Here is a 57,671-nt window from a genome sequence, read left to right as displayed (position 1 = left end):
CTTTACCTAAAAATTGGGGGAAATTATCTTTGATTTTAGGAGCCGTCTTGATTGTTTGTGAATTATTAACAATTGTAGAAGCCTTGCTGCATTTTTACAATGCTTACAAGGTATCCGTACCTGAGAAGCCTGAACTAACAGATGATCTATTTCCAGAGGTAGACGTCTTTATCCCAACTCATAGTGAATCGCCTGAATTACTGTTTAAAACAATCAACGCTTGTCAAAAAATGTCTTATCCCAATCAAGCAAAAGTGTCTATTTATTTATGCGATGATGGGAATCGTATAGAGATGGAAGAATTAGCAGAACGGATGGGAATTCGCTATTTTGCTTCAAAAGAAGCCAAGCATGCGAAAGCTGGAAATCTTAATTATGGAATTGAACGTACGAAGGCACCTTATTTAGTTTTTTTTGATTCGGATATGATTCCTACTAGGAATTTTTTAGTAGAGACGATTCCTTATTTTTTCATTCCCAGAATGATTAAAGAAAAAGAACATTGGCGGATCAGAACAACAGATGACGAAGCTTATGAAGGAAAAGAAATTGGTTATCTTCAAACGAGACAAGCCTTTTACAATCCGGATCTATTTCAAAATAATCTATCCTTAAAAGAAGAGATTACAAATGATCAGGATTATTTCCATCGTGAAGTAAATGTTGCTCGAATGAATTTAAATGGGGTGATGTTTGCTGGAACTAATGGCATTTTTTCCCGTAAAGCCTTGTCTGAGGTGGGAGGCTTTTCAACGCATTCCATTACAGAAGATTTAGCCACTAGTATTGAAGTACTGGCGACTCAAAATTACCAAGGCTTGGCGATTGATAAAGAACTTGCCCATGGATTAGCTCCAACAACTGCCAAAGGATTGATTAATCAACGTAAACGCTGGGGCCAAGGGGCTGCGCAAAGCATTGTTCGTTTCGATTTTTTAAAGAAAAAGCTTTCGCTTAAAACAAAATTTGCTTTTTCGATGACCTATATTTATTGGTGGACGTTTCTTCGCCGGCTGGTCTTTATTATGAGTCCAATGGTTGCTGCATTGTTCAAGCTTCATATCGCAGATATTGAATTTTGGGAATTAATAATCATTGTCTTGCCGTGGTTAGCTTTTTATGATTATAGTTTGAAAAAAATGTCTCGACGAAGACAAAATGCGTTTCACTCGGCCTTAACTGATACAGTTTTATTTCCTTATTTGATCATTCCAATGATCACTGCGACACTTAAATTATCCAACAAAACCTTTAAAGTGACGCCAAAAATCATGAATGATAAAAGAAACTCTTCCTTTATCTACGCTTTACCACACATTTTTTTACTATTTTTATCGTTTCTTTCGGCAAGCATCTATGCCCATGATGTTTTTATTGAACATAATTTTAGAGCGATAATTCTACTATGGTGGGTCATTTACAATGGAATTTTACTATTAAATGCAGTTATTTTCTATTATGGAAAGCGAGAATCGGTTGAGGATCAACTGATGAAGATTTCAGTTAACTTGCCACTGTGGATGGACTGTGAGGAACGTCATATTCAGACAGAAAGGATGGGAGAAAGCTATTTAACAATCAAAAATGAAGGCCGTTTACCGGATAACCTAAGGCTAGAGATCGATAATGGCGAGCGGAAATTCCTGATCGAAATTGAAAAAAGCGACATGCAAATCAATAATGAGGTTGTCTTATTTGAAATTGCTAACTTAAATGAAGAAGATCGGCGTGATTATTTTGATTTTCTATACAACCGGCCAACCACTTTGCCACAAAAAAACTCAATCAGTTTAATTAAAGACCTAAGAATTATTGCTCTAATAATAGTAACTTTTACTGTGAGTAAAATAAATAAGGTAGTCACTCAATTTGCGGTACTGTTTAACCAGAAAAAAGGAATGTCTGGCGAGCAGTAATTATCGGAAATTGAGATTTAGATATGAAAAAATGAAATACAGTAGTTTAAATATTTCTGACTACAACGAGCTAATCGCTGTGTAGGCGGTTTAGACTCTTCAATCGAGTTAGATTAATTTTTCAAGGTAATAAAAAAAAGCTCCTAGTTGGAATCAAATCCAACTGGGAGCTTTTTATAATTGGCTTCGACTTAGTACCAGCCGTTTGCTTGCCAGAATGCTTGAGCGCCTTCCCATGAACCATAACGAGAAGAAACATATTGATCAGCTACACGTTCTTGGTTAGCTGCTGAGTAATCACCATTTAAGTATGAAGAAGATAATTGGTAACGTCCGATGTATTGGCCGTTTGTTGCTGTGTAAGAACCGCTAGATTCGCGTTGTGCGATCCATTCTTTTGCAGAGTTCGTGCTTGCTGGAGTTGAAGCTTCAGCGGCAGGAGCAGCGGCTTGTTGTGTTTGTTGTACTGGAGCTGTTTCTTGAATAGGTGCTGCTTCTTGGACAGGAGCTTGAGCTGCTGCAGGAGCTGCTTGTTCTTGAACAGGAGCAACTGTAGTGTTGCCTTTTGCATCTGTATCAATCGTTAAGTTTTGACCTTCAAAGATCATGTCAACGTTTGAAATGTTGTTTTCTTTCGCAATTGAATTAACTAAGCTGTTGTCGCCAGCAAATTTCATTGAGATTTTTGATAACGTATCACCTGATTGAACAGTGTAGTTTTCTGCGGCGTGTGCATCGTTCGTTCCTAGTGCGAATACTGCACCGGCTGTAAGTAAAGTCGTAAGTACAAGAGTTTTTCCAAATTTCATTATGTAAATTCCTCCAAAAAAGTTTTTGATGTAAATCAGTCATTTCGACTACGAGACATACTTTACCATCGTTTTTCCTTGCGTAGGTTATAAACCAGTAACAATACGTTACAGTGTAATGTATGAATGTAACAAAACTTCGTTAAAACCGTGCTTTTGAAATACTTAATCTCTTTTAAGAAGGAATTAAAAGAGTGGATTGATAGGGATTAGAGCCGCTTTTTGTGCCCGCTTTTTTTGAAAGCGGTTCGCAAAATTGCAATCTTGTAATGGTGTTGTAAAGATCCAGAAAATTGGATCGAAGAAAAACCGCAAAAAACAGCTGTAATTGATTAAGAAAAAGTAAACAGGTCGCTGTTGATCATCCTTTTTTAAAGGAAAAATTGCTCTATATGAGGAAGGAAAAATTTGGACTGCCTGAAAACAGGTAAGATTTTAGTTAATTGGAGGCGTTGGACTGGTTTGGCTATCTAGTTGCAGCAGCCAAAATATGGAAAGGATTCAATAAAAGGTAAAAAATCAGAACTGGTATTAGATTTTTGTTAGTGAAAACTGATTTTTTTGCTATGTAGGATTGAATCGTGACATCGCATAGTTAACTTGCTTTAATTAAGCGTTGATATATCAAGGTTTGCTATCAATTCATGATTTTAATTTTTATTCTTGTTGACAAATTAGAAAAGACCACCTTAGTATTGGTCTATGGTTATAACCAGTTGCGAAAGTAGGAGAATCCCATGGAAAATTCTTTTAAAAGCAAAGCTTTGTATTATCAGTTGGTTGATTTGTTGCAGGAACGGATCGAAAAGCAAATGATTCCACACGACAAGCTGCCCTCTGAACGTGAGCTGACTGCCCAATATGGAGTGAGCCGGACGACGGTCCGCTTGGCTCTGCAGGAATTAGAAAGCGGCGGCTACATTTATCGGCGGCATGGTAAAGGAACCTTTGTCTCTGATATCCAGAAAAAAGCGGCGGATATTGCGGGTGCTTATAGTTTCACCGAACAGATGAAAAGTTTGGGAAGACATCCTGATACACGTATTTTATCCTTTGAACAAATCGAGGCCGATAAGTTTATCGCAAAACATTTGAACCTTTCATTAGGCGAAGCTATTTATAAGTTAAGTCGGTTGCGTTCAGCGGATCGTGAACCGTTGATGATCGAAGATACCTATTTACCGGTCAAGCTTTTTATGACTTTAGATGACAAATTATTGCGGAGTAAACCATTGTATGATCTTTTTTCTGAGGATTTCAATCAAACCGTACGTTTAGCTGATGAAGAATTATACGCAAGTATCGCTTCAAAAGAAGATGCTAAACAGCTGATGATCAATGAAGGGGCACCCGTTCTGCACCTTGCACGGCAAACTTACAATATGAAAAATGAAATTATTGAATTTACATTAAGCGTTGCTCGAGCGGATCAGTTTCATTACCAGATTCGCCATATTCGAAATAGTTAGGAGAGTTGTCACATGTTTACCCTTGAAAAAGAAACACTAGAACAAATGGGTGCTGAAATTACGACCCGTGAGATTCGTCAACAACCTGAGCTTTGGGAAGAAACGATTACGCTCTTTCAAAATTCTTCAAAAGAACTGCAAGCTTTCTTAGCGGAAGTCAAAAAACAAGCAAATGGTCAACGAACTCGTGTGGTCTTTACTGGTGCAGGCACCTCGCAATATGTTGGGGACACGGTCGTTCCATATTTACGCAAGCATGGAGCACTGAAAGATTTTAGTTTTGAAAGTATTGGTACGACGGATATCGTGGCTGCACCAGAAGAATATCTGATTAAAGAGGAACCAACCTTGCTCGTTTCCTTTGCCCGCAGCGGAAATAGTCCGGAAAGCTTAGCAGCAGTTGCGATTGCTGATCAAGTTGTGGACACGATTCACCACTTGGCAATCACCTGCGCGGAAGAAGGAAAATTGGCGCAAATCACTCAAAAAGCAGAAAATGGCTTCCTATTATTAATGCCGAAACGTTCTAATGATGATGGCTTTGCTATGACCGGCAGCTTTTCTTGCATGACCTTAGGAACATTATTAACTTTTGACCAAGCGGCGATCGAAGAAAAACAAGACTATGTACAGGCTTTAAGCAGCTTAGGTAAAGAAGTGATTGCTAGAGAAACGGAGCTTCAAAAAATCGTAGAACTTGATTTTGAACGAATTGTTTATGTTGGATCAGGTAGTTTAGCCGGATTAACCAGAGAAGCACAGTTGAAAATCTTAGAGCTGACCGCTGGAAAGATTGCGACGGTGTTTGACTCATCAATGGGCTTCCGACATGGGCCAAAATCATTTATTAATGAAAAAACAGTGATGTTCGGTTTTGTGAACAATGCTGTCTATACCCGTGATTATGATTTGGATGTCTTAGAGGAAGTTCGCGGAGATGAAATCGCTTCCGGTGTGTTTGCGATTACTCAACCTGGAGAAAGAAACTTTTCTGGCGACAAATTCGAGTTTGAAACTGAAACCACTTTATTACCGGATGGTTATTTAGCGCTAGCGTATATCATGGTGGCACAAACGGTCGCATTGTTAACTTCAGTCAAAGTCGCAAATAAACCAGATACACCGTCACCAACAGGAACAGTCAATCGCGTCGTAAAAGGCGTAATCATTCATGAATATAAGTAGTCAATTGGGAGGAAGAACCATGCATACAATTACACCAGGTAAAAAGGCAGCGATGGACCGCCTATCTACTAAGGACGGGGTTATCAGTGCGTTAGCCATTGATCAACGAGGGGCTTTGAAAAAAATGATTCATGCGCTGGGAACAGAACCAACGACTGAACACATCGAAGGTTTCAAAAAATTAGTTTCTAGCGAATTAACGCCTTATGCCTCATCTATTTTATTAGATCCTGAATATGGATTGCCAGCCGCAAAATCACGCCATGAAGATGCGGGCTTACTTTTAGCCTATGAAAAAACGGGTTACGATGCGACAACGCCGGGACGTTTGCCAGATTTGTTGGCGGATTGGTCTGTTCTACGTTTGAAGGAACAAGGCGCGGATGCGATTAAATTCCTGCTTTACTACGATGTAGATGAAGATCCAGAAATCAATCATCAAAAACATGTTTTCACTGAACGGTTAGGTAGCGAATGTGCAGAGGAAGATTTGCCGTTTTATTTAGAACTAGTTTCTTATGATGCTCAAATCGCGGATGCTAACTCCTTGGAATATGCCAAAGTCAAACCGCATAAAGTCAATGAAATGATGAAGGAATTTTCAAAACCACAATACAAAGTGGACGTTTTGAAAGTGGAAGTTCCGGTTAATATGAATTTTGTCGAAGGCTTTGGGACAGCAGAAGTTGCCTACACGAAAGAGGAAGCTGCGAAGTATTTCTTAGAACAAAGTCAAGCCACTGATTTGCCTTTCATCTTCTTGAGTGCAGGCGTCTCTACCCAGCTATTCCAAGAAACATTAGTGTTTGCCAATGAAGCCGGTTCAACTTTTAACGGTGTCTTATGCGGACGCGCAACGTGGAAAAATGGCGTGAAACCTTTCGTAGAAGCTGGGGAAACAGCAGCAAGAGAATGGCTGAAAACTGAAGGACGCGAAAATATCGAAAGCTTAAATAAAGTAGTCAACCAAACCGCCAGCTCTTGGTATAAGAAGGTTCAAGTGGCAGAAACAGCAATGACCAAGTAGGAGTGAGGGAATGATAGTAACAGTGACGATGAATCCGTCGATTGATATCTCTTATCCTTTGGATACATTAAGGCTGGACACCGTTAATCGAACGGATCAAGTGACGAAAACCGCTGGCGGAAAAGGCTTGAATGTGACCCGAGTGATCCATGATCTTGGTGGCGATGTATTAGCTACCGGCGTGCTTGGCGGCTTTCATGGTGCCTTTATCGCGGATCAATTAAGACAGGCAGGTATCAAACAAGAATTTACAGCGATCAAAGAAGAGACCAGGGATTCAATCGCGATTTTACATGAAGGGAATCAGACGGAGATTCTAGAAGCGGGTCCGACGGTTTCAGAAGAAGAGACAGCGCTCTTTTTAAAAAAATTCCAAGAGTTAGTTCAAAGAGCTACGGTCGTGACTCTTTCAGGTAGTCTCGCTAAGGGCTTTCCAAGTAATTTTTATCAACAGCTGATCGAGATAGCAAAAACGCAAAACGCCAAAGTGCTCCTTGACACTTCCGGGGAAAGTTTGAAGCAAGTCTTAAAAGGAAAAACTAAACCCTATTTGATCAAGCCTAATTTGGAAGAATTAGAAGGGTTATTAGGAAAGGAATTTTCTTTAAAAGACCTCTCAGCTATTAAGGAGGCACTCCTTGCGCCGATCTTCACAGAAATCGAATGGATTGTGGTGTCGTTAGGAAAAGCAGGTGCGTTAGCGAAGCATCGAGAGAGTTTTTATCGAATTGAGATTCCTACAATCGAGGTAGTTAATCCTGTCGGTTCCGGTGATTCGACGATTGCCGGCTTTGCATATGCCTTAGCTGAAGGCCTGGAAACAGAAGATCAATTGAAGCTGTGTATGGCAACAGGAATGGCAAATGCACAAGAACGTAGAACTGGACATGTGGATCCAGCAAAGGTACAGACACATTTCAAAAAAATTGCCGTAAAAAAGATCGAGTAAGCACTCGATCTTCAACTAGTTAAGTATTTTTTGAAACTAATTCGATTTTGTAAAAATTCCATTTTTTGTAGGTCTCAACATATTCCAATACTTGCTGTGTATCTTTTCGTTTAGTCACACGAATTTGAAAAACCGTTGGTTCAGCGGTAGAAATTTGTAATTTTTCCGCCTCGACTGCCGGCGTAGGGAACTTGATTTCATTTGTTTCTGTGAAGTCTTCTTCATTCATATGGATATTATAATCCTGTTTGAAGCGTTGATAGATGGAATTATAATAGCTCAAGTCAGGATAATTTGAATTTACGTATTGTTCGGGCAAATAGGTACGATGGTAAATGTATGGAATCTTTTCCGTTGTTCGTAGTCGTTCAATACAGTAATAAAAGGCGGTATCTGAAAGCTCTAGTTTGCTTAAAATAGTTGGGTCATTGCCTCTTATAATCGATAAGACTTCCACTTGATCATGGCTGATGGGAAATAATTCGATATCCGAAAATTCAACGAGCTTTCCTTTGCGTGCCCGCGAGACAAAAGAACCACGGCCTTGATGGCGCACTAAAAAGCCAGCTTTGACTAAATCGTTTAGCGCGCGGATAACTGTGATCGAACTGACGTTAAACATCTCGGTCAATTCTGCTTCGGTATAAAATTTATCGCCATTTTCAAATTTACCAGAAATGATTTGCTGTTTTAATTCGTCCTTAATGATTTGATATTTTGGGATTGCCATAGTATTCCTCCAATTAATGGATAGGGACTAAAATTTTCATTAGAATCTTTTGAGTACCCGCTACTCCTTGATTTTAACACATTGTGTGGGAATAGAAACAGTTGACATTCGATTCAAGTTAATTTAATATATTAATATATTAAAAACGCTTTCAATGAAAGGGGCGAGCTTTTGAATACATTTGAAATAAAAGAGGATTTTCTATTGAATGGAGAGCCCTTTAAGATTATGTCAGGCGCGATTCACTATTTTCGAGTGGATCCAAACGATTGGTACCATTCACTTTATAATTTAAAGGCTTTGGGTTTTAACACTGTTGAAACCTATGTGCCGTGGAATTTACACGAGCCGCAAAAAAATGAGTTTCATTTTGAAGGAATATTAGATTTAGAACGATTTCTTTCGATTGCTCAAGAGCTAGGGTTATATGCAATTGTTCGACCTTCGCCTTACATCTGTGCCGAATGGGAATTTGGCGGGTTTCCAGCTTGGTTGTTAACTGAGTCGCAGCGTCTTCGTTCGAATGAAAACGCTTATTTGAACCATGTGGCAGATTACTATGATGTGTTGATGAAGAAAATTGTTCCTCACCAGCTGTCTAATGGCGGAAATATTTTAATGATTCAAATTGAAAATGAGTATGGCTCTTATGGGGAAGACAAGGATTATCTACGTTCGATCCGGGATCTGATGCTAGAAAGAGGGATCACTACTCCGTTCTTTACCTCAGATGGTCCGTGGCGGGCGACTTTGAGAGCCGGCAGTATGATCGACGAAGATATTTTAGTGACTGGTAATTTTGGTTCTAAGGCGAAGGAAAACTTTGAATCTATGCAAAATTTCTTTGATGAACATGACAAAAAGTGGCCCTTGATGTGTATGGAATTTTGGGACGGCTGGTTCAATCGTTGGAAAGAACCCATCATTCAGCGGGATCCACAAGAATTAGCTGAAGCAGTGAGTGAAGTTTTAACTCGTGGCAGTATTAATTTATACATGTTTCATGGGGGAACCAATTTTGGTTTCATGAATGGCAGCTCGGCTCGTGGTGTGATTGATTTACCACAGATTACGTCTTATGACTACGGAGCTCCACTAAATGAGCAAGGAAATCCGACTGAGAAATATTTTGCGATTCAAAAGATGATCCACGTAAAATTTCCTGAGATTCAACAAATGGAACCGTTAATCAAGCAAAACATCGAAAAGAAAAATATTCCATTAAACAACCAAGTCAGTTTATTTGCGACATTGGAAACGATTAGTCAGCCGATTCGATCAAAAAATACGCAGTCGATGGAAGCATTAGGCCAAAATACAGGTTATCTGCTTTATCGCACGACGATCGAAAGGGATGCAGAAGAAGAACGTTTGCGGGTGATTGACGGGCGAGATCGCAGTCAACTATTTGTCAATCAGGAATTAAAAGCGACGCAATATCAAACCGAAATTGGCAAAGATATTAAGGTTCCAATGCCTCAAACTGAAAATCAAATAGACATCTTGATTGAAAACATGGGTCGAGTAAATTACGGTCATAAATTATTCGCAGATACCCAAAGAAAAGGTATTCGGACTGGGGTCATGGCAGACTTACATTTTATTAATAATTGGGAGCAGTATTGCTTGCTTCTCGATACAGTTGAGGATGTTGACTTCTCAAAAGAATGGCAAGCAAATCAACCAAGCTTTTATCGTTATGAAGTTACGCTGGATGAGCTTGGGGATTGTTTTATTGATTTATCAAAATTTGGCAAGGGTGTCGTTTTTGTCAACCAGACCAATATTGGCCGTTTTTGGGAAGTCGGTCCAACGCTGTCACTTTATATACCAAAAGGTTTATTGACTGTTGGCGTAAATGAGATTGTGATCTTCGAGACGGAAGGAACGTACCAGCCTGAAATTAGTTTATTAAAAGAACCACTATATAAAGAAATGAAAGAGGGATAAACATGAGCATTATCGGAGTAAGAATTGACGGACGTTTGATCCACGGACAAGTAGCCAATCTGTGGACGACAAAACTAAATATTTCTCGCATCATGGTTGTTGATGACGAGGTGGCTCAAAGCGATATCGAAAAAAGCGGCTTAAAGTTAGCTACACCAGCTGGCGTAAAGCTAAGCGTTTTGCCAATTGAAAAAGCAGCGAATAATATTTTGGCTGGAAAATACGATTCACAACGGTTATTGATCGTCGTTCGCAGACCAGATCGTTTATTAAAGTTAGTAGAATTAGGAGTACCAATCGAAGAAATCAACGTTGGGAATATGTCTCAGACAGACGAAACACGATCAATTACAAAATCAATCAATGTCGTTGATCAAGACGTCGAAGTCTTCAAGGAGTTGAATAATAAAGGGGTACATCTAATTGCACAAATGGTTCCAAGTGATAAAGCGGAAGACTTCATGAGTCTTTTAGCAAAATAGGGGGATAAACAAATGGATATCTTATGGTGGCAGATCTTATTATTAACATTATATGCAGGGTATCAAATTTTAGATGAGTTACAGATTTATTCTTCATTAAGTGCACCCGTTTTTGCCGGATTATTTGCCGGAATCGTCATGGGTGACTTGAAAGCCGGACTTATTATTGGTGGTAGTATGCAATTAACCGTCTTAGGTGTTGGGACATTTGGTGGTGCGTCGAAAATTGATGCTAACTCAGGAACAATTTTAGCGACAGCCTTTTCCGTTGCGCTAGGGATGAACCCTGAACAAGCAATCGCAGCGATCGCGGTGCCAGTTGCCAGCTTGATGATTCAATTAGATATTTTAGCTCGTTTTGCTAATACGTATTTTGCACATCGAATCGATAAATTAGTCGAAGATATGAATTACAAAGGGATTGAACGTAATTTCTTGATGGGTGCTCTTCCTTGGTCGTTATCTCGGATGACACCAGTCTTTCTAGCATTAGCCTTTGGTGGCGGCTTAGTTGAAAAAGTCGTAGCTGTCCTGAATGGGGATTTAAAATGGTTAGGTGATGGATTATCTGTCGCAGGTGCTGTTTTACCAGCAGTCGGGTTTGCAATTTTATTACGTTACTTGCCAGTCAAAAAACATTTCCCATATTTGATTTTAGGATTCACACTAACCGCCTTATTAGGAACAGTCTTTACGAATATGCAAGTATTAGGTACAGGAGTAGCTGGAGTCGTGAAACATTTTGACGGTGTCTTCAATTCATTGCCAATGTTGGCAGTTGCCTTGATTGGATTTGCTTTGGCAGCAATCAGTTATAAGAATGGTCAAATGATTCCAAATGCGCCATCACCAAAACAGGCGGATGATTCCAATGATTCAGAAGGAGAGATCGAAGATGACGAAATCTAATTATAAGTTGACGAAAGAAGACTTTAAACAAATTAATCGTAGAAGCTTGTTTACTTTCCAATTAGGCTGGAACTATGAACGGATGCAAGGTTCTGGTTATCTGTATACTATTTTGCCGCAATTAAGAAAAATTTATGGCGATGATACACCTGAATTAAAAGAAGTAATGAAAACCCATACACAATTCTTCAATACCTCAAACTTTTTCAATACAATCATTACCGGGATTGATTTGGCTATTGAAGAAAAAGAAGGAATCGGCGGGAAACAAACGGTTTCTGGGTTGAAAGCCGGTTTGATGGGTCCCTTCGCAGCGATTGGTGATTCAATTTTTGCGGCATTGATTCCAACGATTTTTGGAGCTTTAGCTGCCAATATGGCGATCAACGGAAATCCAACCGGGATCTTTATTTGGATCATTGCCCAAATCGCTGTCATGATTTTCCGTTGGAAACAGTTGGAATTTGCTTATCGCGAAGGAATTTCTTTAGTAACGACGATGCAGCACCGTTTAACTGCTTTGACTGACGCCGCTACTTTGCTTGGGGTCTTCATGGTTGGTGCTTTAGTCGCAACGATGATCAACGTAAAATTCTCATGGGCACCAAGTATTGGGGACGTTACCTTAAATATGCAAAACAACTTAGACATGATCTTGCCGCGCTTATTACCAGCCGGTATTGTTGGGGCAGTTTATTGGATGTTAGGTAAAAAGAACATGACATCAACAAAAGCGATCTTTATCGTATTGGTTGTCTGTGTCGCCTTATCTGCTTTAGGCGTAATCTCTAAATAACTCAGATGGAGGAAGATAGATGAGTAAGGCATTAGTTTTAGTTAGTCATGGTCTCTTTTGTGAAGAATTAAAAAAGAGTACCGAAATGATCATGGGACCGCAGGAAAATATCCATACGGTTGGGTTACTTCCATCTGAATCGGCTGAGGATTTTCGGGCAAAATTTGAAGCAACAATTGAACAGCTAGAAGATTTTGTGGTACTGGCAGACTTAATGGGAGGGACTCCTTGTAATGTCGTTTCTCGACTGATTTTAGAAGGACGAGAGATTGAACTTTACGCAGGGATGAATATGCCAATGGTGATTGATTTTATTAATAGTCAATTGATCGGTACGGAATTATCCTTAGTAGAATCCGCTCAAAGTAATATTTGTCACGTCAATGAACGAATCAATAATGTAGACGATGAAGATGAATAACGAATAATCAAAAAAGGGGCCAGAAATTTTTCTGGCTCCTTTTTCATGCTTGTAGTAAGATTTTTTGGATAATTATCAAAAAATCAACGTTTTCTAAAATAATCAGGATAATGGCTCACAACAGCCTCTTGTTCATTTAGCATCATATGTAAGTGAAGTGAGGTTAAGAAACTAGCTTCTTCAGTATTTTTTGAAATTAAGGCTTCAAATAACTGATAATGTTGTTCCATAATGGTTTCCCATCTTAGCCCTTTAATGGTAACTCGTAACCAGCGGAAACGTTCTAAATGAGTATTGTTATGGTCTAGCCAATTCCAAATTTCTTTACGGTCAGCAATCTCAAAGCATGCTTCGTGAAATAAATTATCCACATGGAAAAATGTCCGTTCATCCTTTTGGTGAACGGCTTTTTCTTGTTCCTCCAAAATAGTTTGAAGTATTTTTTTAGTTTGATCAGTCATTTTGGCACAACACTCAACCATGATTTGGCGTTCAAGTTGTTCTCTCACAAAACGAGCATTTTGGGCAGAAGTTAAATCTATTTGAGAAACATAGGTCCCACTTTGGGGGATCGTATAGACTAATTCTTGCTGTCTTAATTGGATAAGGGATTCGCGGATCGGCGTTCGGCCAATATTGAACATCCCTTCAAGCCCCTTTTCAGATATCTTTTTTCCAGGTTCTAAATCAGAATAGATGATTTTTTTCCGAATCGATTGATAGGCCTGAGATTGTAAACTGTTCTCAATCATAGTTGTCTCCTTCATGAGTTGTTGAAGCAAGTATAACAAAAAAAAGCGTCTTAATCTAATATATTAGTATCGAGCTGTTTTTTTCTATTTATTCGTGAAAACGGATAAATTTTTACTTGACAATAGGTGGTATGGGATATAGAATGCAATTGTCAAGGAAAACTAATATATTAGTTTAGGAGGATTTCTAATGATCAGTATTAAAAACTGGCAAGCTTCAATAGAAGAGCTAAAGGAAACAAAGGTTGAAATACCACACTTCAACGTTGAAGAATTAAAAGATCAAGGCAAAAAAGCCCCAGTTTGGATTCATTTTGGTGGTGGGAACTTATATCGCGGGTTTCACGCGGAACTTGCACAACGCTTGGCGAATCAAAATGAGCTGGCTTCTGGCGTGATTGTTTGTGAAACATTCGACAATCAAGTGGTGGAAAAAGCTTACCACGAGTTCAATAATAATATTTTAGAGGTTGTAATGTCTGAGGATGGAACATTGGATCAACGTATTTTGGCGGCAACTGCGGATAGTTTTTATTGCAATCCAAGTGACGCCCAAAGTTATGAACAAGTGATTCGTTATTTTGAAAATCCTACATTACAATTCACAACCTTTACGATTACAGAAAAAGGATATGGCTTAACGGATACAACTGGTGGCTTCACAGGAATTATTCAATCGGACATCAACAATGGTCCAGAAAAACCAACCCATACAATGAGTATTGTAGCTGGACTTTTATATAAGCGGTATCTTGCAGGTGAACTGCCAATCGCAATGGTATCAACAGATAATTTTTCGCAAAATGGCCAACGTTTCCAAGATAGTATTTTGACGATTGCCAATGCTTGGTTGGAAAAAGGCCATGTAGAAAGCGGATTTATTGATTATCTGAGTGATTCAAAAAAGGTTTCTTTCCCTTGGAGTATGATTGATCGGATTACTCCTAACCCTTCGGAACGAGTAAAAGAAATATTAGAGAAACTTGGATTTTCAGATATGGAGATTATTCATACGGATAAAGGAACCAATATCGCGCCTTTTGCCAATACCGAGGTTGTTCACTATTTAGTAATGGAAGACCAATTTCCGAATGGACGGCCAGCACTAGAAAAAGCCGGTGTCATTTTGACGGACCGAGAAACAGTCGATAAAGCAGATGTGATGAAAGTAACGACCTGCCTAAATCCATTGCATACAGCATTGGCAGTTACAGGCTGCTTGTTAGGCTATACATCGATCGCTGCTGAAATGCAAGATGAAGATTTGGTTGGCTTAATTAAACAGATTGGTTACGTTGAAGGATTACCAGTAGTAGAAAATCCGGGAATTATCGATCCAAAACAATTTATCGATGAAGTTATCAACAAACGATTGCCGAATCCTAATATACCAGATGCGCCGCAACGGATTGCTAGTGATACTTCTCAAAAGGTAGCGATCCGTTTTGGAGAAACGATCAAGAAATATGTCTCAGCTAACGATAGAGAAGTGGCAGAATTAACTTTTATTCCATTAGCAATTGCGGCTTGGTTACGGTATTTAATGGCGATTGATGATGAAGGAAATGAATTTAATCCTAGTCCCGATCCATTGTTAGAAGAGCTCCAAGCACAGCTCGCTGGCATACACTTAGGTGAACAAAATGAGGCTGTGATTCATCAAGCGGTGGAAGCTATTTTAAAAAATCAGCTAATCTTTGGTTCAGATCTTTATCAAGTTGGACTTGGTGAGAAAATTGAAAAGTTAATGAAAGAAATGCTAGTAGGGACTGGAGCAGTTCGTGATACGCTCCACAGCTACGTTAGTAAAGTTGGAGGAAAATAGAAAATGGAAATGACCTTTAGATGGTATGGTGCAAACGAGGAAAAAATCAAATTAGAAGAAATTCGTCAAATTCCTGCAATGAAGGGAATCGTCGGTACGCTGATGGATATTCCAGTTGGTGAAGTTTGGCCGAAAGAACGTATCAAAGCTTTGAAAGAAGAAATCGAAGCGGCGGGCTTAACTCTTAAAGTAATTGAGAGTGTGAATGTCCATGACGATATTAAAATTGGTCTGCCAAGTCGCGATCAATATATTGAAAACTACAAGCAAACGATTCGTAATTTAGCGGAATTTGGAATTGAAGTAATTTGTTACAACTTTATGCCGGTCTTTGATTGGGTAAAATCTGATTTAGACTATCGCTTAGAAGACGGGTCATCTACTTTGGCCTATGTAGCTGCTGATATTCCTGAAGATCCAGAAGAAATTATCAAAAAAGTAGAAAATTCTAGTAATGAGTTTGAGCTACCTGGTTGGGAACCAGAGCGTTTGTCACAGGTAAAGGCATTATTCGAAGCTTATAAAGATGTTGATGAAGCGAAATTGCGAGAAAACTTTGCTTACTTCTTAAAAGCGATCATTCCAACTTGTGAAGAAGTCGGTGTAAAAATGGCTGTCCATCCGGATGATCCGCCATACTCAATCTTCGGATTACCAAGAATTGTAAAAAATCGTGAAGACTTAGATTGGTTATGTAACGTCGTAGACAGCCCATACAATGGAATTACTTTATGTACTGGAAGTATTGCTGAAGATCCAGCGAATGATGTTTATGCGATCATGGCGGAATTTTGTAAAAGAGATCGTATTCCATTTGCGCATGTTCGAAATATCAAGTTTATCCAAGATAAAGATTTTTATGAAGCACCACATAAATCAGAATATGGTTCATTAGACATGTTCAAAATTTTAAAGGCGATGCATGACAATGGTTTTGATGGCTATATCCGTCCCGATCATGGCCGCATGATCTGGGGAGAAACAGGAAGACCAGGCTATGGCTTATATGATCGCGCACTAGGTGCTGTTTATTTAAATGGAATTTGGGAAGCTTTAGAAAAAGCTAACTAGTCATTCTTCTCAAGGCAGTTCAACTGCCTTGAGAAAATATAAAGAAAAGGAAGCGCTTTGACATGTTTTTAGATAATAATTTTCTATTAGAAAATGAATGGGGACAAAAACTGTTTAACGATTATGCAAAAGATCAACCGATTATTGACTACCACTGTCATTTAGAACCACAGGCGATTTTAGAAAATCAACAATACAGTAATCTGACTCAGCTTTGGTTAAATGATAAAGGTGCAGGCGATCATTATAAATGGCGTTTGATGCGGGCAAATGGAGTTGAGGAGTCTTTAATTAGTGGGAACGGCGATGACTACGAAAAATTCTTAGCCTTTGTAAAAACAATCGAAAAGGCACCGGGCAACCCTATTTATGAATGGTCACATTTAGAGTTGCGTCGATACTTCGGTATTGAACTGACTATTACAGAAAAGAACGCACCTGAAATTTGGAGTTTAGCCAATCAGAAAATTCAAACGGATGCTTATCGGCCAAAACAATTACTAGAAATGATGAAGGTTAAAGCTGTTTGTACGACGGACGATCCAGCGGATTCATTGAAATACCATGAAGCCTTAGCAAAAGAGAATAATTCATTTAAAGTATTGCCAACGTTCAGACCTGACAATACTTGGACTATCACAGATAAGAACTACAAGGATTATATTGAAAAACTAGCCGCAGCCGCTGGTCAAACAATTAAGACTTTTACTGATTTGAAGGCAGCTTTATCTGCCAGAGTTGCTTATTTCCATGAAAAGGGTGGGCGGTTAGCTGACCAAGGCTTAAATACTTATTTTTATCATGGCGCTTCAACAGAAGAATTGGACCACATTTTGGCAAGAGCTTTACAAGGAGAAACGGCATTTACTTCAACCGAGATAGCTGCGTTCACGACGGCCATCCAATTACATTTGATGGAGGAATACACTAAGCATAACTGGACTATGCAAATGCATATGAATGCGTTGAGAAATGATTCGTCTAAAATGAAACGTGAAATTGGTATCAATGTCGGTGGGGACTCGATGGGTGATCAAATATCATTAACGTCTAACCTAGTTTCGCTGTTCAGTGAAGCAGAAGAACAAAGTGTATTGCCAAAGACAATTCTATATTCTTTAAACCCTAATGATTGGTTACCATTAGCAACAGCTATGCAAAGTTTCCAAGGTGGCATGGTTCAAAAACTTCAATTGGGATGTGCTTGGTGGTTTAACGATACATGTGAGGGAATGCGCAATCAAATCACTACGATGGCTCAACAAAGTCTACTTGCGAACTTTACTGGTATGCTAACAGATTCTCGCAGCTTTTTAAGCTATCCTCGACACGAATATTTCCGTCGCGTCCTTTGTCAATTACTTGGCGAGTGGGTAGACCAAGGAAGAATTCCAGCAGATGAAGAATATCTAGGAAATATTGTTAAAGCGATTTGTTACGACAATGCGCGCCAATATTTTGGCTTTTTCGAAAGTTAGAAAGACAGGGGAGAACGTAGATGAGTAAAAAAAGCAATTGGGTCTATCAACCAAAAAAAATCACTGTTGGTCGAGGAATTGGCTACGGTTTGACAGATTTAATGGGAGGCGGCTGGAACAATATCGTTTCAGGAGTAATATTCGCTTTTGTCTTGAGTCAGGGGATTAATCCAGCATTTGCTGGAGCAATCACTGGGATTGGTCGAATCGTGGATGCGCTATTTTCATTATTCTTTGGGGCTATCACAGATGGTTTCTATAAAACAAAGCTAGGTCAGCGATTTGGTCGTAGACACTTCTTCATTTTATTAGGCGGCATTTTCTTTACCATTTTATTCCCGCTGTTTTGGGTAAGAGCAGATAATTGGGTCTATTACTTAGTTATTTACGTGGCGATTGAATTAGCAATCGCGATGATCCTAATTCCTTGGGAAACATTGCCAACAGAAATGACTGATGATTATAAGTTACGAACGATCCTATCTGGTTCACGGATGTTTATCTCTGCGAGTGGAACAGCGATTGTATTTCTTGTTTTAGCCGCATTACAACATATGCAAAATCCAAATGCTTATTTGATCACAGGGATTATTTGGACGATTATTTTCGTGGTTGCCATTTTCATTTCTTACCGTACTACTTGGGAACGTCCATTGACGCCAGAATTTATTGCTGAATTAGAAAGCCGCCCTAGATTAACTTTGGGCCAATTTGTTAAGAAGACGGTTGAAGATTATTTTTCAACGTTCAAAAACAAAGCATTTCGCAAGCATTTAGCGATTTATCTGCTTTCGTTTACTGGGAAAGATTTTTATTCAACCATGTTACCAACATTTATTATTTGTTGTATTCATGGTGTGAAGGCAGATACACCGTGGACACTTCAAGCATTATCAATTTTTGGAATTGTTTCAACGCTAGTAGCAGCAAAACTGATGCTTACTCATGGACCGAAGTTCTTGTTTACAATTAGTTATACTACGATTATTATAACGATGGTTGGCTACTTCTTGACTTGGGCTTTGCATGTTCAGAATGCTTTCTGGGTCTTGATTATCATTTCAATTTTTTACCAATGTGCACGGGCTATTTTGGAATTTACTCCTTGGAATGTATTCCCATTTATCCCAGACGTAGATCGGGTAATGACACGTGGAGACAGAGCAGGGATCTACGCCGCAGTAATGACTTTCTTCAGAAAATCAACAGGAGCTTTTGCTTCATGGATTGCTGGGATTTTGTTAGCAGAGATTGGGTTTAATTCAAAAACAATGACGAGTCTTGTTAACACCCCGCAACATATCCAAACAGGAATTGCTTTGATTTTCTTTGTTGCTCCAGTGGTTCTAATCTTGTTAGCTTTATTGATGTCCTTTACCTTCAAATTGAATCGTCAAACACATGAAGTTTTGAAACATGAGATTGACCGTTTAGAAGCGGGGGGTTCAAAGGCAGATGTTACACCACAAGCGAAAGAAGTGGTGGAAGAATTAACTGGTCATCCGTATGAACAAGCATGGCCGGATGAACCTATGATTTAAAAAAGTGTTTACTGGAGGTGTGACCGAGTTTGGGTACATCTCCTTATTCACGAATAAACGAGGTATCTAAAGCGGTTTTGCCAGAATAAATCTAAAATGGGTGAAGCCAGCTGCTTTTCCATAAACATGTTTTTATAGAAAGAGAGATAATAAAATGAAAAAAATGATGAATTTAGCTAAATTAGAAAAAACTGGAGTAATCGCGGTTGTTCGCGGTGCGACAAAAGAAGAAGCGATCAAAGCCAGTGAGGCCTTAATCGCTGGTGGCGTAACAGGGATTGAGTTAACTTTCACGGTTCCACAAGCAGATGAAACCATCAAGGAGTTAGTTGAAAGTTACCAAGATCAGCCCGATGTAATTATTGGTGCAGGAACTGTCTTGGATGCTACTACGGCTCGCTTGGCGATCATGGCCGGGGCCGAATTTGTAGTTAGCCCATATTTCGATGTGGAAACGGCAAAAATTTGTAATTTGTATCAAATCCCATACTTACCTGGTTGTATGACGATCACAGAAATGAAAGAGGCACTGAAATATGGTGCTGATATTATTAAACTTTTCCCTGGCAGCGCCTTTGGTCCAAGTATTGTCAAAGCTTTCAAAGCCCCACTACCACAATTAAATATTATGCCAACTGGCGGGGTGAGTCTAGCTAATATGGAAGAATGGTTTGAAGCTGGCGTAGTCGCAGTTGGAGTGGGCGGGAATTTATTAGCTCCAGCCGCAATGGGTGATTTTGCAGCAGTCACTGAAATGGCAAAGCAATATATGGATAAATTCCATTCAATTAAGGGGTAATTTTGTATGGCAAAAGTGGTAACACTAGGTGAAATCATGCTTCGCCTTTCAACAAGAGCGGGGACCAGGTTGCAACGTTCAGAAAGTTTATTTGCTCATTATGGAGGCGGCGAAGCGAATGTTGCCGTTTCCTTAGCAAATTATGGTCACGAAGTTTATTTTGCAAGTAAGATCCCAGACAATTCTCTAGGAAGTGGGGTAGTCGAACATCTTCGTCGTTCAAATGTTTCTACCAAATTTTTACTAAAAGGCGGGGAACGCTTGGGCACTTATTACGTGGAAAGTGGTATTGGGGAACGCTCATCAAAAGTTTTATATGATCGTGCTTATTCAAGTTTTGCTCAAATTACTGAAAATGAGTGGGCTGAGCTAGGTCTTTTTGAAGGAGTTGATATTTTCCACGTTTCGGGAATTACTCCTGCTTTATCAAGTAGTTGGCGAGCATTAACTTTAGAATTAATTACCACTGCTAAAAAGGCTGGCTGTAAGATAAGCTTTGATATCAATTTTCGTAGCAAGCTTTGGACGCAGAAAGAAGCCGCTGAAACTTTGCAGGTAATCTTACCAAAGGTTGATTATTGTTCTGCTGGGAAATTAGACGCGCTCTATTTGATGGGGATCGAGGAAAAAGAACAAGCGGATCTTATGTATTATTATGAAAAAATCCAAGCGTTGTATCCTAATTTGACAGCAATCTATTCAACAAAACGGGTAGTTCATTCGTCAGACGTAAATGATTTAACCGGAACTTTATGGTTGGATAAACAATACTTCGAATCAAAGATGCATGAATTAGATTTTATTATTGATCGTGTGGGTGGCGGAGACGCCTTTGCTGGAGGAATCTTACATGCTTTATTGACAATGAGCAATGGTCAAGACATGGTTGATTTTGCAACGGCTGCGGCCGCCTTGAAGCACACCGTTTATGGAGATGATAATCAATTTAGCGCTATAGAAGTTGAGGAATTTATGAATTCTAATTCCAGTAAAATTATTCGTTGATTAAAACGATATCCTTTAAAGGTATAAAAAAGAACAATCGGTAACACTCTAGATGCAGTGTTACCGATTGTTCTTTTTTTTAAGCCACCTGTCGGGCTTGAACCGACGACCTCTTCCTTACCATGGAAACGCTCTACCAGCTGAGCTAAGGCGGCATAGTTATTTAATACAAGATATAGAATAACGAAGTGACGGCTATTTGTCAACTATTGAGAAGGAAAAAATCCGAATGAATAAGGATTAAACCAAGTCGCTTAGGAAGCAGCCGCGACTTGGTAATAAAGTTGTTGCGCGAACCCATTGAAACTGTTCTTTTGAGTCCAAACATTGGATAATAAGATGATTCCGGTTTGTCCATCCTTGGAAAAATTCGCGATGGTTTCAAATCGTGCTTTGATACCACGACCATGCATATTATCTTTCATTGTGTAAATCCCACCAGCGTATTCTTCACCAGGATAAGTTCTCCAAAGTTCTGCTCGGTCTTGGGTAGTTAAAAAACGATCATTGTAAAATGCTTGATAATAGTGATACAAATCTTCGGCAGACATAAAAACATTTCCGGTTCCTAATTCATCAGCGTAAGAGCTGGCAGTCGTATTACTGTAAAGAGGTCCTAAAGGCGAGACTGAATAGGAAAGAGCTTGTTTTTTATTTTTTGTGGAGTAAAAGCTGGTTTCTGTCAGCTTCATTGGCTTGATGATCTCTTTTTCAAAGAGTGCTTGATAATTGGTTTGGTAAACTTGCTCTAAGATACCAGCTAACAAGACGTAGTTAACAGGTTGATAGGAGTAGCTGGCGTTTTTAGCGACCGTTGTCTGTTTGACTGTCTCGGCTAAAATTTCTTTTGGATCTAAGGTGTTTAATGCCGCGATTTTCTTTTCATCGATTCGTAAACCGGAACTCATATTTAGCATATCCTTAATCGAGATGATTTCGCTATTGGGAATTTGTGGATAGAAATCACTGAGCTTTTCGTCTAAAAATAATTTGCCAGATTTGACTGCTTGCATGATCAAGTAGGCGGTTTGACCTTTTTGGACGGAACCGATGCAATATTGTGTCGAGACGGTATTGTAGATTTTTTTAGTTTGATCTTGCCAACCGTAGGCTTTATTTAGAATAATTTTGCCATGCCGGAAAACTAGAACCGTTCCGCTAAAATTTTTCTTCAATAGCTTTTGTTCAATCGAAGCCGAGATTGCGTTTTTTGGTTCAATTGTCTGCTTGTCCGTAGTTTCTGCCACTTTTGGTTGAGAAACGATCGTTGTTTCAACTGCTTTTTGTTGGTTGTATTTCAGGTAAAGTCCGCCGATACCTATTAATAAAAGCAGTAAGCAAAACAGCAGTGGAAGTTTCCGGCTTGCTGCCGTTTTTTTTCGATGCAGTCCTTTTGGCATAAAAATTCTCCTGACAAATTGCTAGATTATGATTGCGCGTTTAATTAAAAATTGCTATTATTATTAAGTATTCTTCCGGCATAGCTCAGTTGGTAGTAGCGCATGACTGTTAATCATGATGTCGTAGGTTCGAGTCCTACTGCCGGAGTAACTAGAGGTGATCATTCGATCATCTCTCTTTTTTTACACCTAATTCATGAAGAAATTGTGAAAAAAAGAGTGAGATACGAAGGAAAGATTGAGGAAAGCATGACCTTTTTTTTAAACTTGGGCAATCCCTTTGAAGTATGAAAAAATCCTCGATATACTAGTTGATGAGGAGGGATACGATGGAAAAACGCGATGCCTATTTTGACAACGCCAAACTTTTCTTGATGATCTTAGTAGTTTTTGGTCATTTCTTACAACCCTTTATCAATGACCATGCTTTTTATAATGATCTTTACTACTTTATTTTTACTTTTCATATGCCAGCCTTCATTTTGATTTCTGGCTATTTTGCTAAGAGTGGACCAAAGCCAGTCAGTAAATTGGTGAAGAAATTACTGCTGCCGTATATTTTTTTCCAACTCGTTTATTCAGGCTATTATACGTTGATTGGTCTGCAGGATTCCTTCAGTATGGAACTGGGAACGCCGCAATGGTCCTTGTGGTTTTTACTGAGTCTCTTTTGCTGGAATCTGTTGCTGCATCTGACTCGCCGTTTTTCGGTCAAGCAAGTAGTAATCGGCAGTGTGATCGTCGCGGTCTTGGTAGGCTATTTTCCGATTTTTGATCGCTTTTTAGCGATGCAACGGACGCTGACCTTTTTCCCATACTTTATGGTTGGTTATTGGTTGCCGAAAACTTCTATCGAGAAGGTGAAGCAGTATCCGAAAAAATGGCTGGCACCCATTTTATTTGGCGGTTTGTTTCTGTTTATTCAAGGCAACGATCTGATCAATAAATATTGGGTCTTTGGGTCGAAACCCTATCAAGATTATTTGAATCAGCCGTTATTGGGCGGCCCCCAACGTTTGATTTTTTTCGCGGCAGGACTGATTGGAATTACCGCCTTCTTACTTTTAGTACCAAAACGCCGGTATTTCTTTTCTCATTGGGGAAAAAATACGCTGACGGTTTATCTGCTCCACGGTTTTTTAGTCAAAGGTCTACGAGCCTTAGATTTCGACATTGAAATTAATACGTTGGAAGTAGTGCTTTTATTTGCTGCTAGCACCTTACTGACGGTTCTGCTTTCAAGCAAACGCTTCGGTAGCTGGGTCGCTAAAGGCAAGCAAGCCTTACAGCCGAGTTTGTAAACTAATTGTCTCTTTGCCTCATTAAGCGTAAAATGGGTGCAAGGAGGCGTTTTTTTATGTCAAAAATTGAAAATGAACGTACACAAGCTTTTCGAGAAGCTTTTGCAAAAAATTCTAAACAAGTTGCCTTGCAACGAGGAGTCGTTAAAAACGGTATCCGGGCCTCTGCTGAAAATGTGCAGACCCATGTAGAAAATACGCCGGTCTTTTCCATTGATCTTGCTACCGGAAAAGTTGCCAATCAAAAACAATCAGGTCGCTGCTGGATGTTCGCGGCGTTGAATACTTTCCGTCATAAACTATTGACTACCTTCCAGTTGAAGGACTTTGAGCTTTCGCAAAATTACACCTTCTTTTGGGATAAGTATGAAAAAGCGAATTATTTCTACGAAAATATTCTTGCAACGGCGGAACAACCTACGGCAAGCCGTGAGGTAGCCTTCTTAATGCAAACACCGCAACAAGATGGCGGACAATGGGATATGATCGTGTCATTGTTTCAAAAATATGGTGTCGTGCCAAAAGCGGTAATGCCAGAAAGCAGCAGCAGCTCAAATTCTCGCGATCTAAACAATTACTTGAATAAATTATTACGCAAGCATGCGGTCCTGCTACGCCAAATGGTGGCTGAAGAAGCGACGGCTGAAGAAATTCAAGCCAATCGTGAAGCGATGCTGCAAGAGGTTTACAATCTGTTAGCAATCTCGTTAGGCACTCCGCCGGAAGTCTTTGATTTTGAATACCGTGATGAAGAAAAAAATTATCACTTGGATCAAGAACTAACACCGCAAAGCTTTTACGAAAAATATGTTGGGGTGAACTTAGAGGATTACGTCAGTATTATCAATGCACCAACAGCGGACAAACCCTTTATGCGCTCCTACACTGTCGATATGCTAGGCAATGTAGTGGATGGCAAGCAAGTGAAGTATTTGAACCTTGAAATGGAAGACTTCAAGGCCTTGGCTGTCAAACAGTTAGAACAAGGCGAATCGGTTTGGTTTGGTTGTGATGTTGGTCAATCATCCACAAGAGACAGTGGGATCATGGCGTTAGACGCCTATGATGTGGAAGATTTGTTTGATGTGGACCTGACCATGACTAAGGCGGAACGTTTGGATTACGGTGAAAGTATGATGACTCACGCGATGGTCTTGACAGGTGTTGATATCATCAACGAACAAGCTAAGAAATGGAAAGTTGAAAATAGCTGGGGCGAAAAAGTCGGTGACAAAGGCTTCTTCGTTATGAGCGACGAATGGATGGATGAATACACCTATCAAATCGTTGTTCGCAAGGAATTTTTAACACCGGAGCAGTTGTCGGCTTTTGAAGCAGAGCCAACTGTTTTAGCACCGTGGGACCCAATGGGGGCATTAGCTTAAGCAGGAAGGGTCTGAAGCACTTGTGCTTCAGATCCTTTTTAAATTCGTGCTTTCGGAACCGAAAAAGCGTTTTCTTTGAGGTTGTGCTATACTTTTAGCAAAAAGGAGGTTGGTATGATGACAAAACATTTAGCTGTCCAACACGCGGAGAATATGCGAGAGCTTGGCGGATATGAGACAAAGGACGGACGCAAAATTGCACCAAAAAAATTAATCCGTTCAGCCAACATCAATCATTTAGACGAAGAGGATAAAACCTATTTAAGCAATTATGGAATCAAAAAGGTGGTTGATTTTCGTTCGTTGGAAGAACGGACGTCACAGCCAGATCAAGATATTCCAGAGGCGGAGAATATCTTCTTACCTATTTTTCCGATTGAAGAAACAGAGACAGCCTCTGCTTCTCCGAAAAAAATGTTGTCGCGCATGCAGGATGGCGAAGCTGCCTTCCAGCAAATGATTGATGTCTATACCCATTTTGTCACTGACGCGCATGTGCGGAAACAATACCGGAAGTTCTTTGACTTAGTGCTGGGAAATACTGGCGAAGCCGAAAGTCTACTATTCCATTGTACTGCCGGCAAAGATCGGACTGGCTTTGGAGCGATGCTATTATTGGAAGGTTTAGGAGTAGATACCGATACCGTGATGAAGGATTATCTGGCAACTAACCGCTATTTGAAGAAGGTTGTTCAAGAAATGTACAAAAAAGCGGAGCACGCAGGCGTTTCAGCCAATGCGTTGCATGGCATCGAAGATATGATGACAGCCAAAGAAGCGTATTTGCAAACGAGTTTTGATCAAATCAAAGAACACTATGGAAGCGTCTCAGAATTTATTCAAAAAGGCATCGGTGTGACTCAAGGAGAAATGAACGATTTACAAAAAATATACTTGTTGTAAGGAGTTGACGAGATGGAAACGTTGCTGAAGTATTTGAAGTTGCAAGAAAAAGCAGTGCCAATTGCAGGCGGAGATATTAATCAAGCTTTTCGCGTTACCGATGGACAGCAAGACTATTTTTTGAAATATCATCCTCAAATGACGGCCGATTTCTTTCAAGCTGAAGTAGACGGATTGGCTGAGTTAGCTAAAGTCGTTCGAGTGCCGCAAGTACATGAAAATGGTTCCTTTGAAGACGCTGCTTATCTTTTGATGGAGTGGATCGAACCTGGAGAAGGGGACCAAAAGGACTTGGCGAAAGATTTAGGCCGTATCCATCACGTAAAGGCTGATCAATTTGGCTATGCAGCCGATAATTTTATGGGCTTATTGCCGCAGCGCAACACCTTGTTAGATAATTGGTGGGATTTTTATTTTACCAATCGTTTGGAGGTGCAGATTCAATTAGCCAATGATCGAAATCGTTGGACGAAGCGTCGCGAAGAAAATTATCAGCGTTTCAAAAAGTGGGTCTATCAGCAGTGGGGCGATATGACCGTTGAACCAACGCTGCTCCACGGTGATTTTTGGAGTGGCAATACGTTTTTTGATACGAAAGGACAGCCGATATTTGTTGATCCAGCCGTCTCGTATGGTCATCGAGAAATGGATATCGCTATGTCACAGCTTTTTGGCGGGTTCCGACAAGAGTTTATCGATGCCTATCAGGAGACATTTCCGATGCGAGCAGGTTGGCAAGATCGGATTTTGATTTATCAGTTATACTATTTATTGGTTCATTTAAATATTTTTGGTGAGAGCTATGGCGATGCGGTGGATCGTGTCTTAGCTTTAGGCCAAGTCTAATTGTTGTGCTATTATTTAAAAGCAGCAAATAAGTTTCGTACAAATGAATGTATAGGTACGAAATAGCAGGAGGAAAGGTATTGGGAAAGAGATATACCATTGAACACGAAGTTGCCTATTATGAATGTGACATCAATCAAAATATCACATTTCCGGCATTACTAAGTATTGCCATTAAAGCATCCTCGGATCAAAGCGATGAATTAAATCGAGGAACGGACTTCATTAATACACTAGGAATTACTTGGGTGATCACCCAGACAGAAGTAACGATTCAACGTCTGCCGCAAGTGGGAGAACAGATTCGGATCGTGACTGAACCGACTGAATTTAATCGATTCTTTTGTTATCGCAGCTATTGGGTTTATGATGCCAAAGATGAAGAGTTAGTGAAGATAGACATGTCCTTTGTCTTAATGGATATTGAAAATCGGAAGATGAGTAGCGTGGATGCAGACCTAATGGCGCCTTATGAATCGCCTCAGGTGAAAAAAATTCGCCGCTGGCCGAAGATCGAAAAGGTCGAAGGGGAACAAAAACAACTGTATCATGTGCGCTATTATGATCTCGACAGTAATCATCACGTAAACAATGCGATGTATTTCAACTGGCTGATCGATGTTTTAGGCTATGATTTCATGACGAAGCACCAGCCGACCTATGTCAATGTGAAATTTGATAAAGAAGTGCTGTATGGCAACGACATCGAAAGTTTTTATGAAATTATTGAAGCAGAGGAAGTAAAGACGCGGCATGAGATTCGTTTAGGTGAACAGCTTGCTTGCGAAGCGAATATTTTATGGAAAAAAAGTTGAATCGAGGGCCAGAACGCCTCTTCTAAAAGCTAGACTTTTAGAAGAGCAGAGCTGCTCGATCCAACTTTTTTTATTTTTAAAGGAGTATAACTGTTCTATAATTAAGAACGTTGAAATGGCAGTTTTAGTGATGGCCAGTTTATTCGTTAAGCCTTTCTACTCTTCCATAAATTGTTTTAGTTCGGCTTGATTCAAATGGGCATTCAAAGCGATCAATAATTTTATCCGGGCCTTTTGGCTATTGATCCCGTTACAGAAAATCACACCGTGCTGAGCTAACTCGACACCGCCGCCATGATAATCATAGACCGGTTCGGCAATTCCATTGAAGCAGCGAGAAACCAAGACAACCGGTAACCCTTTTTCTAATAAATGATAAAAAGGCGGCAAGGTTTGAGGAGGCAAATTCCCAGCACCTAAGGCTTCTACAACCAGCCCATCGACTTTAATTCCTTGATCTAGTAATTCAAAGAAATCTCCTTGCATCCCGGCAAAGACTTTTATGATAGGGATCAGGGCGTCAAAGCTTTCAATGTCATAATGAGTGGCTTTTGGTAATTCTTGTTTGAACAAAATTTTTGATTTTGTTACCAAGCCGATTGGTCCTAATGTTGGTGTTCTAAAGGTAGCGACATTTGTCGTATGGGTTTTAGTCACGTAGCGGGCACTGTGGACTTCATCATTCATCACGACTAAGACCCCTTTGTCACGAGCACTATCTGAAGCGGCAACCCGAATCGCACATTCAAAATTGTATAAACCGTCACTGCCCAGTTCATTGATGGAGCGCATCGCTCCAGTCAAGATAATGGGTAATAAATCGCCAATGGTGACTTCCAAAAAATAGGCAGTCTCTTCCAAGGTGTCGGTCCCATGAGTAATCACGACACTGTCGATACCGGCTGCTTTGGCGGCCTTGATCCGTTCTTTTACCTTGAACATGGTTTCAACGGTAATATGAGGGGAAGGCAGATTTGAAAAATCTTCGACGATCAATTCAATCTCTGCTGGTAATCGCAATTCTTGGCCAGCAGCTAGTAAAGGATTTTTTTTATCTGGACGTACTGCACCGTCAGCATCCTGACTCATTGAGATCGTCCCACCGGTGTGTAAAATCAAAATCCGTTTCATTTTCATTACTCCATTCGTTAGTTGCGCATTCTCACAACTTTTTTGCTATGCTTATTGTATACTAAGGAGCAAAGAGAGGCTAGGATACTATGATTCGAATTGGATTAACTTCTTTTAATGAACACAGCAGCTTGACCGGCAAGAAAAGCTCTTCGTTATATGAATATGCCGGCTACTTGCCTTTAGTGGAATTAGATACGAATTATTACGGGATTACCCGAAAAAGTACCGTCGAAAATTGGCTGACGCAAGTTCCGTCAGACTTTCGCTTTGTGGTGAAGCTCTATTCGGGATTTACCGGACAAAGCAAATGGCAAGACAGCTATGGTTCACTGACTGAGTTGCAGACGCATTTTTTAGAGACGATGGCGCCGATGATTGAAAGCAATAAATTATTTTGTTTCTTAGCGCAGTTTCCTGCTCAATTTAAATGTACAAAAGAAAATGTCGCCTACTTAGAAACGTTGCGAAATTTATTTCCAGACTTACCGGTGGCGGTGGAATTAAGAGATTACAGCTGGTATAGCGAAGAATTCGTTACTAAGACCCATAAACTGATGGAAAAATTGGCTTTCAGCTTAGTGATGGTGGATGAGCCGCAACTACCAGATACCGTTCCTCTGGATACGACCGTCACTAATTCAGACTTCAGCTTGTTTCGTTTTCACGGCAGAAACCAAGCCTACTGGAACGACCGGACAGGCGATTGGCGAAAGAAACGGACACTTTATCGTTACACTGCCGCTGAGTTGGAAACATTGGCGGAAAAAATTAAAAGGGTGGATCAGGCTTCTAATCAAGTAGGTATCATCTTTAACAATAATTCTGGTGGCGATGCCGCGGATAATGCTTTACAATTAAAAAAAATCTTGGATTTAAACTATGAAGGATTGAATCCAAGTCAAATGGACTTATTTTAAATGAGGGGACACTATGATAAAAGCTATTTTTTTTGATATTGACGGGACATTGATCACCAGTGATTCAAAGGTTCTTACTAGCACGAGAGAAGCGATTCAAGCGGCGCAAGAGCGTGGTATTCTCTGCGGTATCGCTACAGGGAGAGGTCCAGTCAAAATTGAAGAGCGGATCGATCAGTTGCCGCTGGACATGTTCGTGACGTATAATGGCCAATTGGTGTATACAAGAGATCAAACGATTTATCAACGTCCATTTTCTAAAGAGGTATTGCAAAAAATCGTTGATTTCGCCGATGACGAACATCGTCAGATTATTTTTGGTGCTCGCGACCGGATGGATGGCAGCCACTTAATGAAGTGGTCACAAAATAAATTATTAAAAAAAATCGCTGCTTGGATGCCGACTTGGTTCCCTGTTAAAACAACGCGTAAATTATTGCAGTCCTTCAGTCCCAATCGGAAAAAGGGCCGTTACAAAAAATTGTCGATCTTACAAGAACCGATTTATCAATGTGTGCTCTTCAGCGCCGAGACCGAAGCAGCAAAATTGCGGCGGCTATTACCTGAGTGTTCTTTTCAACGCTCCAATCCTTACGCCGTTGATATTGTGCCTAAAAATGGTTCGAAGTATCAAGGAATTTTAAAATATACCGAAGCGGTTGGGATTAAACTTGAAGAAGTGATCGTTTTTGGCGATCATTACAATGATATGGAAATGATCCAAAAAGCCGGAATCGGTGTTGCGATGGGTAATGGTCTGGCTGAAGTCAAACAAGCGGCCGATTATGTCACTGCGACGAATGAGCATGATGGTATTTATCAAGCGTTAAAGCATTTTGAAATAATTTAGAAATGAGCAAAGAAAATGACAAAAGAACCGTATCAAATGGCCCGTGAATTTCATCAAACCTTTGAACCACAGCCGCCAGTAACACCCCAAGCTTTTTCAACTGAACGCGGAAGCTTTCGCGCGGGCTTCAAAGTAGAAGAAATCGTTGAATTTTTATATGGTACAGCAGAAGGCAACACTGTCAAATTTGAAGAGCTGGTAACCGAGCTGCATAAAAGTGTTGACCAGGCCAAAGCAAAGGTTTTGGAAAAAGCTGAACCGGTAGAAGATCCGTTGGTGGCGCAAGTCGATGCCTTAACCGATTTATTATACTTTACCTATGGCTCCTTCGCCTTAATCGGTGTCGATCCTAAACCAATCTTCGAAATCGTGCATCAAGCGAATATGGGTAAAGTTTTCCCTGATGGCAAGCCCCGCTATCATCCCGTGACGAACAAGGTAATGAAGCCTGATAATTGGCAGGCTGACTTTGCACCAGAATCCTTAATCAAAAAAGAATTAGACAAACAAAAAGGAAAAGCTCAATAACAATGAGCTTTTCCTTTTTGTCAGTTTTTCTTAACACTTCAGCGTATTAGAAAAATGGTATGCGTGGAGAAAATTGAATCCGTACAGAAGAACTAGCTGGCAGCTTTTTCTTTGACTATATCTATTAGTCAAAGAAGGTATAGTAAAGCGAGCGTACTGCTAAGCGTTCTTGTTCACTGCGGATTGTAAAGATAATGCTGCGTTCATCGGCCCCTTGGGAAATCATCCGCAAATTGACATTCTTGCGAGCTAAGGCAGCGGTACTATCGGAGGTGGTACCGGGCCGTTCCCGCATACCTTCACCAACTAAAGCTACGACAGATAAGCCGTGTTCAATGGATAAATGGTCGGGCTGGATTTCTTCTTCGATCCGTTTCATTAACGCTGCTTCAGTATCACGAGTTAACTGGCGCTCACGTAAAATGATGGAGATATCATCAATCCCCGAAGGCATATGTTCAAAACCGATATGCAGATCCTCTAAAATTTGGAGAATGCGGCGCACGATTCCCACTTCCCGGTTTAATAAATATTTTCCGACAGTGATCCCGCAAAAACCATCGTCACTGGCAACACCAACGACCTCGTTCCGACTTTTATTTTCAAAGGATTTTTGGATCAAGGTTCCCTGGCATTCCGGATTATTGGTGTTTTTAATGATCACCGGAATTTTTGCTTTGTAAGAAGGCATCAATGCTTCATCATGAAAGACAGTGAAGCCGGCATAGGTCAGTTCGCGGATTTCACGGTAAGTCGCGTACTCGATCAGTTCTGGTTCGTGAATGTATTTTGGACTGGCAGCATAAATACCGTCCACATCGGTAAAGTTTTCATAGAGATCAACTTGCATCCCAGCAGCCACGATGGAGCCGGTGATGTCTGATCCGCCGCGTGAAAATGTGCAGACGTGCCCATCTTCGGTATAGCCAAAAAAGCCAGGAATGATCAAAATTTCTTCAGAATCCCGCCATTGATACATTTTTTCGTAGGATTTTTCAAGAATGCGGGCATTTTGAGGTTCGTTGGAAACTAGGATGCCTAATTCTTTTGGATTAATATAGCGGGCATTTACGCCGCTTTTTTGAAAACAGGCCGCAATTAGCTGAGCATTTAAATTCTCACCGCTGGCTAAGAAACTATCTAAAGCGTAAGGGTCCGTTTCATCAAAATTTTCTTGCAGAGCTTTTAGTTCTGCGTAAAAAGGTTTTTCTATGCTTTCTTCTACCTGAAACTCTGTGGCTATTTCGGTGTAACGTGAGACGATCTTACGAATGACTTCTTCAGCAGGCTGTTTGTACAAGACAGCATTGTAAAATTGAATTAATAAGTCGGTGACTTTTTTGTCTTTATTGTTTCGCTTTCCCGGAGCAGAAACAACCACGAAGCGGCGACTGTTGTCGGCAGTAACGATGGCTAAGACCTTTTTTAGTTGTTCAGCTGAAGCAACAGAGCTTCCGCCAAATTTAATTACTTTCACGTTAATCACCTCTCGTTTTAATGTTTTTCTAATATTAGCGGAAAACCCGTACAATTTCAAGAGGCTTTCTGTCATCGTTTGGTAGAAAAAAAGATAAAATTACACTTTTCTTAATTTTATTACATTGAAGCGATTTTTAAAAAATGCTAATATGAGGAGTGGTTGTGCAAAAAAATCATCGTATTTACAAAGTACATAGTGAAGAGAAAAGTCTTTTGTGTTATAATCTACGTTAGATGTTTTTGCCAAAAAACTGAAAATAAATGCACCATTAAATAAAATTAATCTTGATCGCTGAAAGGAAAATCATACATGGGAAGTAATGTAATCATAGGGATTGTTATCGGTTTGGTCGTGTTGGCCGCCGTTTTATACTTGATTGGTTATCTGATGAAGAAAAAAAATCAAGATCGTTTAAAAGAACTTGATAAAAGAAAAGAAGCGTTATTCGATCTTCCTGTCGTGGAAGAAGTCGACGAAGTGAAAAAAATGCATCTCGTCGGTCAAAGTCAAAATACTTTCCGTGAATGGAATCAGAAATGGACCGATGTTTCGACGAAATCTTTTGCTGAATTGGAAAGCCAAATTTTTGAAGTTGAAAGTCAAAATGAGACCTTCCGTTTCATGAAAGGCAAATCAGCCATCGAAAGTGCTGAACGCACGATGACGGAGATGGAAGAAGAAGTCGAAGGCATTCGGACTGGCTTAAAAGAGTTACGTGAAACAGAAGAACGTAATTCATTAGCAGTTCAACAAGCGTTAGATGTGTTTGAAGAATTAAAAACAGACTTAAAAGAAAAGAAAGACAATTTTGGTCCAGCCTTACCAGAGATTCAAAAGCAGGTCAAAAATGTTGAAATCGAATTTACTCAATTCGTAACCTTGAATACTTCAGGTGATCCCATCGAAGCACGAGAAGTGTTAGATGACGCTGAAAAGCATACCTATGAAGTGCAAGCAATGATGCAAAAAGTTCCAGCTCTTTATGAAGACTTAGACAAAACATTCCCTAGCCAAATTGATGAACTTGAAAAGACCCACAAAAAAATGATGGCTGATGACTTTGTCTTGCCAGAAGATAATTTCGAAGAACGTTTAGGACAAGTCAAAAAACATGTCGAACGCTCATTGGAAGATCTAGAAAAAATCGAGCTAGGTACAGTGGAAACAGCCAACAAAGAAACAGCGGAGCTAATCGATGATTTATATACAACATTAGAAAAAGAATTTGAAGCGAAAAAATATGTCTTAACAAATCGCAAAACGATCGGTGAATACATTTCGCACGCATCTCGCAACAATCATCAGCTGATGGTAGAGTTAGATCATACGTCACAAAGCTATGCCCTAAACAATAACGAATTAGGTCGCGCTCGCGGGTTCCAAACCGAGATCGAAGAGTTAGAACGCCGCAACCGCAACATGGAACCACAAATCGATAAACATGAATTGCCTTACTCAGAAGTTCAAGTCTTTTATAAAGATGCCTTCAAAGTCTTAGACGATATCGAAACTAAACAAGTTGAGATCGATGAAGATTTACACGAGTTACGCAAAGGGGAGAAAGAAGCCTCTGAAAAAATCGAGAAATACGAATTCCGTTTACGTAATCTAAAGCGTTACGTGGAACAACAACGTTTACCAGGCTTACCAGGGGATTACTTAGAATTCTTCTTCGTGGCAACAGATCGTGTAGAAGAATTAAGCAAGTCATTAAACAAAATTCGTATCAATATGCAGGACATCAACAAATTGGTCAGCCTTTGTGATGAAGATATAGAATTATTAGATCAAAAGACTTATGACTTAGTTGATGCCGCAGCGTTGACTGAACAAATGATGCAATATGCTAATCGTTACCGTCATACTCACCCTGACATCAAGGTGGCGATCGATAACAGCTTGGAATTATTCAACAAAGAATACCGTTATCAAGACGCCTTAGATGAAATCGGTACGGCTTTGGAACGTGTAGAGCCAGGCGCTTTCAAACGCATTGAAGATTTCTATTTTAATAACCGAGATTTAGTCTAAGCTGAGCAAAATGCTCAGCTTTTTTTTGCGAGTTCCACTTCACGCTTCAGCGTGATTAGTGGAATCGTATGCGAAACGACGATTAAAACATTTTTCGTGTTTTTGAAAAAGGTACTCTTTGTTATGGAGGTAGCTGCTAGTTTTTCTAGCGACTTTAGCAGGTTAGAAAAATCGTATGCGAAACGACAATTAACCCATTTTTCATGCTTTTGAAAAATGGGTTCTTTACTGCGGAGTTAGCTGTCAGTCCATCTTCATTCTTTAGCGTGATTAGTGAAATTGTATGTTCTGAGAAAACAAAAAATTTTTCCATCAATCACCACAATCTCCATTTGGTATTTAAGAAAACTATCTATTTGTAAGGAATACTTGAAGACTTCCAGTATACCCGCTATAATAGGAAAGAATTTTTGAAGGAAGGTCAGAGAATGATTTATTTTGATAATAGTGCAACAACTGCGATTTATCCGTTAGCACTTGATACATATGTTAAAACTAGCCAACGTATTATCGGCAACCCCTCTAGTCTTCATGATTTAGGGACACAAGCGAATCGTTTGCTGCAACAGGCTCGCAAGCAAATCGCCGAGCTTTTAGAGGTACAAGCCAATGAGATTTTCTTTACCAGTGGTGGTACGGAAGGCGATAATTGGGTCTTGAAAGGCACTGCTATCACAAAACGTGAATATGGCAATCATATTATTATTTCTAGCGTTGAACATCCAGCGGTCAGCCGCACGGCCAATCAATTGAAAGAACTGGGATTTGAAGTAAGTATTGCTCCAGTTGATAAGAAAGGCTTTGTAAAAGTCGAGGAACTAGCTGCGTTGATTCGTCCAGAAACGATTCTTGTCTCCGTGATGGGTGTCAACAATGAAATGGGAGCAATCCAGCCGATTGAAGCAATTAGTGAGGTTTTAGCGGACTATCCGACGATTCATTTTCATGTGGATGCGGTCCAAGCAATCGGAAAAGTTGATCAAGCGCAATGGTTAACTCCACGGGTGGACTTCGCAACTTTCTCAGCCCATAAATTTCATGGCCCTCGAGGAGTCGGGTTTATTTATTGGAAAGCTGGAAAAAAATTAGCACCACTTTTAAATGGTGGTGGACAAGAAAGCGGCCAACGAGCTACGACCGAAAATGTGCCGGGAATCGTTGCCATGAGCCGCGCTTTACGGATGCATTTAGAAAAACAAGCCGAACGTCCAAATCATACAAAGATTATCCGTCAGTATTTGAAAGAAGCTTTAGCTAGTTATGATAAGGTGACGATTTTTTCAGGTGACGAGAACTTTGCGCCGCATATTTTGACTTTTGGAATCAAAGGTATTCGCGGTGAGGTTTTAGTCCATGCCTTGGAAGAAAAACAAATTTTTGTTTCGACAACCAGTGCCTGCTCGAGCCGTAAAAAAGTTGATAGTTCGACTTTGCATGCGATGAATGTGCCTCATGATGTAGCGACAACGGCCGTTCGTGTCAGCTTAGACGAAGCCAATACGATGGCGGAGGCCGAACAATTCATGGTCGTCTTCAACCATCTGTATGATAAATTTTCAAAAATTAATTAGGGAATTCCATACGGTTGGAGAATTGAACTTATTTTTCCGAACTTGGAAAAATAAATTCAATAATACGAACAAGGATTTCAGTTCAGCTTTTTGCAGAATCAATTTTAAGCAGCTCTCAACAAGGGCTCTAAAAGCGATAATCGAAGAAGAAAGTATAGCTGAATGATATACGGCTTGAGAATAAAACTTATTTTTCCTTAACTTAGGAAAAATAAATACAATAATACGAAAAAGGAGAATCATCTTGCAATATACTGAAATTATGGTGCGTTATGGCGAATTGTCGACGAAGGGCAAAAATCGTCGCAGCTTCATTATGCAGCTGGCGCAAAATGTCCGCGGAGCGCTAATGGAATTTCCTGGCTTGAAAATTCACGCGGATCGCGACCGAATGCATATCTTATTAAATGGTGAAGATAGCAGTTTGGTGCTGCCAAAATTAAAAAAAGTTTTTGGTATTCAAACTTTTTCACCCAGCATTCAAGTAGAAAAAAATCTTGAAGCTTTGAAACAAATGACTCAACAAATCATGGAAGAAATCTACACAGGCAAAGAAACCTTCAAGATTACCGCCAAACGCAGCGACCATGATTTTGAATTAGATAGCCATGGCTTGCAACAATATTTAGGCGATGCAGTAATGGATGTTTGTCCAGAAATCAAGGCTCAAATGAAACGGCCAGATATTAATTTACGGGTTGAGATTCGCCGCGACAGTGCTTATCTATCTTATGAGACGCTCAAAGGGGCTGGCGGGTTGCCTGTAGGTACGAGTGGTAAAGGAATGCTGATGCTTTCTGGTGGGATCGATTCACCGGTAGCAGGTTATTTAGCGATGAAACGAGGCGTTGAGATTGAAGCCGTTCATTTTGCTAGTCCACCTTACACAAGTGAACAAGCCTTGCAAAAAGCCAAAGATTTAACTGAAAAGTTAACACCATACGTTGGGGGCATCCAATTTATCGAAGTACCATTTACCGAGATTCAAGAAGAAATCAAGAAACGCAGTCCTCAAGGCTATTGGATGACGCTGACTCGTCGGATGATGTTGCGTTTGACAGATGCGATTCGGGAAAGGCGTCACGGGTTGGTGATCATCAACGGTGAATCACTTGGGCAAGTGGCTTCTCAAACGCTTCATAGTATGGTAGCGATCAATGAAGTGACTACGACGCCAATTATTCGACCAGTCGTAACGATGGATAAGACAGAGATCATCGAGCTGGCTGAAAAGATTGACACATTTGAATTAGCGATTCAGCCCTTTGAAGATTGTTGTACGATTTTTGCACCGCCGCAACCAAAGACGCGTCCAAATTTGGAAAAAGTTCTGGAGTTGGAAGAACGGTTTGATATTGAAGGCATGATGGCTCGTTGCTTAGCGGGGCTGAAAGTTGAAGAAATTACACCGCAGCAAAGCGGAAAAAAGGAAGAATTTGCTGACTTATTATAATTAAAAAAGAGCAAGAAATCGAAATCGATTTCTTGCTCTTTTGCAACATTTGGCGCTTTTTTTTGACAAAGGATTGTTAAACAAAAACATTCATGCTAAAATTATTTATGTGAAACTTTTAACAAAGGAGCGTCATTATGGACCGCATAATTGAAAAACCCGTTCTCTCAAAAGCAACGACGAAACGTCTTTCATTGTATTTGCGTTGCTTAAAAAATTTAGAAAAAAATGGTGTCAATCGCGTGAAGTCTTCTGAGCTTAGCAAAATGACCCAAGTTGGTTCGGCGACGATTCGCCGTGATTTCTCACATTTTGGCGAGCTGGGACGCAGTGGATATGGCTATGATGTCAATGACTTAATCAAAGTTTTCAGCGACATGTTGGAGACGAAAGAAGAAAAACGAATTGCCTTAATCGGCTGTGGAAATTTGGGCCAAGCCTTGCTGAATAATAATTTTAGACGGAATGAGAATTTAAATATTGTCTGCGCTTTTGATAATGATCCGGAGAAAGTCGGCACAGAGATTTGCGGCTATCCAATTTATTCTATTGAAGAGTTAAGCGAGGTCTTAGAAGAAAAGCAAATTACGGTGGCAATCTCAACGGTTCCTAGCCAGTTTGCTCAAGGTGCCATCGATCAAGTGGTGGCGAGTGGTATTACGGCTATTTTAAACTTTGCCCCTGATCCCTTGAAGGTCCCAGAAAATGTGCATGTTCACTATATCGATTTAACTTCGGAATTGCAGACCTTGATTTATTTTGATGGTCAATAAGCTCGCTAAGGCTTTACAAGTTTTCAAGTTCATTGTAGAATGATTCATACGATGATCAAGAAGAGTATGTAAGCTCAAATGTTTTAGAGAGAAAATGATCTGCTGCAACATTTTCACTTTGACTTACAGAAGGTAGCTTGGGAGTTTGCGTTTTGAAATCAGTAGGAACGCACGGCACATGACCGTTAACACATGCTTGAGCGGCAGAAAATTTTTCTGCAATTTAGGTGGTACCGCGTAATTTACGTCCTAAAACACATTTGTGTTTTAGGACTTTTTTTTGCGAGTGAGGCTTTTTGCAGTTTATCTAGCTTAAAATCGACATCCATGTTTGATTCAATACGGCGTGCCTGCAGTCTAGTCTCATCATATGCGTTCGAAGATAAAGATTTTTTTTGAGCTAGCTGTCGGCCAGCTTTATCCGCAAACGAACCGAGCCAAAACTTTTATCAATCAATTTTAGGAGGAACAGTTATGACTGAAAATTTACCAACAAAATTCAATCCGCAAGAAGTTGAAGCGGGTCGTTACCAAAAATGGTTAGATCAAGATTTATTCAAGCCGTCAGAAGATAAACAGGCGAAACCTTACTCGATCGTGATTCCGCCGCCAAATGTAACGGGGAAATTGCATTTAGGCCATGCATGGGATACGACTTTACAAGATATGATCATTCGCCAAAAACGGATGCAAGGCTTTGACACGTTATGGTTGCCGGGAATGGACCATGCCGGTATCGCAACTCAAGCAAAGGTAGAAGAAAAATTGCGGGAACAAGGGATTTCCCGTTATGATCTTGGTCGTGAAAAATTTGTCGATCAAGTTTGGGAATGGAAAGAAGAATATGCTGGACACATCCGTGAACAATGGGCGAAGCTAGGCTTATCGCTGGATTATAGCCGTGAACGTTTTACTCTGGATGATGGGTTGTCAGATGCGGTTCGTAAGGTTTTCGTTTCTTTATACGAAAAGGATTTAATTTACCGCGGTGAATATATTATTAACTGGGACCCGCAAGCAAAAACAGCCTTATCAGATATTGAAGTGATTCATAAAGACGTGGAAGGCGCCTTCTACCATGTTTCTTATCTATTAGCTGACGGCAGTGGTGTGCTAGAAATCGCAACGACGCGTCCGGAAACAATGCTAGGCGATACAGCAATCGCGGTTCATCCAGAAGATGATCGCTATAAAGATTTGATTGGTAAAAAAGCGATTTTACCATTGTTGGACAAAGAAATCCCAATCATCGCTGATAGTTACGTGGATCGTGAATTTGGGACGGGTGCCGTGAAAATTACACCGGCTCATGACCCTAATGACTTTGAGGTGGGTAATCGTCATGACTTACCGCGAGTAAATGTAATGAATCCAGATGGCAGCATGAATGAACTGGCTGGCAAATATGCTGGGATGGATCGCTTCGCAGCTCGTAAGGCGATCGTCGCTGATTTGAAAGAGATCGGTCGTTTGATTAAAGTCGAAAAAATGGTTCACAGTGTCGGACATTCAGAGCGAACAGGTGTCGTTGTGGAACCGCGCTTATCAACCCAATGGTTTGTTAAGATGGCACCTCTTGCTGATCAAGCGGTGAAAAATCAAGCAACAGACAATGCGGTAGAATTTTTCCCACCACGCTTCAACAATACCTTTATGACTTGGATGGAAAATGTTCATGATTGGGTAATCTCTCGTCAATTATGGTGGGGTCATCGGATCCCTGCCTGGTATCACAAAGAAACCGGTGAAATGTATGTAGGTATGGATGCTCCTGCCGACAGCGAAAATTGGGAACAAGATCCAGATGTTTTGGATACGTGGTTTAGCTCTGCTTTATGGCCGTTTTCTACGATGGGGTGGCCAGATGAAGACAGTGAAGATTATAAGCGCTACTTCCCAACCAGCACGTTAGTCACTGGCTACGATATTATTTTCTTCTGGGTCAGCCGTATGATCTTCCAAAGTTTGGAGTTCACGGACGAACGACCATTTAAAAATGTGCTGATCCACGGGTTGATTCGTGATGAACAAGGCCGTAAAATGAGTAAATCTTTGGGCAACGGAATTGATCCAATGGATGTCATCGAAAAATATGGTGCAGATGCCTTACGCTGGTTCTTATCCACTGGTTCTGCACCAGGTCAAGATGTGCGCTTCAGTTATGAAAAAATGGACGCTGCCTGGAACTTTATCAATAAAATCTGGAACGCCTCTCGTTTCGTGATTATGAACGTGGAGGATTTCACGGCAGAAGATATTGATTTCTCTGGTAAGAAGACGGTTGCCGATCGTTGGATTCTGACTCGCTTGAATGAAACGATTGAAAAAGTGACGAGTCTTTTTGACCAATTTGAATTTGGCGAAGCCGGACGTCAATTGTATAACTTCATGTGGGATGATTTCTGTGACTGGTATATCGAGATGAGTAAAGAAATTCTTTACGGTGAAGACGAAGCGGCTAAGAAAACCAACAAGAGTATCTTAGTCCATGTCTTGGATCAAACATTGCGCCTATTGCATCCAATCATGCCATTTGTGACGGAAGAAATTTGGGCGAAACTACCACATACCGGCGAATCATTAGTCATCGCTGATTATCCGGTGGTTCAACCGGAGAACAACGATGAGACAGCCGCGAAGGGCATGGAAGTCTTGAAGGAATTGATCCGCTCGGTTCGGAACATTCGGGCTGAAGTGAATACGCCGCTTTCAAAATCAATCACTTTGCTGATCAAAACTAGTGACCCTAAGGTTGAAGCGTTCTTAATCGAAAATACAAGCTATATCGAGCGTTTTTGTAATCCAGAAGAGTTGACTATTGCTAGCGATATTACTGCGCCTGATTTAGCGATGTCAGCCGTTTTAACCGGAGCTGAAATTTATCTGCCACTGGCTGGCTTGATCAATATCGAAGAAGAAATCAAACGTCTGGAAAAAGAATTAGCTAAATGGACTGGCGAAGTCAAACGAGTTCAAGGAAAATTAGCCAATGAACGTTTTGTAGCCAACGCGCCTGAAGCGGTCGTTGATGAAGAACGGGCGAAAGAAAAAGATTATTTAGAAAAACAAGCGGCCGTACAAGATCGAATCGAAAGCTTGCGTACGATTTCATAATATTTTCTTGAGGCCGTGATAGAAGTGGTTAGCTTCAAGCAAGAAACTACTACTGGAACGCCGTTTACTCGTAAACAGAGCCTGTGACAAGATTTTTGTCACAGGCTCTGCTTTTTTGCGCGAGACAATCTTTCTCAGATAAATTTTGCTATACTAGAGAGGCAAGAGAACGAATAGAAATATAAAAAAGTTGAAGAATAAATGAGGCGAGAAATCTTGACGATAAAAGAAGCGATTGCTTGGATTCACAGCCGCCAAAAATTTGGCTCAAGACCAGGGCTGGAACGCGTGCAAGCATTATTAAACAAAGTAGACAATCCCGAAAAAAAGGTTCACGTGATCCATATTGCCGGAACCAACGGTAAAGGTTCTACCGTGGCTTATTTACGCAGTTTGTTAATTGAAGCAGGAGTGACGGTAGGGAGCTTTACTTCCCCCTATATCGAAGAGTTTAACGAACGAATCGCGATCGACGCGAAGCCAATCAGTGATCAGGATTTGATTCAGTTGGTGGAAAAATTCCAACCTTTAGTGGAAGAATTGGATCAGCAGCCAGAAATCAATGGCATCACTGAATTTGAAATTTTAACGGCTATGATGTTGGATTATTTTTTGACTAAAGAAGTAGACGTAGCGGTGGTGGAAGTCGGCTTAGGCGGCTTATTAGATTCAACCAACATTGTGGAGCCAATGTTGACGGCAATCACGACGATCGGCTATGATCATATGGACATTTTAGGGGATACGTTAAATGAGATCGCCTTTCAAAAAGCGGGCATTATCAAAAAAAATATTCCTGTTGTGACTGGTAAAATTAATAAAGGACCACTAATTGAGATTACTGAAAAAGCCGCAGCCGAAACAGCCCGGATGTATCGCTATGGCAAAGAATATACCGTCAACTATTTACACCCTGATCCAACGTGGGGAGAACTATTTACCTTTAACGACCAAGCGGGCAAGCTTTCTTCGTTGAAAGTCCCACTTTTAGGCCGGCATCAAGTAGAAAATGCGGGAGTCGCTATCGAGCTGTTCCGCTTGTATTGTGAACAACAGCGGCTACCTTTTGACGAGAAAACAGTTCAAAAAGGCTTAGCTAATGCCCAATGGCCGGCTCGGATGGAGAAGGTCAGCGATGAGCCATTGATCGTAATGGATGGTGCTCACAACAGCCACGCTATGAAGCGTTTAGTAGAAAATGTTAAAAAAGAATTTCGTAATTACAATGTCAAAGTGTTGTTTTCGGCCTTAGAGACAAAAGATATTGATCAAATGCTTGCGTTGTTACAAGAAATTCCCAATGTACGGATTTATTTAACCACCTTTGAATATCCTAAGGCAATGGATCTCGCCCGCTATGATGATCGGGAAAATAATCAGTTTAGCGTCGTTTCGCTATGGCAATTTGGGTTGGGGGAATTGTTGGAGGATATGGCAGAGGATGATTTACTTTTAATTACAGGATCGTTGTACTTCGTCTCTGAAGTACGTCAATTATTATTAAATATAGGAGGAAGCGATGAAAAAAACTAAGGGAATTATTTTTGACATGGATGGGTTGTTGTTTGATACAGAGTCGATTTATCAGGACGCTAATTTAATAGTAGCTGAAAAATATGACATCCCCTTCACTAAAGAGACCTACAAGCGTTTCATTGGGATCTCGGACGAAGAAGTCTGGGCTGCGCTCCATGAAATGTACGCGGACCATGGTGAAGCGACGGTTCAAAAATTCATCGATGAAAGCTGGGGGCTGGCTCATGACCGCTTCAAAACAGGCGAGGTTGATTTGAAGCCAGGCGTTCATGAGTTACTAACCTATTTGGAAGAAAAGAATATCCCGCGTGTGTTGGCCTCTAGCAATGTGCGACCAGTCATTGAAATATTATTGGAGCATGCTGGCATTCGCGACAAATTTTCTGATATCGTCTCAGCCGAAGATGTAAAGTTTGCGAAACCTGATCCAGAAATTTTTGTGATCGCTGCAGATCGCTTGGGGATTAATCCGGCAGACGGCCTAGTCTTAGAGGACTCTAAAAATGGGATTCTAGCAGCAGAAGGTGCGGGGGTACCAGTGGTGATGGTTCCGGATATTGTTGCGCCAACTAGCGAATTAGAAGCAAAGACAGTAGCGGTACTACCCACCTTACATCAGGTGATTGACTTTTTAGAAGCATAACGTTGACTCCTTTGCGTACTTTAAAGAAAAGTAGGTAAAGGAGTTTTTTATGGAAAAAAGTTTATTGTTGCAAGAGCTACCGGAAAGTTCCTGGCCGCGGGAACGTCTGTTGCGAACTGGTGAAAAACATTTATCGGACCAAGAATTATTGGCGATTATTTTACGGAACGGCTCGCGTCAGCAAAATGTTATGGAATTAGCCGGAACAATCTTACGAACCTTTCCAAGCTTATATGAATTAAAACAAGCGACCGTGCAAGAGTTACAGCAATTCAAGGGAATTGGCGAGACACGAGCGATCGAATTAAAAGCGATGATGGAATTTGGCTACCGAATCAATTGTGCACTGCAGCCAAAAATGGGAAGGGTTCAGTCGAGTCTTTCATTAGGACAGCAGTTGATTAGTGAGTTGAAGGATTATCAGCAAGAGCATCTGGTCGCTTTTTTTCTCAATACCAAAAATGAGATCATTTCGCAAAAAACACTTTTTATCGGCTCGCTAAATCAAAGTATCGCTCATCCACGAGAAATTTTTCGTGAAGCAGTGCGAATCAGCGCGGCTCGAGTAGTTTTAGGTCATAATCATCCTTCAGGAAACCCAATCCCTTCGCAAAATGATTTAGAGTTTACAGAACGGGTGAGGGAGTGTGGTGAGATGATGGGAATCGAATTATTGGACCATATTATCACCGGAGAAACCAAATATTTCAGTTTGCGTGAAGAAAAGTACTTAAAGTAGAGATTGAAAACCCTTGCGCAGAGAATAACACCAATGTTAAAATATTAGTGTAATTTTGTTTTAGATACGAGTTGGTATATAGACGATGCCCTTTTCGTAGGCTGGCAATGTTACAATCAATAAGTGCTAAAGCACGAGGAGGATTTTATTCATGGAAAACGGAACAGTAAAATGGTTTAACGCAGAAAAAGGTTTTGGCTTCATCACTCGCGAAGATGGCAGCGATGTATTCGTACATTTCTCAGCAATCCAAGGCGACGGCTTCAAAACATTAGAAGAAGGACAAGCAGTAACTTTCGATGTTGAAGAAAGCGATCGCGGACCTCAAGCAACTAACGTTAACAAAGCATAATAAAACGATAAGCCTTAGAGAAAATTCTCTAAGGCTTTTTTTGTTTATTTTATTTTTGAGTTTTAGCTAAGGAAGCTTTGAAAAAATAAATCTTCCTCCAACGTTTCCGTGTGATTGGCATTGTTTATCGCCAAAGCAGCTTTTCCAATACAATACTGCCAAAAGAAATCAAAAGCATGAGGATGCTCTTTTTCTGCGCAGATGGTTGTAAAGAAAGTATAGGTTACTTCTTTAACGGCTTGGATCGTTTCAGAATCCTGTAAGAAAAAGCGGTAAAACTCTTCAGGGTAGTCCGTCGCGTAATTCACGATGGTGGCGGACAATGCTCGTAGATTTTTAGGGTCTTGATCGTCTAAAAAATCCGTGTACTTCACTAAGATACGATTTTTTAGTACCGCCTTCAATTCAGCCAAATTCTCAAACTCACGATAGATTGGCTGTGTCGAGCAGGAGATGTGCTGAGCGATATTACGAGCGTGAAATTTCTTAAAGCCCTCATTGAGAATCAGCTGATAGGCGCCGTCAATGATGTGGCTCCGATGAACGCGTTGTGTTCTTACCATTGTTAATCTTCCTTTATCTTGATTTGAATTGTTTTTAAAATAACTAGTGATAGTTAATGCGCCTTTTTATCTAACTTTCATTGTGCAAATAAAAAAGCAAATTGTCAATCGAATTTAACGCGTTTATAAGAAAAAAATAATTTATTTTGCGTAAAAAGGATGATTAGATAAGAATTAAAAGAGAAACCTTATTAGTCAATCAAAATAAAAAAACACCTATCTGTAAAACAGATAGGTGCTTTCGATTAATTATCTGGAGTCATGATCATTGGCAGAATCATCGGATGACGTTCTGTTTGATCAAATAAGAACGGTTGTAAGGCACCGACCATTGCATTTTTAAGCTTCGATTCATTGCAATTGCCTTCATTCAGCGCTTCTCGTAACGCATGGAATAAAATCCGTTGGCCTTCGTTGATCATTTCACCTGATTCACGCATATAAACGAATCCGCGGGATAAGATGTCTGGACCAGCTAAAATTTCTTTTTTCTCAATATCAACAGTCGCTACCGCCAAAACCAATCCTTCTTCCGAAAGAATTCGACGATCACGGAGAACGACATTGCCGATATCACCGATCCCGCTGCCGTCAACATAAACATCGGTCGCAGTGAAGTGACCGGCGCGGCGAGCGCTATCAGCTGTTAGGGCCAACATATCACCGTTTTCCATCAAGAAACAATTTTCTTCTGGGACACCGGTGTCTTGGGCCAAGCCAGTATGGATCTTCAGCATCCGGAATTCACCATGGATAGGAACAAAATATTTTGGTTTCATTAAGCGCAACATCAATTTTTGTTCTTGCTGACTACCGTGTCCGGAAGTATGGATATTGTTGACTTTTCCATGAATTACTTCGGCGCCGGCTTCGGACAGCAGATTGATCAAATGGTTGACGCTGGTCGTATTCCCAGGGATTGGTGAGCTTGAAAAGATCACCGTATCATCTGGTTGGATTTGAATCTGACGATGGGTCCCGTTAGCGATCCGGGAAAGAGCCGCCATAGGTTCACCTTGCGAGCCGGTACATAAAATCATAACTTCATTGGCTGGCAATTGATTCATTTCATGAGCATCGATAAAGGTCCCATCAGGTACAGTAATGTAGCCTAATTTTTGACCGTTGACGATGGCATTTTCCATGCTGCGACCAAAGACCGCGATTTTTCGACCGGTCGCAACGGCGGCAGATGCAGCTTGTTGCAAACGAGAAATGTTAGAAGCGAAGGTGGCAAAAATAATCCGACCATCGACTTTTTCTACGATTCGTAAGATTGATTGACCAATCGTCTGCTCTGATTTGGTAAAGGTTGGAACCTCTGCATTGGTACTATCAGAAAGTAGACATAAGACGCCTTCTTCACCAAGTTTAGCCATGCGATGAAGATTAGCAGGTTCTCCGACTGGTGTGAAATCGAACTTGAAGTCGCCCGTTTCTACGATGTTTCCAGAAGGTGTCTTCACAACTACACCTAATGGATCAGGGATACTGTGGGTTGTCCGGAAAAAGCTGACGGATGTTTTGCGGAAACGAATTACGGAATCTTCATTGATCTCGTGTAGTTCGGCATCCCGCAGCAAACCATGCTCGTCTAATTTATTTTTGATTAAAGCTAAAGCTAAAGCTCCTGCATAAATCGGAATATTGGCCTGCTTTAATAAGTAGGGTACTCCGCCGATATGGTCTTCATGACCGTGAGTAATAACGAGTGCTTTGACTTTGTTGATATTTTGGGTAACGTAACTGAAATCAGGAATGACATAATCAATCCCTAATAAATCATCTTCTGGAAATTTTATTCCGGCATCAATAATGATGATTTCATCTTGGAATTGAACCCCATACATATTTTTTCCGATTTCGCCCAATCCACCAATGGCAAAGACACCAGTTTCATTGTTTTTTAGCGAAAGTTTCATATTAGAACTCCGCTAACTTGAAGTCGGCATTTTCTTTTTCGTATTCTAAATGATTGCCTTCTAAAAGTTGGATATATTCCACGTTATATGGGGTGTTATCACGTAATAAGTTGTGAACCATTTCTTCGTTGTCAGCTTCGACATAAATTGATTGAGTTTGTTCACGTTTTGGATTGCGCTCTTTGGTTTCTTGATAATAAACTTTGTAAATCATGAATCTATCTCCTTTATTTGCTTAATAGCAATTTTTTCCACGACAAAATGAGGGGCGGGTGCCACCTGTTTTTTTACGTCTAGCTTTACGAACAAGCTTTTTTCACAATAAGCGAAAATTTTGGTAAGTCTAAGTTACGACTGAACAAAATTTTGATCGGATTGTTTAAAAGCGGATGGAGTTCAGAAAGCCTTTCCTAATGCTCAACGTCTTAGCTTGTGCGAAAGCGCTGAGAAGAAGCCTCGTCTTTGCTTCTTGCTTGAAAAAACAATTTCACCGTACTTTGGGTTGTTCTTACAACAATTACTTGTAGTTTATCACAGAATAAATCAGAAGTATAGAAACTAGGAAGTGAAATGAGGTTTCCTAAGAAAATTTCAGAAAGTAAAAAAAGTTGAGTATAAAAAAACAATTTCCTCTTAGGCGAAAGTTTTTTATTTATGCTATATTGGAGACATTACGGTATAGAAAGAGGCGAGAAAAAATGAAGTTGATGTTGCGGTATACTTGGCGCTACAAAAAGTTATTATTTTTTGATTTCATCAGTGTATTTGGATTTATTTTAATCGAATTGGGGCTGCCGACAATTTTGGCCATGATGATCGATAAGGGGATTGGGAATAACGATTTCAGCTATGTTCAGAGGATGGGAATGGTAATGATTGCAATTACAGTCGTTGGAATCATTATGAGTATTTCTTTGCGTTATTTCAGCTCTCAGATCACCTCTCGCATGGTAGCGGCGATTCGAGATGATTTGTTTGAGAAAGTCCAGAATTTTTCTCATTCAGAATATGAACAAATCGGGGTACCTTCCTTGATTACACGAGCGACAAACGATGCCTATCAAATCATGTTGTTTATGCAAAATATTTTAACGACCGGGTTTATGACGCCAATGATGTTTGGGATGAGTTTGTATTTGATTATGCGAACCAGTCCCGGCTTAGGAATTTATGTGCTGTTGGCACTGCCAATCTTATTGTTAGCCGTTTTGTTGATTGCGAAATATTCAGAGCCATTATCAACCAAGCAACAGAATAATTTGGATAATATCAACGGTATTTTGCGGGAAAATCTTTCAGGGTTACGGGTGATTCGGGCCTTTGTGAATGAAAAATTTGAGGAAATGCGTTTCCGTTTAGTCAATGATGCATACACCAATAGTTCGAAAAGCCTGTTTCACTTAATGGCGGTCGCACAGCCGGGCTTTTTCTTTCTATTTAATATTGTGATGGTATTGATTATTTGGAATGGGACAATTCAGATCGATCAAGGAAGTTTAGAAGTTGGTACGTTGATCGCCTTCATCGAATATATTTTCCATGCGTTGTTCTCCTTTATGCTTTTCGCAACGGTCTTTATGATGTATCCACGGGCTAATGTGTCTGCGCAACGAATCCAAGAAATTTTTGATATGGACCCGCTGATTAAAGACAATCCAGCAGCAATTGTGGAACCAAAAGAGAAAAGTACATTGGAATTCAGAGATGTAACTTTTGCTTATCCTGGGCATGCGGAAAGTCCGGTAATTCGTAATGTCAGTTTTACCGCCAATCCGGGAGAAACAGTCGCCTTTATCGGTAGTACCGGTTCAGGTAAATCAACATTGATCCAGTTGATCCCACGGTTTTACGATGTAACGGAAGGACAGGTCTTAGTCGACGGTCAAGATGTGCGGGCCTATCGGCTAAAAGATTTACGTGAAAAAATCGGCTATATTCCGCAAAAGGCCCAATTATTCACCGGAACGATCGAAGAAAATCTTCGTTATGGGAAAAAAGATGCCACCCAAGCGGAAATGGAAGAAGCGGCGGAGATTGCGCAAGCGGCCGAATTTATTTCACAAAAACCGAATGGCTATCAAGAAGAGTTGGCAGAAGGCGGTGGAAATTTTTCCGGTGGTCAGAAGCAGCGTCTGGCGATTGCTCGCGCAGTGATTCGCCGACCAGAGATTTATATTTTTGATGACAGTTTCTCTGCATTAGATTATCAAACAGATGCTAGATTACGAGCACGCTTGAAAAAAGAAACGACGCAAGCGGCGGTTCTGATTGTCGCTCAGCGGGTGGGTACGATTATGCACGCTGACAAAATCGTAGTTTTGAACGAAGGAGACGTCGTTGGTATTGGGACCCATCGTCAGCTACTTGAAAACTGTCCGATTTATTATGACATTGCCGCATCACAATTATCGAAGGAGGAATTAGCATGAAAAAATACACTTCTTCTTTAAAACGATTGATGCGCTATATCAATCCTTATAAAAAAACATTTATCCTCGTTCTTGTATTAGCGGTGGCGACCTTGGTATTAGGCACATGGATGCCCTATCTGACTGGCTTGCCGACAACTGAGGTCAGCAAAAATATTACTCAAGGCGAAGCAGTCAATTTTGATTATGTATTTAAATGGTTAGCCGTGATTGTGATTGTCGGGATCGCTTATTGTGGCACCCAGTTAGCGACGGGCTGGCTAATGGCCAATGTTGTCCAATCCGCAATGCGAGATTTGCGTGAGGATATCGAGGCCAAGATCAATCGTTTACCGGTCTCGTATTTTGATCGCAATCAACAAGGAAATATTTTGTCACGGGTAACCAATGACGTAGATGCGGTCAGCAATGCGATGCAACAAGCGATCATTAAATCTATCAATGCGGTTTTAGGGATCTTGCTGGCAGTTGCCATGATGTTTTACATCAATCCGATGATGGCTCTGCTATCAATGATCATGATTCCTTTGTCAATCGTGATTTCTAGAAAGATCGTCCAAGTCTCTCAAAAAGATTTCCAAGGAATGCAGAATTCTTTAGGAGAGTTAAATGGTTACGTACAAGAAAACATGACTGGTTTCAGTGTCTTGAAGCTGTATGGGCGTGAGCAAGAAACTTTAGCTGGTTTTAGTAAGGTCAATCATCAATTACGACATTTCGGCTTTCGAGCGGCTTTTGTCTCAAGTTTGATGCAGCCACTCGTTCAATTAACAGCTTATGGAACGTACATTGCAATGGCGATCTTAGGTAGCTGGAATGTCATTCACGGTGTGATCTTAGTCGGTCAGTTGCAAGCCTTCATTCAATATATTTGGCAAGTCAGTCAACCAATGGGAGAAATTACCCAGCTGTCATCCATGATTCAAAGTGCTTCGGCCTCAGCAAAACGAGTCTTTGAAATCTTAGATGAACCGGAAGAAACGTTGAACGAGACCGATTTAGCGTTACCAGAACCACTCCAAGGAAACGTCGTCTTTGACCATGTGCAGTTCAGCTATGATCCTAAGAAGCCATTGATCGAGGATTTGAGTTTTGAAGTTAAGGCGGGAGAAACGGTCGCAATCGTTGGACCGACAGGGGCCGGGAAAACCACCTTGATTAATTTATTGATGCGTTTTTACGACATCGACAGTGGTAAAATTTTAATTGATGGTGTGAATACGCAAGAAATGAACCGGTCCGATGTCCGTTCGTTGTTTGGTATGGTGTTGCAAGATGCGTGGCTGTATGAAGGTTCGATCGGTGATAACATTCGCTTTGGCCGATTGGAAGCCACGGATTATGAAGTCGTAGATGCCGCTAAGACTGCTAACGTCGATCACTTTATCCGGACGATGCCCGGTGGTTATGAGATGGAGATCAATTCAGAAGGTAACAATGTTTCGTTAGGACAAAAACAATTATTGACGATTGCTCGTGCGATCATTTCGGATCCGAAAATTTTGATTTTAGATGAAGCCACTAGTTCTGTCGATACACGATTGGAAGGATTGATCCAAAAAGCAATGGATCGAGTGATGGAAGGACGAACGAGTTTCGTGATTGCGCATCGCTTATCAACGATTCGCGATGCGGACCATATTCTAGTCATGAAAGATGGAAATATCATTGAACATGGAACGCATCATGAACTGTTGGAACAAGGCGGATTCTACGAACAACTTTATAATAGTCAGTTTATGGAAGAAGCTGAGTAAGGCTAAGTAAGAAGGTTAGAGACATGGATGAAAATCCATGTCTCTTTTTATTTTAATTTGAGTAATTCTTCACATGAAATGATTTATTCATGAGAAGGGGTGTTTTTTTTCTAATTTTGGATCGCAAGACAAGTGAAAATAAAAAAACTTGCGTCATGATATAAAAGCTTATAAATAAATGAATTTTATCAAGTTAAAAATAAAAAGAAATGACCTGATAAGAAAACGGGGGTTATTTATTATAAAAAAGAAAGCGTTTTCTTTGTTGGGTTATGCTTTACTAAGTTATTCGGGAATCCTGTTGTTTTAGCGGTAGCGAATACTTACAATTTTAGTAATAAAGCGATTTTTTTTCGAAAGAACAAATCATTTCTTTAAATACGTGTAACTTAATTTGAAGAGAAGAGTTCTTTAAATCTTAAGAAAGGATATGCTTGGCTCGCTGAAAAATAAAAATTGGAGGAAACATTCATGTCGAAACCGAAAAAACAGAAATTAACGTTAATCTCACTGATTCTTATGATCTTCACATCGGTATTTGGTTTCACCAACATCACTCGCGCATTTTATTTGATGGGTTACGCTTCGATCTTGTGGTACGTTTTAGCAGCAGTTACGTTCTTTTTACCTTTTGCTTTTATGTTGTCCGAATATGGAGCAGCCTTTAAAGATCGAAAAGGCGGCATTTATTCTTGGATGGCGGAATCCTTTAATCCTAAATTTGCTTTTATTGGTACTTTCATGTGGTATGCATCATATATTATTTGGATGGTTAACGTAGGCTCGGGGATCTGGATTCCATTGTCGAATGCGATTTTTGGCGTAGACAAAACACAACAGTGGACACCGTTTGGATTATCCGGCGTACAAACATTAGGAGTCTTAGCTATTTTCTGGATTATTTTGATTACTTTTGTTTCTTCAAGAGGATTAGACAGCATCAAAAAAGTGACGTCAATCGGTGGAACGGCCGTTGCATTGATTAATGTTGTATTATTTATCGGTGGTCTGGCGATTCTTTTACTGAATGGACATATGGCACAGCCACTGAGTCCAGGGGCATTTTTCCAGTCACCGAATGCAGACTATTCGACGATGATTCAAGTCTTTGGGTTCCTAGTTTTTGCGATCTTCGCCTATGGCGGTTTGGAAGTTGTTGGCGGCTTAGTGGATGAAACAGAGAATGCCGAAAAGACTTTCCCTCGAGGAGTGGCGATCTCGGCAATCGTTATCGCGGTGGGATATGCAGTGGGCATTTTTATGATGGGAGCCTTCACGAATTGGACCTTTGCCTTTACACAGTTTTCTGATGCAGAAGTAACTTTAGGAAATGTTGCTTATATCGCCATGAATAATATGGGTTATCAACTAGGCCATGCGCTGCATTTAACAGAAGCGGCCTCTGTCACGATGGGTGTTTGGGTGTCGCGCTACATGGGCTTGTCGATGTTCTTAGCGTTGACAGGCGCATTTTTCACCTTGATCTTCTCGCCTTTGAAGCAGTTGATTGAAGGGACACCGAAAGAAGTTTGGCCGGAATATTTGACTAAAACTAAAAATGGTTTGCCTGTCAACGCAATGAAAGTCCAAGCGGCGATCGTGATTGCGATTGTGGCTCTAGTTTCTTTTGGCGGCAGCGGTGCGAAATATTTCTTCCAAGTCCTAGTTTCGATGACGAATGTTTCGATGACGATTCCTTATATGTTCTTGGCGATCGCTTTTGTTGGATTTAAAAAGAAAAAGGAAATCGAAAAACCGTTTGAGATATATAAGACTCAGACAACGGCCAATATTGCAGTAACTGTTGTAACTTTTGTGGTTGGCTTTGCCAATGTCTTTACGATCGTTCAACCAGCAATGCAAGGCGACCTTGCGGGAACAATTTATTCGATTTTAGGTCCAGTCGTTTTTGGAGTGGTTGCGGTGGTTATGTATAGCCGGTACGAGAAAAAATATATTTTATCTTCAGGAACACTATAGAGGTGGAAAAATGAAAGCTCTAATGGAACATTTAGACGCATATGCGAATTTGATTGTGAAGACAGGAGTCAACGTTCAGGCGAAAGATTTAGTTCAGTTAGACATTTCCGTCAATCAGGCACCGTTGGCTCGTTTAATAGTAAAAAAAGCCTATGAAGCCGGAGCGAGTCAAGTCATTTTGCGGTGGGCAGATGACACAATTTTACGAGAACAGGTACTGAATATGGAACTTGACGAATTGCGGGAAGTTCCAGCGTACAAGCAAGCGGAGATGGATGACTTAGTTGCTCGGCGGATCAGCCGAATCAGTGTCGTTTCACAAGATCCCGGCTTGTTCGCTGGCGTGGATACGAAACGAATTGATGCCTATCAACAATATGATCGCAAATTATTATTTGGTCTGCGACAAGTTGCAGCGGCGAATAAAATCAGTTGGACGGTAGTAGCTGCGGCGGAAGCACCGTGGGCGGCTAAAGTTTTCCCGGAACTGCCTGAGTCAGAACAAGTAACAGCTTTGTGGGACGCGATCTTTAAGGCAACTAAAGTTTATGAAACTGATCCGATTCAAGCGTGGTCAGCACATGAAAAAAGACTGCAGGAAAAAGCAGCCATGATGAACCGTGAACAATTTAAAGCGTTGCATTATCAAGCGCCTGGAACTGATTTAACGATTGGCCTGCCCGTAAATCATGTGTGGGACAGTGCTCGCAGTATTAATGAAAAAGGCTTTGAATTTATGGCCAATATGCCGACAGAAGAAATTTTTACCGCTCCTGATTGCCGGGGCGCAGACGGAGTCGTGTATTCAACGAAGCCCTTAGCTTACGGTGGACAAGTAATCACCGGCATTAAATTGACTTTCAAAGACGGTACGATTGTCGATGTCCAGGCGGAGCAAGGTGAAGCAGTCTTGAAAGCATTAGTCGAAATGGATGAAGGTTCCAAGCATTTAGGCGAGGTGGCGTTAGTGCCGGACCCTTCACCAATCTCTCAATCAGGAATTACCTTCTTCAGTACACTATACGATGAAAATGCCTCGAATCATTTAGCTATCGGCAATGCCTATGCCTTTAACTTAGCAGGCGGAGTCGATATGAATGAAGAAGAACTGATCGAACATGGCTTGAATCGGAGCAAAAATCATGTGGATTTCATGATTGGTTCTGATCAAATGAATATTGACGGGATTCGTCAAGACGGCAGCCGCACCGCAATTTTTAGAAATGGTGATTGGGCTTAGCGTCTTTTATGAATAAACAGGAAGCAAGAGTCTTAAAATTATTTTTAAGGCTCTTTGTTTTACAAAAGAAAGGATAGCCTCATGCTATACTGAAATTGAGGTGAGGACGATGACAGAATTTATTGCAAATAGCGCAGATGTATTTGGAGACGTAACCATTGAGGCTGGCTCGACGATTTGGTTTCAAAGTGTTTTAAGAGGAGACAGCAACAAAATTTCAATCGGTAAAAAAAGTAATATCCAAGATGGGTCGATCGTGCATGTGGATCATGACGCGCCAACTCAGATCGGTGACTATGTGACGGTCGGGCATGGCTGTATCATTCACGGTTGTAAGATTCATTCAGGGGCTTTGATAGGAATGGGCTCAACCATTTTAAATCACGCGGAGATCGGAGAAAACAGTTTGATTGGAGCGGGCTCATTAGTAACCGAAGGAACCGTTATTCCAGCCAACTCGCTGGCTTTTGGCTCGCCTGCTCGGGTGATTCGCCAATTGACATCCGCGGAGATCGAAAAAAATCGTGAGAACGCGGAGCATTATTATGAATTAGGGCAAGCTTATTTGAATAAGGTATTTCCCGCGTTTTCTTCACAAGGAGCTTCCCATGAAGGAGACTAGCTTTTTATTATTGCAAGCACAACTGCGGGCGCTTTTTCCCGAAGAAGGTCTGAATCAGTTAGCGATTTACGAAGATCAAACCGAAAAATTATTGATTTTCTCTAACCGCGGGTTGCACGTTTTAGAAGAAGATGATCTGACCAAGGAACCACGAAACGTTTATTTTACGGCAGAAAGTTTGAAACCCTTTTCCTTGCGGCAACAATCAGGTGTCTTTGAATTGTTAATCGAGACCTTAGGCGGACGAACATTTACTTTGGCGTTTCCGGATCAGGGTGATGCGCATCAGGCGATGCAGACTCTAATCGAACTCTTAGCTTAAAAGACGATTTAGTGTAAATTTTTTTTGATTTTCTTTATAATCTTACTTAAAGGAAGTGATAAAAAATGGACGGAAGTAAATTTGATCAAGAGCCTGTAAATGAAGAAGAATTATTGGCTCAAGGTTATCGCAAATATCATGGTGAGGGCATTGATATTTATTACAATAAAGATATTTGCGCGCATATCGGAAATTGTGTCCGAGGCAATCCAGAAATTTTTGAGGTGGGACGCAGACCGTGGATCATCCCGGATAATGGCAGTGTGAAAAATGCCAGCTATGTCGTGGATACGTGTCCGAGCGGCGCCTTGAAATACATTGTAAAAGCAGAAGTATAACGGGATTTTCCTAAGCTAATTAAGGGTATCCCATAGTTCATCAAAAACTTTTATTCAGAGGAGCGTTATTATGGAAATCAAAGAAGAAAAAGAACGTTTTGTCTTACTAAACGACGAAGGAAACGAAGCGGGCGAAATGACTTGGTCAAATGCAGGTCCTGAAATCATGATCATCGATCATACCTTTGTTGACCCAACTTACCGTGGCCAACAATTAGCACAAAAATTAGTTGCGGCTGGCGTTGAAAAAGCACGTAAAGATGGTAAAAAAATCATCCCTCTTTGCCCATTTGCTAAAAAAGAGTTTGAAGAAAAACCAGAATATGCAGACGTTTTAAGAAAATAAGTTCGTTTTCCTCTCTAGTCAAACAGCTTCGATTATGCTAAAGTAAAAAATGAGGTAGTTTGGAATAAGGAGGTCATCTTTTGTATAATTTTATTTTGGGCGTTATCTTAGTGTTGTCAGTGATCATCGTCATTACGATTATGATGCAGCCTAGCAAACAAAATAGTGCTGCGAGTGCATTTACTGGCGGTGCGGATCAATTGTTCGGAAAACAAAAGGCGCGCGGCTTTGAAGCTGTGATGCAACGATCGACTGCAGTTTTAGGTGCGGTTTGGATGATTTTGCTCTTCGTCTTAATGTTTCTATCAAGCAAATAAAACGGCCTCTCGCTTGAGAGGTCTTTTTTTTGTGGCTCAGTTTCACGAACAAACTTTTGAACGAAGCCTTTCTAATTTTGTATTTAATGTAAATCAAGTACACTTTAAGATAGAAGAAAAGGAGTGGAAAGAATGGTTCAATTACCTGAGTCGTTGTTCTTGCCCCACGGAAAGCGGGCGGTGTTACTTTTGCACGCTTATTCTGGCAGTCCGAATGATGTACGGATGCTGGCACGTTCGTTAGAAAAATTAGATTATACAGTTTACGCCCCGCTATTTAAGGGACATGGCACGCTAGACCCTTTGGATATTTTGCATGAAAGCTCAGAGCATTGGTGGCAAGATAGTCAACAGGCAGTAGAATTTTTACAAGCAAAAGGCTATCGAGACATTGCCGTTTTAGGATTATCAATGGGGGGTATTTTTTCAACCCGTTTATTAACGGAAGCTTCAAAGGACTTTGTTGGAGGCGGCTTTTTTTGCTCACCAATCGCGCCAGTGAAAACGCAAGTAGCTGAAAACTTCCTATTGTATGCTAAGCAAGTAATCGAACGAACTGTAGAAGTCCTAACGGATGAAAAGCTGACGACGTATCGTCCATTAGTCGAAAAACAACTTGCTACAATCGAGGCGCAAGCGAGACGAGCTTATGAAAAATTAACTGCGATCCAAGCGCCCTTTTTTATGGCGCAGGCAGGTCAAGATGAAATGATTGAAGCGGAAGGGGTTTTTCAAACGGCGGAACAGTTGCAGCAGACAGCCTTTACGTTAAAATGGTATCCTAAAAGCGGACATGTGATTACGGTAGGACCTGAACGAAGACAATTTGAACAAGACGTTGCTGATTTTTTAGCAGGTCTTAGCTGGAGAGAGAAATAATGGAGAAAAAAACAATTAAAGCAGAAATACTGGCTGGATTGAAAGCGGCCACTAAAAAAAGTCTGTCAATG

General features: G+C 40.5%; 53 protein-coding genes, 2 tRNA genes and 1 other annotated feature (2 of these 56 cut by a window edge). Of the genes, 45 read left to right on the top strand and 10 right to left on the bottom strand.

Features of this window, described 5'->3' with window-relative positions; all coding sequences use genetic code 11:
- On the top strand, positions 1 to 1,916 hold the 3' portion of the coding sequence (locus RV00_RS09505) for a glycosyltransferase family 2 protein (RefSeq protein ID WP_071862365.1). Its footprint begins 103 nt before the window's first position; 1,916 of the gene's 2,019 nt are visible here — the last part of the coding sequence; the start codon falls outside the window, past its left edge; it ends in the stop codon at positions 1,914 to 1,916.
- Positions 1,917 to 2,107: 191 nt separating this feature from the next.
- Here the strand turns inward: RV00_RS09505 and apf are convergent, their stop codons facing one another.
- The gene (apf, locus tag RV00_RS09500) at positions 2,108 to 2,725 is read right to left on the bottom strand and encodes an aggregation-promoting factor (protein ID WP_071862364.1); all 618 of its coding nucleotides are present in this window, start codon (positions 2,723 to 2,725) and stop codon (positions 2,108 to 2,110) included.
- Positions 2,726 to 3,462: 737 nt separating this feature from the next.
- Between apf and RV00_RS09495 the strand changes: the two genes are divergently transcribed.
- Genes RV00_RS09495 through RV00_RS09480 form a run of 4 tightly spaced genes read left to right on the top strand, consistent with a single transcriptional unit; the run spans position 3,463 to position 7,355 of the window.
- Positions 3,463 to 4,194: a GntR family transcriptional regulator gene (locus RV00_RS09495; protein WP_071862363.1), complete on the top strand. Its 732-nt coding sequence runs from the start codon at positions 3,463 to 3,465 to the stop codon at positions 4,192 to 4,194.
- 12 nt (positions 4,195 to 4,206) lie between these two features.
- On the top strand, positions 4,207 to 5,379 hold the full coding sequence (locus tag RV00_RS09490) for an AgaS family sugar isomerase (protein ID WP_071862362.1): 1,173 nt from the start codon (positions 4,207 to 4,209) through the stop codon (positions 5,377 to 5,379).
- A 19-nt stretch (positions 5,380 to 5,398) separates the two neighbouring features.
- Positions 5,399 to 6,406 (top strand): tagatose-bisphosphate aldolase, encoded by a 1,008-nt coding sequence (gene lacD, locus RV00_RS09485; RefSeq protein ID WP_071862361.1) that lies wholly within the window; start codon positions 5,399 to 5,401, stop codon positions 6,404 to 6,406.
- Between the two features lie 10 nt (positions 6,407 to 6,416).
- Positions 6,417 to 7,355, top strand: a complete 939-nt coding sequence (locus RV00_RS09480) for a hexose kinase (RefSeq protein WP_071862360.1) — start codon at positions 6,417 to 6,419, stop codon at positions 7,353 to 7,355.
- Positions 7,356 to 7,374: 19 nt separating this feature from the next.
- Here the strand turns inward: RV00_RS09480 and RV00_RS09475 are convergent, their stop codons facing one another.
- Complete coding sequence (locus tag RV00_RS09475) at positions 7,375 to 8,085, bottom strand: GntR family transcriptional regulator (RefSeq protein WP_071862359.1); 711 nt, start codon at positions 8,083 to 8,085, stop codon at positions 7,375 to 7,377.
- A 171-nt stretch (positions 8,086 to 8,256) separates the two neighbouring features.
- On the opposite strand from RV00_RS09475, the gene RV00_RS09470 reads away from it, so the two are divergent.
- The 5 genes from RV00_RS09470 to RV00_RS09450 are packed head-to-tail and all read left to right on the top strand — an operon-like array spanning position 8,257 to position 12,643.
- Positions 8,257 to 10,035 carry a glycoside hydrolase family 35 protein gene (locus RV00_RS09470; protein WP_071862358.1) on the top strand — a complete coding sequence of 593 codons (1,779 nt, stop codon included), beginning with the start codon at positions 8,257 to 8,259 and terminating at the stop codon, positions 10,033 to 10,035.
- Between the two features lie 2 nt (positions 10,036 to 10,037).
- Positions 10,038 to 10,517 carry a PTS sugar transporter subunit IIB gene (locus tag RV00_RS09465; protein ID WP_071862357.1) on the top strand — a complete coding sequence of 160 codons (480 nt, stop codon included), beginning with the start codon at positions 10,038 to 10,040 and terminating at the stop codon, positions 10,515 to 10,517.
- A 12-nt stretch (positions 10,518 to 10,529) separates the two neighbouring features.
- Entirely contained in the window at positions 10,530 to 11,426 is an 897-nt protein-coding gene (locus tag RV00_RS09460; RefSeq protein ID WP_071862356.1) for a PTS mannose/fructose/sorbose/N-acetylgalactosamine transporter subunit IIC, read from the top strand.
- Positions 11,413 to 12,222 (top strand): PTS system mannose/fructose/sorbose family transporter subunit IID, encoded by an 810-nt coding sequence (locus RV00_RS09455; protein ID WP_071862355.1) that lies wholly within the window; start codon positions 11,413 to 11,415, stop codon positions 12,220 to 12,222. Before RV00_RS09460 ends, RV00_RS09455 begins: the two co-directional genes overlap by 14 nt.
- A 19-nt stretch (positions 12,223 to 12,241) precedes the next feature.
- Entirely contained in the window at positions 12,242 to 12,643 is a 402-nt protein-coding gene (locus tag RV00_RS09450; protein WP_071862354.1) for a PTS sugar transporter subunit IIA, read from the top strand.
- 83 nt (positions 12,644 to 12,726) lie between these two features.
- Here RV00_RS09450 and RV00_RS09445 read toward each other — a convergent pair whose 3' ends face one another.
- On the bottom strand, positions 12,727 to 13,392 hold the full coding sequence (locus RV00_RS09445) for a GntR family transcriptional regulator (protein ID WP_071862384.1): 666 nt from the start codon (positions 13,390 to 13,392) through the stop codon (positions 12,727 to 12,729).
- Between the two features lie 193 nt (positions 13,393 to 13,585).
- Here RV00_RS09445 and RV00_RS09440 point away from each other — a divergent pair, with 193 nt between their 5' ends.
- The 6 genes from RV00_RS09440 to RV00_RS09415 all read left to right on the top strand — a co-directional run bounded on the left by RV00_RS09440 (position 13,586) and on the right by RV00_RS09415 (position 21,114).
- Complete coding sequence (locus RV00_RS09440) at positions 13,586 to 15,220, top strand: mannitol dehydrogenase family protein (protein WP_071862353.1); 1,635 nt, start codon at positions 13,586 to 13,588, stop codon at positions 15,218 to 15,220.
- A gap of 3 nt (positions 15,221 to 15,223) precedes the next feature.
- The gene (gene uxuA / locus RV00_RS09435) at positions 15,224 to 16,291 is read left to right on the top strand and encodes a mannonate dehydratase (RefSeq protein ID WP_071862352.1); all 1,068 of its coding nucleotides are present in this window, start codon (positions 15,224 to 15,226) and stop codon (positions 16,289 to 16,291) included.
- Between the two features lie 62 nt (positions 16,292 to 16,353).
- Positions 16,354 to 17,769: a glucuronate isomerase gene (uxaC, locus tag RV00_RS09430; protein ID WP_071862351.1), complete on the top strand. Its 1,416-nt coding sequence runs from the start codon at positions 16,354 to 16,356 to the stop codon at positions 17,767 to 17,769.
- Positions 17,770 to 17,789: 20 nt separating this feature from the next.
- Positions 17,790 to 19,310, top strand: coding sequence for an MFS transporter (locus tag RV00_RS09425; RefSeq protein WP_071862350.1), 1,521 nt, complete (start codon positions 17,790 to 17,792; stop codon positions 19,308 to 19,310).
- A 154-nt stretch (positions 19,311 to 19,464) separates the two neighbouring features.
- Positions 19,465 to 20,109, top strand: coding sequence for a bifunctional 4-hydroxy-2-oxoglutarate aldolase/2-dehydro-3-deoxy-phosphogluconate aldolase (locus tag RV00_RS09420; RefSeq protein ID WP_071862349.1), 645 nt, complete (start codon positions 19,465 to 19,467; stop codon positions 20,107 to 20,109).
- A gap of 6 nt (positions 20,110 to 20,115) precedes the next feature.
- Positions 20,116 to 21,114: a sugar kinase gene (locus RV00_RS09415; protein ID WP_071862348.1), complete on the top strand. Its 999-nt coding sequence runs from the start codon at positions 20,116 to 20,118 to the stop codon at positions 21,112 to 21,114.
- Positions 21,115 to 21,196: 82 nt separating this feature from the next.
- Here the strand turns inward: RV00_RS09415 and RV00_RS09410 are convergent.
- A tRNA-Thr gene (locus RV00_RS09410) sits at positions 21,197 to 21,269 on the bottom strand.
- Between the two features lie 99 nt (positions 21,270 to 21,368).
- The gene (locus tag RV00_RS09405; protein ID WP_071862347.1) at positions 21,369 to 22,514 is read right to left on the bottom strand and encodes a serine hydrolase domain-containing protein; all 1,146 of its coding nucleotides are present in this window, start codon (positions 22,512 to 22,514) and stop codon (positions 21,369 to 21,371) included.
- Positions 22,515 to 22,588: 74 nt separating this feature from the next.
- Between RV00_RS09405 and RV00_RS09400 the strand changes: the two genes are divergently transcribed.
- From RV00_RS09400 to RV00_RS09375, 6 genes are all read left to right on the top strand, one after another.
- Positions 22,589 to 22,662, top strand: a tRNA-Asn gene (locus RV00_RS09400).
- A gap of 181 nt (positions 22,663 to 22,843) precedes the next feature.
- Positions 22,844 to 23,815, top strand: coding sequence for an acyltransferase family protein (locus RV00_RS09395; RefSeq protein WP_071862346.1), 972 nt, complete (start codon positions 22,844 to 22,846; stop codon positions 23,813 to 23,815).
- 56 nt (positions 23,816 to 23,871) lie between these two features.
- Positions 23,872 to 25,200, top strand: coding sequence for a C1 family peptidase (locus RV00_RS09390; RefSeq protein WP_071862345.1), 1,329 nt, complete (start codon positions 23,872 to 23,874; stop codon positions 25,198 to 25,200).
- A gap of 117 nt (positions 25,201 to 25,317) precedes the next feature.
- Positions 25,318 to 26,103, top strand: a complete 786-nt coding sequence (locus RV00_RS09385; RefSeq protein WP_071862344.1) for a tyrosine-protein phosphatase — start codon at positions 25,318 to 25,320, stop codon at positions 26,101 to 26,103.
- Between the two features lie 12 nt (positions 26,104 to 26,115).
- Positions 26,116 to 26,949, top strand: coding sequence for a fructosamine kinase family protein (locus RV00_RS09380; RefSeq protein WP_071862343.1), 834 nt, complete (start codon positions 26,116 to 26,118; stop codon positions 26,947 to 26,949).
- Between the two features lie 80 nt (positions 26,950 to 27,029).
- Positions 27,030 to 27,764 (top strand): acyl-[acyl-carrier-protein] thioesterase, encoded by a 735-nt coding sequence (locus RV00_RS09375; protein WP_071862342.1) that lies wholly within the window; start codon positions 27,030 to 27,032, stop codon positions 27,762 to 27,764.
- A gap of 156 nt (positions 27,765 to 27,920) precedes the next feature.
- On the opposite strand, the gene RV00_RS09370 is transcribed toward RV00_RS09375, so the two are convergent.
- Positions 27,921 to 28,895 carry an asparaginase gene (locus RV00_RS09370; protein ID WP_071862341.1) on the bottom strand — a complete coding sequence of 325 codons (975 nt, stop codon included), beginning with the start codon at positions 28,893 to 28,895 and terminating at the stop codon, positions 27,921 to 27,923.
- 89 nt (positions 28,896 to 28,984) lie between these two features.
- Between RV00_RS09370 and RV00_RS09365 the strand changes: the two genes are divergently transcribed.
- Genes RV00_RS09365 through RV00_RS09355 form a run of 3 tightly spaced genes read left to right on the top strand, consistent with a single transcriptional unit; the run spans position 28,985 to position 31,193 of the window.
- Positions 28,985 to 29,815 carry a DUF72 domain-containing protein gene (locus tag RV00_RS09365; protein WP_071862340.1) on the top strand — a complete coding sequence of 277 codons (831 nt, stop codon included), beginning with the start codon at positions 28,985 to 28,987 and terminating at the stop codon, positions 29,813 to 29,815.
- Between the two features lie 13 nt (positions 29,816 to 29,828).
- On the top strand, positions 29,829 to 30,665 hold the full coding sequence (locus RV00_RS09360; RefSeq protein WP_071862339.1) for a Cof-type HAD-IIB family hydrolase: 837 nt from the start codon (positions 29,829 to 29,831) through the stop codon (positions 30,663 to 30,665).
- Between the two features lie 15 nt (positions 30,666 to 30,680).
- On the top strand, positions 30,681 to 31,193 hold the full coding sequence (locus RV00_RS09355) for a pyrophosphohydrolase domain-containing protein (RefSeq protein WP_071862338.1): 513 nt from the start codon (positions 30,681 to 30,683) through the stop codon (positions 31,191 to 31,193).
- Between the two features lie 124 nt (positions 31,194 to 31,317).
- Here RV00_RS09355 and RV00_RS09350 read toward each other — a convergent pair whose 3' ends face one another.
- Positions 31,318 to 32,670, bottom strand: coding sequence for an aspartate kinase (locus RV00_RS09350; protein ID WP_071862337.1), 1,353 nt, complete (start codon positions 32,668 to 32,670; stop codon positions 31,318 to 31,320).
- Positions 32,671 to 32,982: 312 nt separating this feature from the next.
- On the opposite strand from RV00_RS09350, the gene RV00_RS09345 reads away from it, so the two are divergent.
- The 9 genes from RV00_RS09345 to RV00_RS09300 all read left to right on the top strand — a co-directional run bounded on the left by RV00_RS09345 (position 32,983) and on the right by RV00_RS09300 (position 44,885).
- The gene (locus RV00_RS09345; protein ID WP_071862336.1) at positions 32,983 to 34,704 is read left to right on the top strand and encodes a septation ring formation regulator EzrA; all 1,722 of its coding nucleotides are present in this window, start codon (positions 32,983 to 32,985) and stop codon (positions 34,702 to 34,704) included.
- A 428-nt stretch (positions 34,705 to 35,132) separates the two neighbouring features.
- Positions 35,133 to 36,275: a cysteine desulfurase family protein gene (locus RV00_RS09340; protein ID WP_071862335.1), complete on the top strand. Its 1,143-nt coding sequence runs from the start codon at positions 35,133 to 35,135 to the stop codon at positions 36,273 to 36,275.
- Between the two features lie 244 nt (positions 36,276 to 36,519).
- Positions 36,520 to 37,728, top strand: a complete 1,209-nt coding sequence (thiI, locus tag RV00_RS09330; protein WP_071862333.1) for a tRNA uracil 4-sulfurtransferase ThiI — start codon at positions 36,520 to 36,522, stop codon at positions 37,726 to 37,728.
- A gap of 137 nt (positions 37,729 to 37,865) precedes the next feature.
- Positions 37,866 to 38,501 carry a redox-sensing transcriptional repressor Rex gene (locus RV00_RS09325; RefSeq protein WP_071862332.1) on the top strand — a complete coding sequence of 212 codons (636 nt, stop codon included), beginning with the start codon at positions 37,866 to 37,868 and terminating at the stop codon, positions 38,499 to 38,501.
- A 42-nt stretch (positions 38,502 to 38,543) separates the two neighbouring features.
- Positions 38,544 to 38,756 (top strand) — a binding site (T-box leader).
- Between the two features lie 219 nt (positions 38,757 to 38,975).
- Positions 38,976 to 41,615, top strand: a complete 2,640-nt coding sequence (locus RV00_RS09320) for a valine--tRNA ligase (RefSeq protein ID WP_071862331.1) — start codon at positions 38,976 to 38,978, stop codon at positions 41,613 to 41,615.
- A gap of 201 nt (positions 41,616 to 41,816) precedes the next feature.
- Entirely contained in the window at positions 41,817 to 43,148 is a 1,332-nt protein-coding gene (locus RV00_RS09315) for a bifunctional folylpolyglutamate synthase/dihydrofolate synthase (RefSeq protein ID WP_071862330.1), read from the top strand.
- A complete protein-coding gene (locus RV00_RS09310) occupies positions 43,135 to 43,794 on the top strand; it encodes an HAD family hydrolase (RefSeq protein ID WP_071862329.1) in 660 nt (219 codons plus the stop codon). The genes RV00_RS09315 and RV00_RS09310 overlap by 14 nt, the downstream gene beginning before the upstream one ends.
- Before the next feature lie 49 nt (positions 43,795 to 43,843).
- On the top strand, positions 43,844 to 44,533 hold the full coding sequence (radC, locus tag RV00_RS09305; protein WP_071862328.1) for a RadC family protein: 690 nt from the start codon (positions 43,844 to 43,846) through the stop codon (positions 44,531 to 44,533).
- A gap of 151 nt (positions 44,534 to 44,684) precedes the next feature.
- Positions 44,685 to 44,885: a cold-shock protein gene (locus RV00_RS09300; protein ID WP_071862327.1), complete on the top strand. Its 201-nt coding sequence runs from the start codon at positions 44,685 to 44,687 to the stop codon at positions 44,883 to 44,885.
- Positions 44,886 to 44,947: 62 nt separating this feature from the next.
- Here RV00_RS09300 and RV00_RS09295 read toward each other — a convergent pair whose 3' ends face one another.
- The 3 genes from RV00_RS09295 to RV00_RS09285 all read right to left on the bottom strand — a co-directional run bounded on the left by RV00_RS09295 (position 44,948) and on the right by RV00_RS09285 (position 47,584).
- Positions 44,948 to 45,448, bottom strand: coding sequence for a TetR/AcrR family transcriptional regulator (locus tag RV00_RS09295; protein WP_071862326.1), 501 nt, complete (start codon positions 45,446 to 45,448; stop codon positions 44,948 to 44,950).
- A 245-nt stretch (positions 45,449 to 45,693) separates the two neighbouring features.
- Positions 45,694 to 47,370, bottom strand: coding sequence for a ribonuclease J1 (gene rnjA, locus RV00_RS09290; RefSeq protein WP_071862325.1), 1,677 nt, complete (start codon positions 47,368 to 47,370; stop codon positions 45,694 to 45,696).
- A gap of 1 nt (position 47,371) precedes the next feature.
- The gene (locus RV00_RS09285; RefSeq protein ID WP_071862324.1) at positions 47,372 to 47,584 is read right to left on the bottom strand and encodes a DNA-dependent RNA polymerase subunit epsilon; all 213 of its coding nucleotides are present in this window, start codon (positions 47,582 to 47,584) and stop codon (positions 47,372 to 47,374) included.
- 484 nt (positions 47,585 to 48,068) lie between these two features.
- Here RV00_RS09285 and RV00_RS09280 point away from each other — a divergent pair, with 484 nt between their 5' ends.
- The 11 genes from RV00_RS09280 to rnr all read left to right on the top strand — a co-directional run.
- Entirely contained in the window at positions 48,069 to 49,799 is a 1,731-nt protein-coding gene (locus RV00_RS09280) for an ABC transporter ATP-binding protein (RefSeq protein WP_071862323.1), read from the top strand.
- Positions 49,796 to 51,556 carry an ABC transporter ATP-binding protein gene (locus tag RV00_RS09275; RefSeq protein WP_071862322.1) on the top strand — a complete coding sequence of 587 codons (1,761 nt, stop codon included), beginning with the start codon at positions 49,796 to 49,798 and terminating at the stop codon, positions 51,554 to 51,556. Before RV00_RS09280 ends, RV00_RS09275 begins: the two co-directional genes overlap by 4 nt.
- 471 nt (positions 51,557 to 52,027) lie before the next feature.
- Complete coding sequence (gene yjeM / locus RV00_RS09270; RefSeq protein ID WP_071862321.1) at positions 52,028 to 53,536, top strand: glutamate/gamma-aminobutyrate family transporter YjeM; 1,509 nt, start codon at positions 52,028 to 52,030, stop codon at positions 53,534 to 53,536.
- 10 nt (positions 53,537 to 53,546) lie between these two features.
- The gene (locus RV00_RS09265; protein ID WP_071862320.1) at positions 53,547 to 54,776 is read left to right on the top strand and encodes an aminopeptidase; all 1,230 of its coding nucleotides are present in this window, start codon (positions 53,547 to 53,549) and stop codon (positions 54,774 to 54,776) included.
- A 109-nt stretch (positions 54,777 to 54,885) separates the two neighbouring features.
- Positions 54,886 to 55,398: a gamma carbonic anhydrase family protein gene (locus tag RV00_RS09260; protein WP_071862319.1), complete on the top strand. Its 513-nt coding sequence runs from the start codon at positions 54,886 to 54,888 to the stop codon at positions 55,396 to 55,398.
- Positions 55,385 to 55,720, top strand: coding sequence for a hypothetical protein (locus RV00_RS09255; RefSeq protein WP_071862318.1), 336 nt, complete (start codon positions 55,385 to 55,387; stop codon positions 55,718 to 55,720). Before RV00_RS09260 ends, RV00_RS09255 begins: the two co-directional genes overlap by 14 nt.
- Before the next feature lie 65 nt (positions 55,721 to 55,785).
- Positions 55,786 to 56,058: a (4Fe-4S)-binding protein gene (locus RV00_RS09250; protein WP_071862317.1), complete on the top strand. Its 273-nt coding sequence runs from the start codon at positions 55,786 to 55,788 to the stop codon at positions 56,056 to 56,058.
- A gap of 70 nt (positions 56,059 to 56,128) precedes the next feature.
- Positions 56,129 to 56,404 (top strand): GNAT family N-acetyltransferase, encoded by a 276-nt coding sequence (locus RV00_RS09245; RefSeq protein WP_071862316.1) that lies wholly within the window; start codon positions 56,129 to 56,131, stop codon positions 56,402 to 56,404.
- A gap of 80 nt (positions 56,405 to 56,484) precedes the next feature.
- Complete coding sequence (gene secG, locus RV00_RS09240; protein ID WP_071857487.1) at positions 56,485 to 56,721, top strand: preprotein translocase subunit SecG; 237 nt, start codon at positions 56,485 to 56,487, stop codon at positions 56,719 to 56,721.
- A 132-nt stretch (positions 56,722 to 56,853) separates the two neighbouring features.
- Positions 56,854 to 57,600 carry an alpha/beta hydrolase gene (locus RV00_RS09235; protein ID WP_071862315.1) on the top strand — a complete coding sequence of 249 codons (747 nt, stop codon included), beginning with the start codon at positions 56,854 to 56,856 and terminating at the stop codon, positions 57,598 to 57,600.
- Positions 57,600 to 57,671, top strand: partial view of a ribonuclease R gene (gene rnr / locus RV00_RS09230; RefSeq protein WP_071862314.1) — the 5' portion only. 2,307 nt of this gene lie beyond the right edge of the window; only the first 72 of its 2,379 coding nucleotides appear in the window; its start codon is at positions 57,600 to 57,602; its stop codon lies beyond the right edge, outside the window. The genes RV00_RS09235 and rnr overlap by 1 nt, the downstream gene beginning before the upstream one ends.

It is taken from the genome of Enterococcus devriesei, from assembly GCF_001885905.1.
Taxonomy (GTDB): domain Bacteria; phylum Bacillota; class Bacilli; order Lactobacillales; family Enterococcaceae; genus Enterococcus_A; species Enterococcus_A devriesei.
The sequence above is the reverse complement of the archived record's forward strand: the minus strand, read 5'-3'. Positions and strand labels throughout refer to the sequence as shown.

Bases quoted from the DNA above. Each gene is read 5' to 3' on its own strand.
- RV00_RS09455 (WP_071862355.1), top strand. From the start codon at position 11,413: ATGACGAAATCTAATTATAAGTTGACGAAAGAAGACTTTAAACAAATT.
- RV00_RS09450 (WP_071862354.1), top strand. From the start codon at position 12,242: ATGAGTAAGGCATTAGTTTTAGTTAGTCATGGTCTCTTTTGTGAAGAA.
- RV00_RS09415 (WP_071862348.1), top strand. From the start codon at position 20,116: ATGGCAAAAGTGGTAACACTAGGTGAAATCATGCTTCGCCTTTCAACA.
- RV00_RS09255 (WP_071862318.1), top strand. From the start codon at position 55,385: ATGAAGGAGACTAGCTTTTTATTATTGCAAGCACAACTGCGGGCGCTT.
- RV00_RS09245 (WP_071862316.1), top strand. From the start codon at position 56,129: ATGGAAATCAAAGAAGAAAAAGAACGTTTTGTCTTACTAAACGACGAA.
- RV00_RS09475 (WP_071862359.1), bottom strand. From the start codon at position 8,085: ATGGCAATCCCAAAATATCAAATCATTAAGGACGAATTAAAACAGCAA.
- RV00_RS09460 (WP_071862356.1), top strand. From the start codon at position 10,530: ATGGATATCTTATGGTGGCAGATCTTATTATTAACATTATATGCAGGG.
- uxaC (WP_071862351.1), top strand. From the start codon at position 16,354: ATGTTTTTAGATAATAATTTTCTATTAGAAAATGAATGGGGACAAAAA.
- RV00_RS09285 (WP_071862324.1), bottom strand. From the start codon at position 47,584: ATGATTTACAAAGTTTATTATCAAGAAACCAAAGAGCGCAATCCAAAA.
- apf (WP_071862364.1), bottom strand. From the start codon at position 2,725: ATGAAATTTGGAAAAACTCTTGTACTTACGACTTTACTTACAGCCGGT.
- RV00_RS09295 (WP_071862326.1), bottom strand. From the start codon at position 45,448: ATGGTAAGAACACAACGCGTTCATCGGAGCCACATCATTGACGGCGCC.
- RV00_RS09355 (WP_071862338.1), top strand. From the start codon at position 30,681: ATGACAAAAGAACCGTATCAAATGGCCCGTGAATTTCATCAAACCTTT.
- lacD (WP_071862361.1), top strand. From the start codon at position 5,399: ATGCATACAATTACACCAGGTAAAAAGGCAGCGATGGACCGCCTATCT.
- RV00_RS09465 (WP_071862357.1), top strand. From the start codon at position 10,038: ATGAGCATTATCGGAGTAAGAATTGACGGACGTTTGATCCACGGACAA.
- RV00_RS09260 (WP_071862319.1), top strand. From the start codon at position 54,886: ATGACAGAATTTATTGCAAATAGCGCAGATGTATTTGGAGACGTAACC.
- RV00_RS09265 (WP_071862320.1), top strand. From the start codon at position 53,547: ATGAAAGCTCTAATGGAACATTTAGACGCATATGCGAATTTGATTGTG.
- RV00_RS09395 (WP_071862346.1), top strand. From the start codon at position 22,844: ATGGAAAAACGCGATGCCTATTTTGACAACGCCAAACTTTTCTTGATG.
- uxuA (WP_071862352.1), top strand. From the start codon at position 15,224: ATGGAAATGACCTTTAGATGGTATGGTGCAAACGAGGAAAAAATCAAA.
- RV00_RS09380 (WP_071862343.1), top strand. From the start codon at position 26,116: ATGGAAACGTTGCTGAAGTATTTGAAGTTGCAAGAAAAAGCAGTGCCA.
- RV00_RS09345 (WP_071862336.1), top strand. From the start codon at position 32,983: ATGGGAAGTAATGTAATCATAGGGATTGTTATCGGTTTGGTCGTGTTG.
- RV00_RS09310 (WP_071862329.1), top strand. From the start codon at position 43,135: ATGAAAAAAACTAAGGGAATTATTTTTGACATGGATGGGTTGTTGTTT.
- RV00_RS09425 (WP_071862350.1), top strand. From the start codon at position 17,790: ATGAGTAAAAAAAGCAATTGGGTCTATCAACCAAAAAAAATCACTGTT.
- RV00_RS09325 (WP_071862332.1), top strand. From the start codon at position 37,866: ATGGACCGCATAATTGAAAAACCCGTTCTCTCAAAAGCAACGACGAAA.
- RV00_RS09320 (WP_071862331.1), top strand. From the start codon at position 38,976: ATGACTGAAAATTTACCAACAAAATTCAATCCGCAAGAAGTTGAAGCG.
- RV00_RS09280 (WP_071862323.1), top strand. From the start codon at position 48,069: ATGAAGTTGATGTTGCGGTATACTTGGCGCTACAAAAAGTTATTATTT.
- RV00_RS09365 (WP_071862340.1), top strand. From the start codon at position 28,985: ATGATTCGAATTGGATTAACTTCTTTTAATGAACACAGCAGCTTGACC.
- RV00_RS09385 (WP_071862344.1), top strand. From the start codon at position 25,318: ATGACAAAACATTTAGCTGTCCAACACGCGGAGAATATGCGAGAGCTT.
- RV00_RS09300 (WP_071862327.1), top strand. From the start codon at position 44,685: ATGGAAAACGGAACAGTAAAATGGTTTAACGCAGAAAAAGGTTTTGGC.
- RV00_RS09360 (WP_071862339.1), top strand. From the start codon at position 29,829: ATGATAAAAGCTATTTTTTTTGATATTGACGGGACATTGATCACCAGT.
- RV00_RS09275 (WP_071862322.1), top strand. From the start codon at position 49,796: ATGAAAAAATACACTTCTTCTTTAAAACGATTGATGCGCTATATCAAT.
- RV00_RS09480 (WP_071862360.1), top strand. From the start codon at position 6,417: ATGATAGTAACAGTGACGATGAATCCGTCGATTGATATCTCTTATCCT.
- RV00_RS09370 (WP_071862341.1), bottom strand. From the start codon at position 28,895: ATGAAACGGATTTTGATTTTACACACCGGTGGGACGATCTCAATGAGT.
- RV00_RS09315 (WP_071862330.1), top strand. From the start codon at position 41,817: ATGAGGCGAGAAATCTTGACGATAAAAGAAGCGATTGCTTGGATTCAC.
- radC (WP_071862328.1), top strand. From the start codon at position 43,844: ATGGAAAAAAGTTTATTGTTGCAAGAGCTACCGGAAAGTTCCTGGCCG.
- RV00_RS09490 (WP_071862362.1), top strand. From the start codon at position 4,207: ATGTTTACCCTTGAAAAAGAAACACTAGAACAAATGGGTGCTGAAATT.
- RV00_RS09390 (WP_071862345.1), top strand. From the start codon at position 23,872: ATGTCAAAAATTGAAAATGAACGTACACAAGCTTTTCGAGAAGCTTTT.
- RV00_RS09250 (WP_071862317.1), top strand. From the start codon at position 55,786: ATGGACGGAAGTAAATTTGATCAAGAGCCTGTAAATGAAGAAGAATTA.
- RV00_RS09340 (WP_071862335.1), top strand. From the start codon at position 35,133: ATGATTTATTTTGATAATAGTGCAACAACTGCGATTTATCCGTTAGCA.
- RV00_RS09405 (WP_071862347.1), bottom strand. From the start codon at position 22,514: ATGCCAAAAGGACTGCATCGAAAAAAAACGGCAGCAAGCCGGAAACTT.
- rnjA (WP_071862325.1), bottom strand. From the start codon at position 47,370: ATGAAACTTTCGCTAAAAAACAATGAAACTGGTGTCTTTGCCATTGGT.
- RV00_RS09235 (WP_071862315.1), top strand. From the start codon at position 56,854: ATGGTTCAATTACCTGAGTCGTTGTTCTTGCCCCACGGAAAGCGGGCG.
- yjeM (WP_071862321.1), top strand. From the start codon at position 52,028: ATGTCGAAACCGAAAAAACAGAAATTAACGTTAATCTCACTGATTCTT.
- RV00_RS09495 (WP_071862363.1), top strand. From the start codon at position 3,463: ATGGAAAATTCTTTTAAAAGCAAAGCTTTGTATTATCAGTTGGTTGAT.
- RV00_RS09420 (WP_071862349.1), top strand. From the start codon at position 19,465: ATGAAAAAAATGATGAATTTAGCTAAATTAGAAAAAACTGGAGTAATC.
- RV00_RS09440 (WP_071862353.1), top strand. From the start codon at position 13,586: ATGATCAGTATTAAAAACTGGCAAGCTTCAATAGAAGAGCTAAAGGAA.